Annotated in this window: 51 protein-coding genes (1 of these 51 running past the window's edge); 30 read left to right on the top strand and 21 right to left on the bottom strand. The window is 69.6% G+C overall.

The features are described from left to right. From ACYQ8L_RS03545 to ACYQ8L_RS03535, 3 genes are all read left to right on the top strand, one after another. A protein-coding gene (locus ACYQ8L_RS03545) for a branched-chain amino acid ABC transporter permease (RefSeq protein ID WP_459940393.1) crosses the window boundary here: on the top strand, positions 1-561 show its 3' portion. It extends 516 nt beyond the left edge of the window; the window shows 561 of its 1,077 coding nt (coding positions 517-1,077); its start codon lies beyond the left edge, outside the window; its stop codon occupies positions 559-561. Between the two features lie 13 nt (positions 562-574). Then, the gene (locus ACYQ8L_RS03540) at positions 575-1,342 is read left to right on the top strand and encodes an ABC transporter ATP-binding protein (RefSeq protein WP_459940392.1); all 768 of its coding nucleotides are present in this window, start codon (positions 575-577) and stop codon (positions 1,340-1,342) included. A 125-nt stretch (positions 1,343-1,467) separates the two neighbouring features. Next, positions 1,468-2,193 (top strand): ABC transporter ATP-binding protein, encoded by a 726-nt coding sequence (locus ACYQ8L_RS03535; RefSeq protein WP_459940391.1) that lies wholly within the window; start codon positions 1,468-1,470, stop codon positions 2,191-2,193. 238 nt (positions 2,194-2,431) lie between these two features. Here ACYQ8L_RS03535 and ACYQ8L_RS03530 read toward each other — a convergent pair whose 3' ends face one another. From ACYQ8L_RS03530 to ACYQ8L_RS03520, 3 genes are all read right to left on the bottom strand, one after another. Beyond that, a complete protein-coding gene (locus ACYQ8L_RS03530; protein ID WP_459940390.1) occupies positions 2,432-3,964 on the bottom strand; it encodes a DHA2 family efflux MFS transporter permease subunit in 1,533 nt (510 codons plus the stop codon). Between the two features lie 85 nt (positions 3,965-4,049). Next, positions 4,050-5,408 (bottom strand): HlyD family secretion protein, encoded by a 1,359-nt coding sequence (locus tag ACYQ8L_RS03525; RefSeq protein ID WP_459940389.1) that lies wholly within the window; start codon positions 5,406-5,408, stop codon positions 4,050-4,052. Between the two features lie 163 nt (positions 5,409-5,571). Then, positions 5,572-6,150: a TetR/AcrR family transcriptional regulator gene (locus tag ACYQ8L_RS03520; protein WP_459940388.1), complete on the bottom strand. Its 579-nt coding sequence runs from the start codon at positions 6,148-6,150 to the stop codon at positions 5,572-5,574. A 778-nt stretch (positions 6,151-6,928) separates the two neighbouring features. Between ACYQ8L_RS03520 and wrbA the strand changes: the two genes are divergently transcribed. From wrbA to ACYQ8L_RS03475, 9 genes are all read left to right on the top strand, one after another. After that, the gene (gene wrbA / locus ACYQ8L_RS03515) at positions 6,929-7,555 is read left to right on the top strand and encodes an NAD(P)H:quinone oxidoreductase (RefSeq protein ID WP_459940387.1); all 627 of its coding nucleotides are present in this window, start codon (positions 6,929-6,931) and stop codon (positions 7,553-7,555) included. A 27-nt stretch (positions 7,556-7,582) separates the two neighbouring features. Then, the gene (gene ygiD / locus ACYQ8L_RS03510; protein WP_459940386.1) at positions 7,583-8,368 is read left to right on the top strand and encodes a 4,5-DOPA-extradiol-dioxygenase; all 786 of its coding nucleotides are present in this window, start codon (positions 7,583-7,585) and stop codon (positions 8,366-8,368) included. A 68-nt stretch (positions 8,369-8,436) separates the two neighbouring features. Further along, complete coding sequence (locus ACYQ8L_RS03505; protein WP_459940385.1) at positions 8,437-9,006, top strand: flavodoxin family protein; 570 nt, start codon at positions 8,437-8,439, stop codon at positions 9,004-9,006. Positions 9,007-9,117: 111 nt separating this feature from the next. Continuing rightward, complete coding sequence (locus ACYQ8L_RS03500) at positions 9,118-10,059, top strand: 2-hydroxyacid dehydrogenase (RefSeq protein ID WP_459940384.1); 942 nt, start codon at positions 9,118-9,120, stop codon at positions 10,057-10,059. Between the two features lie 151 nt (positions 10,060-10,210). Then, on the top strand, positions 10,211-10,543 hold the full coding sequence (locus ACYQ8L_RS03495; RefSeq protein ID WP_459940383.1) for an acetate--CoA ligase family protein: 333 nt from the start codon (positions 10,211-10,213) through the stop codon (positions 10,541-10,543). Between the two features lie 18 nt (positions 10,544-10,561). After that, a complete protein-coding gene (locus tag ACYQ8L_RS03490; RefSeq protein ID WP_459940382.1) occupies positions 10,562-11,059 on the top strand; it encodes a MarR family winged helix-turn-helix transcriptional regulator in 498 nt (165 codons plus the stop codon). Then, positions 11,056-11,739, top strand: coding sequence for an acetate--CoA ligase family protein (locus tag ACYQ8L_RS03485; protein WP_459940381.1), 684 nt, complete (start codon positions 11,056-11,058; stop codon positions 11,737-11,739). The genes ACYQ8L_RS03490 and ACYQ8L_RS03485 overlap by 4 nt, the downstream gene beginning before the upstream one ends. Then, on the top strand, positions 11,736-13,160 hold the full coding sequence (locus tag ACYQ8L_RS03480; RefSeq protein ID WP_459940380.1) for a CoA-binding protein: 1,425 nt from the start codon (positions 11,736-11,738) through the stop codon (positions 13,158-13,160). The genes ACYQ8L_RS03485 and ACYQ8L_RS03480 overlap by 4 nt, the downstream gene beginning before the upstream one ends. A gap of 22 nt (positions 13,161-13,182) precedes the next feature. Beyond that, positions 13,183-14,091 carry a damage-control phosphatase ARMT1 family protein gene (locus ACYQ8L_RS03475; RefSeq protein WP_459940379.1) on the top strand — a complete coding sequence of 303 codons (909 nt, stop codon included), beginning with the start codon at positions 13,183-13,185 and terminating at the stop codon, positions 14,089-14,091. A gap of 320 nt (positions 14,092-14,411) precedes the next feature. Here the strand turns inward: ACYQ8L_RS03475 and ACYQ8L_RS03470 are convergent, their stop codons facing one another. The 4 genes from ACYQ8L_RS03470 to ACYQ8L_RS03455 form a co-directional block, all read right to left on the bottom strand. Then, positions 14,412-15,329: a TIGR01777 family oxidoreductase gene (locus ACYQ8L_RS03470; RefSeq protein WP_459940378.1), complete on the bottom strand. Its 918-nt coding sequence runs from the start codon at positions 15,327-15,329 to the stop codon at positions 14,412-14,414. Positions 15,330-15,377: 48 nt separating this feature from the next. Continuing rightward, on the bottom strand, positions 15,378-15,794 hold the full coding sequence (locus ACYQ8L_RS03465) for a ComEA family DNA-binding protein (protein ID WP_459940377.1): 417 nt from the start codon (positions 15,792-15,794) through the stop codon (positions 15,378-15,380). Beyond that, the gene (locus ACYQ8L_RS03460) at positions 15,791-17,560 is read right to left on the bottom strand and encodes an adenine deaminase C-terminal domain-containing protein (protein WP_459940376.1); all 1,770 of its coding nucleotides are present in this window, start codon (positions 17,558-17,560) and stop codon (positions 15,791-15,793) included. Before ACYQ8L_RS03460 ends, ACYQ8L_RS03465 begins: the two co-directional genes overlap by 4 nt. A gap of 251 nt (positions 17,561-17,811) precedes the next feature. Next, on the bottom strand, positions 17,812-18,684 hold the full coding sequence (locus tag ACYQ8L_RS03455) for a hypothetical protein (RefSeq protein ID WP_459940375.1): 873 nt from the start codon (positions 18,682-18,684) through the stop codon (positions 17,812-17,814). Between the two features lie 169 nt (positions 18,685-18,853). On the opposite strand from ACYQ8L_RS03455, the gene ACYQ8L_RS03450 reads away from it, so the two are divergent. From ACYQ8L_RS03450 to pnp, 11 genes are all read left to right on the top strand, one after another. Then, positions 18,854-20,158: a TolC family protein gene (locus tag ACYQ8L_RS03450; protein ID WP_459940374.1), complete on the top strand. Its 1,305-nt coding sequence runs from the start codon at positions 18,854-18,856 to the stop codon at positions 20,156-20,158. Positions 20,159-20,243: 85 nt separating this feature from the next. Then, on the top strand, positions 20,244-21,218 hold the full coding sequence (locus ACYQ8L_RS03445) for a permease (protein ID WP_459940373.1): 975 nt from the start codon (positions 20,244-20,246) through the stop codon (positions 21,216-21,218). A gap of 134 nt (positions 21,219-21,352) precedes the next feature. Continuing rightward, positions 21,353-21,799, top strand: coding sequence for a ribosome maturation factor RimP (locus ACYQ8L_RS03440; RefSeq protein WP_459940372.1), 447 nt, complete (start codon positions 21,353-21,355; stop codon positions 21,797-21,799). Between the two features lie 42 nt (positions 21,800-21,841). Beyond that, the gene (nusA, locus tag ACYQ8L_RS03435) at positions 21,842-23,206 is read left to right on the top strand and encodes a transcription termination factor NusA (RefSeq protein WP_459940371.1); all 1,365 of its coding nucleotides are present in this window, start codon (positions 21,842-21,844) and stop codon (positions 23,204-23,206) included. A gap of 69 nt (positions 23,207-23,275) precedes the next feature. Continuing rightward, positions 23,276-25,747: a translation initiation factor IF-2 gene (gene infB, locus ACYQ8L_RS03430; protein ID WP_459940370.1), complete on the top strand. Its 2,472-nt coding sequence runs from the start codon at positions 23,276-23,278 to the stop codon at positions 25,745-25,747. A gap of 10 nt (positions 25,748-25,757) precedes the next feature. After that, entirely contained in the window at positions 25,758-26,045 is a 288-nt protein-coding gene (locus ACYQ8L_RS03425) for a DUF503 domain-containing protein (protein ID WP_459940369.1), read from the top strand. Positions 26,046-26,179: 134 nt separating this feature from the next. Beyond that, positions 26,180-26,542, top strand: coding sequence for a 30S ribosome-binding factor RbfA (gene rbfA, locus ACYQ8L_RS03420; RefSeq protein WP_459940368.1), 363 nt, complete (start codon positions 26,180-26,182; stop codon positions 26,540-26,542). Continuing rightward, on the top strand, positions 26,517-27,512 hold the full coding sequence (locus ACYQ8L_RS03415; RefSeq protein WP_459940367.1) for a DHH family phosphoesterase: 996 nt from the start codon (positions 26,517-26,519) through the stop codon (positions 27,510-27,512). The genes rbfA and ACYQ8L_RS03415 overlap by 26 nt, the downstream gene beginning before the upstream one ends. Then, complete coding sequence (gene truB / locus ACYQ8L_RS03410) at positions 27,509-28,417, top strand: tRNA pseudouridine(55) synthase TruB (protein ID WP_459940366.1); 909 nt, start codon at positions 27,509-27,511, stop codon at positions 28,415-28,417. Before ACYQ8L_RS03415 ends, truB begins: the two co-directional genes overlap by 4 nt. Positions 28,418-28,953: 536 nt before the next feature. Next, positions 28,954-29,223, top strand: coding sequence for a 30S ribosomal protein S15 (gene rpsO / locus ACYQ8L_RS03405; RefSeq protein ID WP_459940365.1), 270 nt, complete (start codon positions 28,954-28,956; stop codon positions 29,221-29,223). 103 nt (positions 29,224-29,326) lie between these two features. Continuing rightward, positions 29,327-31,411: a polyribonucleotide nucleotidyltransferase gene (gene pnp, locus ACYQ8L_RS03400; protein WP_459940411.1), complete on the top strand. Its 2,085-nt coding sequence runs from the start codon at positions 29,327-29,329 to the stop codon at positions 31,409-31,411. A 77-nt stretch (positions 31,412-31,488) separates the two neighbouring features. Here the strand turns inward: pnp and ACYQ8L_RS03395 are convergent, their stop codons facing one another. The 13 genes from ACYQ8L_RS03395 to ACYQ8L_RS03335 all read right to left on the bottom strand — a co-directional run bounded on the left by ACYQ8L_RS03395 (position 31,489) and on the right by ACYQ8L_RS03335 (position 47,588). Beyond that, the gene (locus ACYQ8L_RS03395; protein ID WP_459940364.1) at positions 31,489-32,007 is read right to left on the bottom strand and encodes a hypothetical protein; all 519 of its coding nucleotides are present in this window, start codon (positions 32,005-32,007) and stop codon (positions 31,489-31,491) included. A gap of 172 nt (positions 32,008-32,179) precedes the next feature. Continuing rightward, positions 32,180-32,518 carry a P-II family nitrogen regulator gene (locus ACYQ8L_RS03390; RefSeq protein ID WP_459940363.1) on the bottom strand — a complete coding sequence of 113 codons (339 nt, stop codon included), beginning with the start codon at positions 32,516-32,518 and terminating at the stop codon, positions 32,180-32,182. Positions 32,519-32,576: 58 nt separating this feature from the next. Next, positions 32,577-36,098, bottom strand: a complete 3,522-nt coding sequence (locus ACYQ8L_RS03385; protein ID WP_459940362.1) for an efflux RND transporter permease subunit — start codon at positions 36,096-36,098, stop codon at positions 32,577-32,579. A 259-nt stretch (positions 36,099-36,357) separates the two neighbouring features. Next, complete coding sequence (locus ACYQ8L_RS03380) at positions 36,358-37,878, bottom strand: efflux RND transporter periplasmic adaptor subunit (protein WP_459940361.1); 1,521 nt, start codon at positions 37,876-37,878, stop codon at positions 36,358-36,360. Positions 37,879-37,978: 100 nt separating this feature from the next. Then, positions 37,979-39,568, bottom strand: coding sequence for a TolC family protein (locus ACYQ8L_RS03375; protein WP_459940360.1), 1,590 nt, complete (start codon positions 39,566-39,568; stop codon positions 37,979-37,981). Further along, positions 39,565-40,887, bottom strand: coding sequence for a TolC family protein (locus ACYQ8L_RS03370; protein WP_459940359.1), 1,323 nt, complete (start codon positions 40,885-40,887; stop codon positions 39,565-39,567). The genes ACYQ8L_RS03375 and ACYQ8L_RS03370 overlap by 4 nt, the downstream gene beginning before the upstream one ends. A gap of 207 nt (positions 40,888-41,094) precedes the next feature. After that, positions 41,095-41,496, bottom strand: a complete 402-nt coding sequence (locus tag ACYQ8L_RS03365; RefSeq protein WP_459940358.1) for a heavy-metal-associated domain-containing protein — start codon at positions 41,494-41,496, stop codon at positions 41,095-41,097. A 201-nt stretch (positions 41,497-41,697) separates the two neighbouring features. Then, on the bottom strand, positions 41,698-42,402 hold the full coding sequence (locus tag ACYQ8L_RS03360; protein ID WP_459940357.1) for an ABC transporter ATP-binding protein: 705 nt from the start codon (positions 42,400-42,402) through the stop codon (positions 41,698-41,700). A gap of 103 nt (positions 42,403-42,505) precedes the next feature. After that, the gene (locus ACYQ8L_RS03355) at positions 42,506-43,693 is read right to left on the bottom strand and encodes an ABC transporter permease (protein ID WP_459940356.1); all 1,188 of its coding nucleotides are present in this window, start codon (positions 43,691-43,693) and stop codon (positions 42,506-42,508) included. A gap of 2 nt (positions 43,694-43,695) precedes the next feature. Continuing rightward, complete coding sequence (locus ACYQ8L_RS03350; protein ID WP_459940355.1) at positions 43,696-44,259, bottom strand: Fe-S-containing protein; 564 nt, start codon at positions 44,257-44,259, stop codon at positions 43,696-43,698. 275 nt (positions 44,260-44,534) lie between these two features. Beyond that, complete coding sequence (locus ACYQ8L_RS03345) at positions 44,535-44,936, bottom strand: hypothetical protein (protein WP_459940354.1); 402 nt, start codon at positions 44,934-44,936, stop codon at positions 44,535-44,537. A 134-nt stretch (positions 44,937-45,070) separates the two neighbouring features. Next, a complete protein-coding gene (locus ACYQ8L_RS03340) occupies positions 45,071-46,441 on the bottom strand; it encodes a sigma-54-dependent transcriptional regulator (protein WP_459940353.1) in 1,371 nt (456 codons plus the stop codon). Beyond that, complete coding sequence (locus ACYQ8L_RS03335; RefSeq protein WP_459940352.1) at positions 46,434-47,588, bottom strand: sensor histidine kinase; 1,155 nt, start codon at positions 47,586-47,588, stop codon at positions 46,434-46,436. The genes ACYQ8L_RS03340 and ACYQ8L_RS03335 overlap by 8 nt, the downstream gene beginning before the upstream one ends. Before the next feature lie 327 nt (positions 47,589-47,915). Here ACYQ8L_RS03335 and ACYQ8L_RS03330 point away from each other — a divergent pair, with 327 nt between their 5' ends. The 7 genes from ACYQ8L_RS03330 (at position 47,916) to ACYQ8L_RS03300 (ending at position 55,353) form a co-directional block, all read left to right on the top strand. Further along, positions 47,916-48,068 carry a hypothetical protein gene (locus tag ACYQ8L_RS03330; protein WP_459940351.1) on the top strand — a complete coding sequence of 51 codons (153 nt, stop codon included), beginning with the start codon at positions 47,916-47,918 and terminating at the stop codon, positions 48,066-48,068. Between the two features lie 21 nt (positions 48,069-48,089). Then, complete coding sequence (locus ACYQ8L_RS03325; RefSeq protein ID WP_459940350.1) at positions 48,090-48,242, top strand: hypothetical protein; 153 nt, start codon at positions 48,090-48,092, stop codon at positions 48,240-48,242. A 775-nt stretch (positions 48,243-49,017) separates the two neighbouring features. Continuing rightward, positions 49,018-50,427: a porin gene (locus ACYQ8L_RS03320; protein WP_459940349.1), complete on the top strand. Its 1,410-nt coding sequence runs from the start codon at positions 49,018-49,020 to the stop codon at positions 50,425-50,427. 110 nt (positions 50,428-50,537) lie between these two features. Then, a complete protein-coding gene (locus ACYQ8L_RS03315) occupies positions 50,538-50,696 on the top strand; it encodes a hypothetical protein (RefSeq protein ID WP_459940348.1) in 159 nt (52 codons plus the stop codon). Positions 50,697-50,762: 66 nt separating this feature from the next. After that, entirely contained in the window at positions 50,763-52,193 is a 1,431-nt protein-coding gene (locus tag ACYQ8L_RS03310; protein WP_459940347.1) for an alginate export family protein, read from the top strand. 147 nt (positions 52,194-52,340) lie between these two features. Then, positions 52,341-53,942 carry a hypothetical protein gene (locus tag ACYQ8L_RS03305; protein ID WP_459940346.1) on the top strand — a complete coding sequence of 534 codons (1,602 nt, stop codon included), beginning with the start codon at positions 52,341-52,343 and terminating at the stop codon, positions 53,940-53,942. 13 nt (positions 53,943-53,955) lie between these two features. Then, entirely contained in the window at positions 53,956-55,353 is a 1,398-nt protein-coding gene (locus ACYQ8L_RS03300; RefSeq protein ID WP_459940345.1) for a hypothetical protein, read from the top strand. A 75-nt stretch (positions 55,354-55,428) separates the two neighbouring features. Here ACYQ8L_RS03300 and ACYQ8L_RS03295 read toward each other — a convergent pair whose 3' ends face one another. Next, positions 55,429-56,808: a hypothetical protein gene (locus tag ACYQ8L_RS03295; RefSeq protein WP_459940344.1), complete on the bottom strand. Its 1,380-nt coding sequence runs from the start codon at positions 56,806-56,808 to the stop codon at positions 55,429-55,431. Positions 56,809-57,017: the final 209 nt, after the last annotated feature.

Genomic DNA, 57,017 nt, shown 5'->3' with positions numbered 1-57,017 from the left:
GGGGGCTCCCGCGGGTTCATGGGCATGAAGCGGGTGGTCAAGGCCATGGGCGACACCTGGGACCTGCCCTGGATGCTCCTGTGGTCGTTCGCCTTCGCGGTGTTCACGATCTGGATCCTACGGCGGTTCGTGTATTCCACCTACGGCAAGGGGGTCATGGCCATCTGCCAGGACGAGGTGGCGGCCGAGATCATGAGCGTGGACACGAACCGCATGAAGATCGCCGCCTTCATGCTGAGCTCGGGGCTCGCCGGGGTGGCCGGGGCGCTGTTCGCCCACATCGTGGGGTACGTGAACCCGGGCTCCTTCGGGATCCTCAAGTCCACCGAGGCCCTCGTGATGGTGTACCTGGGAGGGATGGGAAGCCTCTCCGGGTCGGTGCTCTCGGCCGTGATCTTCACCCTGCTCCTCGAGGCCCTGCGGCCGCTCCAGATCATCAAGTGGATCGTGGTGCCCCTCCTCCTGATCCTTCTCATGCTGTTCCGGCCCGAGGGGATCCTGGGCAACCGGGAACTCGCCGACGTGTTCCCGGGGCTTCGGCGCTTCTACCGGTTCAAGTGAGGGGAGGAGCGCCATGGCCGTGCTGGAGATCCGCAACCTGACCCACTACTTCGGGGGCCTCTGCGCCCTGTCGGAGCTCAACATCACCCTGGAACCCGGGACGCTCACGGGTCTCATCGGCCCCAACGGCGCCGGCAAGACCACGGTGTTCAACCTGGTGAGCGGGTTTTACAAGCCGAGCCGGGGCGAGATCCGGTTCGAGGGCCGAAACATCGCGGGGCTCAAGCCCCACGAGGTCACGGCCCTCGGGATCGCACGCACGTTCCAGAACATCCGGCTGTGGAACGACCTTACGGTGCTCGACAACATCCGGATCGCCCAGCACCACCGCCTGGGGTACGGGTTCGCCGACGCCGTGTTCCGGACCCGGAGGTACCAGCGGCGGGAGGCCGAGATCGCCGCCTACGCCCGGGAGCTCCTGGAGGTCCTGGAACTCGACCACGTGGCCGGGGAGCTCCCGAAGAACCTGCCCTACGGGCTCCAGCGCAAGGTGGAGCTCGCCCGGGCGCTGTCGGTGGAGCCCAAGCTCCTCCTGCTCGACGAGCCGGCCGCCGGCCTCAACACGGCCGACGTGGAGGAGCTCATTCGCCACATCCGGTGGATCCGGGAGCGGTTCGACGTGACCATCTGGATGATCGAGCACCACATGGACGTGGTGATGGAGCTGTGCTCCCACATCACCGTGATCGACTTCGGCGAAACGATCGCGTCGGGCACCCCCGACGAGATCCGCACGAATCCGGCCGTGATCCAGGCCTACCTGGGGGACGACGAGATCTAACCCGGCGACCCACCCGGAGCCCCCCGGAACGGGCGGTCGGGGCGGCCGGCCGAAGCTCGCGGCCGCGTTTTTCTGCGAAGGACCGGCCGTCCCGACCGCGCCCAAAACGAAAGACGGAACGAACCATGCTTCTCGAGATCGAAAACCTGGTCGTCCGCTACGGAAACATCGAGGCGCTCCACGGCATCAGCTTCACCGTGGACGAGGGGGAGGTGGTGACCCTGATCGGCGCCAACGGCGCCGGGAAGACCACCACCCTGTTGAGCGTGTGCCGCCTGCCCCCGCCCGAGGCCCCCCGGGTCGTGCAGGGCGACATCCGGTTCACCGGCCAGAGCCTGCTGGGGGTGGAGCCCCACGACGTGGTGCGGCGGCTCAAGATGGCGCTCGTGCCCGAGGGCCGGCGGATCTTCGGGAACCTCACGGTGGAGGAGAACCTGGAGCTGGCCACCTACGCCCGGCGGGGCGACCCGGGGGTGGCCAAGGACCTCGACCACGTGTTCCAGCTCTTCCCCCGGCTCAAGGAGCGCCGCCGCCAGCGAAGCGAGTCCCTCTCGGGCGGCGAGCAGCAGATGCTCGCGGTGGGCCGGGCCCTCATGACCGGGTGCCGGGTGCTGCTTTTGGACGAGCCGTCCATGGGGCTCGCGCCCGTGCTCAAGTACGAGATGTTCCGCGCCCTCAAGCGGCTCAACCGCGAGGGGGTGACGATCCTCCTCGTGGAACAGAACGCGGCCCTCGCCCTCAAGTTCGCCCACCGGGGCTACGTGCTCGACACCGGCCGCATCGTGGCCGAGGGGCCCACCGACCACCTCCTCTCCAACGACGAGGTCAAGCGGGCCTATCTGGGGGGCTAAGGTCCTTTCGTCTCGCCCGATGGCGGGGCGGCGCCGGCCGCCGGGGAACGAGGAATGACCCACCCCCGGAGTTCGGAGGCGACGGCCGCCGCTTTGCACTCCAGAGCGTCGGGCCGAAAGCCGGGAATCCGGCGCACGTCGGATGCCGTGCTCACGTCCGACCGGGCCCCTGCAATCCCGCGCTGACGGCGCTTACGGGTCTCGTATCGCCTTCTCCTCCCCGACCCGCAACCCGCGGTTACCCCGCCTTCTTTGGGAGGCCGTTGTGACCGGGAAGAAGGAGCAAGAGCGGGGCGATCGCCAGGAACATGAACCCCAGGGCCCACGACACATCGTTGTACGCCATCATCGTCGCCTGCCGGTCCAGCAGACGCGAGGCCAGGGCATGGGCCCCCAACGTCCCCGCCCCTCCCACCGACGTCGCCCCCACGGCCCCCTCGAACCACCGGTACAACGGATTCAGCGGGCTCACGTGCTTGACCATGTGGGCCCGGTGGATCTGCTGTCCTCGGGCTACCAAGGTGGCCACCAGCGCATAGCCCACGTTGCCCCCCACCCTCCTCGCCAGGGTGTACAGGCTGGACGCCTCCGTCATGTCCCGTTTCGCGACCGTGCTCAGGGCCACGGTGGTCATGGTCACGAACAGAAACGGCATGCCGGCGCCCATGATCAGCAGCATCGGCACCAGATTCCAAAATCCGGCGTCGAGCGACAGGTGGGACAGGTCGTAATACGACCAGAAATTGAGCCCGATGCCCACGAGGATGAGCAGGCGGGGATCCACCCGGCGGTACAGCCACCCCGCCAACGGCATGCAGGCGAGCAGGGTCAGGGATCGCGGCGCGAGCACGAGCCCCGCCTCGAACGCCGGGTACCCGAGCAGGTGCTGGGTGAACTGGGGGAGCACGAACGTGGTCCCGAACAGGGCGACCCCGAAGATGGCGCCGATGGTCGAACCCACGGTCAGGGGAATGTTGCGAAGCAGCCGGAAGTTCACGACGGGTTCCGAAACCCGAAGCTCCCACACGACCAGCGCGAGCAGGGTCGCGGCCCCGACCACCGTACCCCCCACGATGGACCCCGAATCGAACCAGTTTTTCTCCTGTCCCCGCTCCAAGACCACCTGCATGGCGGTCAGCGACACGGTAAGCAGCGCGAGCCCCACCCAATCCACCCTTCTCACGCCCCGGCGGAGATAGGGAGGGTCGTGCACGAACGCTCCGATGAGGGCCATCCCCAGCAGGCTCACGGGCACGTTGATAAAGAAAATCCAGGGCCAACCGTACCGGTCGGTGAGCCATCCCCCCAGAATCGGGCCCACCGCGGGCGCCAGCACCACCCCCATGCCGTAGATGGCCATGGCCATCCCCTGCTCCTCCTGGGGAAAGGTTTCCCGAAGAATGGCCTGGGAAACGGGGATCAGCGCCCCTCCCCCGACGCCCTGCAAAACCCGGTACACCATCATCTGGCCGAAGGTTTGTGCCGTTCCGCACAGCACCGATCCCACGGTGAAGAGCGCGAAAGAGGCGAGATACAGCCGCTTGCGCCCGACGAGGGTGCTGAGCCACCCCGCCATCGTCGCGAGGATGATCTCCGCGATGCTGTAGCTGGTGGCCACCCAGGTAATGGCCGAGAGGTCCTGCCCAAAGCTCCCCATCATGTGGGGCAGGGCCACGTTCACGACGCTGACGTCCATCACGGCCATGAACGTTCCGAACATCACCGTGAACGCCACCAGCCACTTGTCCACCGCGGGGTGGGAGGGGCTCACGGCGGGCCGCCCCCGGTTCGGGCACGCGCGACCGCCCCGCGAGCCCCGGCCCGGGGCGCTCCCCGGGGCATCTTCGCCGCGGGGTTCATTGCACCCACACCCGGGGCACCACCGACAGGCCCGGCACGAGGTGGAGTTCGGAGGGGAGCGAGTCGTCGAAACAGATCTTCACCGGAACGCGCTGCACGACCTTCACGTAGTTCCCCGTCGCGTTCTCGGGCGGAAGCAGGCTGAACCGCGCCCCCGTACCCGACTGGAAACTGTCCACGTGGGCCCGGAACGTGCGGTCCGGATAGGCGTCTACCCGCACGTCCACCCTCTGGCCCTCGCGCATTCGCGTGATCTGGGTTTCCTTGAAGTTCGCCACCACCCAAAGATCCCCCGGCACCACGGCAAGGAGGGCCTGTCCGCGCTGGACGAACATGCCCGGCTCGACGGCTTTTCGGGTGACCCGCCCGGCCTCCGGCGCCACGATGCGGGTGTACGAGAGTTCCAATTCGGCCTGCCGCACGGCGGCGCGGGCGCTCTCCACCTCGGCCTTGGCCGCCTCCAGCCGTGCCGCGCTTTCGGCCACCTGCTGCGGGGCGCCCTTGGCCCCCTCCAAACGGCTCAGCGCCTCCTTCAACCGCGCCTCGGCCTGGTCGCGCTGGGTTCGCGCTTTGGCCAGCTCGTTTCGCGCCGTTTCCTCCGCCGCCCGCGCCCGGGCCACCTCGGCCCGGGCGGCGTCCGCGGCCTTCTGCGCAGCGGCCAACCGGGCCGCCGCGGCGCGCGCCGTCGACGCAGCCTGATCCACCTGCTGGCCCGTTGCCACCCCCCCCTCCCCCAGGGCCCGGTAGCGCTCCCAGTCCCCCTCGGCACGCCGGGCCTCGGCGGCTGCCGCCTCCACCTCCGCCTCCGCCTGTCTCTCTCGGGCCTCGGCCGATCCGAGGAGGGCTCGGACCTCGGCCACCCGACTCTCCGCCGCCTGCACCGCGGCCTCGGCCGTCCGGACGTCAGCCCGGGCCCGGACCACCGCGGCCTCGGCTTCCCCCAGGCCCGCCCCCGAGGTGACGTCCACCACTGCCAACGCCTTCTCCGCGGCCCGTTCCCGGGCGAGCGCCACGGCCAACCCGGCCCGGGCCTCTTGCAGACGCACCTCGAAATCCGCCGGGTCCAGTTCGACCAGGAGGTCCCCGGCCCGAACTTCCTGGTTGTCGGTCACCTGGACCGTCCGCACGTGGCCGGCGACCCGCGGACTCACGAAGATCACCCGGCCTTCCAGAAAGGCGTCATCCGTGGTTTCGTAGGCCTGTGCCCGAACCCAGTACCATGCCGCCGCCCCCCCGGCCCCCAAAATGAGGAGCACCAAAAACACTCGGATAAACCGCTTACCGGCCGGCCGCCGGACTTGGTCGGCCGCCGAAACGCTCTCCGACGTCCCCGCCCCCTTCGCCGTTGTGTCCATGCCTCACCTCGAAAACGAAGCCCCCGCCCATCCTCTCCATCCGGCGCACCGGGCGTCCGGGAACGTTTTAGAAGGAGAGCGGAGAGTGGGGGGCAACTCGCTATAAACTTGTGCAATGTCCGCTCGTTACGACCGGGATGACACGTCGTCTGCGGCCTGCCGCTCACGCCGTCGCGGCGAGGCTGCGCCGACAAAACGCCGCCACCTCCGCCTCGAGGGGCGGCGGTTCCAGGGGCCCGAGAAGCCGGTGCCGGCTGATCCCATACAGCATTCCGCGCAGGATGAACGCGGTCTCCTCCGACGGCACGTCTCGGATCGATCCGTCCTCCCGGCCCCGCTCGATGCACCGCCGGAGTAGCTCCACCATCCGGGAGAAACGGTTTTTGAACTCCTCCGCGAACGGTGTGCCGGTCCGCAGAAACGAGTGGGGAACGTCTCGCAAAACCACCCGAAACTCCCTCGCCCTCTCCTGCGTGAAGCGAAAGTGGAAGCGGATCAGCTTCTCCACCCCTTCCATCCCGGAGTCCGCGTTCCCCACCTCCTCTTCCCCCCCTCGGATGTAATCATCCAGCATCGCCAGGAGGATCTCTCGGAGCACCCCTTCCTTATTTCTGAAGTGATGGAAGATGGTGCCCTCCGCCACCCCCGCCCGCTTCGCGATCTCCGACGTCGGGGTCGACCCGTACCCTCTTTCGGCGAACAACTCGATCGCCGCCCGCAAAATGGCCTGTCTGCGGTTCATCGGGAACTCCTGCCTCGGTTGGATGTACTCCCGCCACGGAAACATCGTCAGATCCCCGTGGTCGCTGCGGAAACCAGCGCGTTGGGGCTGGCGGAGGGCCGGGTGCGGCCCCCGCGGGGCGCCGCGCCCCACCAGGCTTGGATTGCCTTGGAAGTTCCAGAACTTCCGCTATCGTCGCCCCGACCTACCGCCGGCAACGGCATGCGAAGGCGCGACAATCGGGTGCCGGTCTCGCGCCCGGCCGAAAGCAGGCCCCAGGCCCCGGCGCCCACGCGCGCCTTTATTGACGCCGGGTTCATAGTCACTTCGCGCTCGGTCGATAGGGGGCAGAAGGCGTTGTGACCCTGCTACTCCGGCCGCGACGGTTTCCCCGGCGGTCCTTCGGCGGGGATCGCCCCCCGAAGGCAACCCTTCCCGTTCCCCGTCTCAAGGTTCTTGTGGAACCTGCTCGCCCAGGCGGGCCTGCGGGCGCCGTGCAACCCCGGTCGCGGCACCCCGGTCTCCCCCGACCCCAGGGAGGGCGGAAACCCAAGCGGCTACCGAGTGAGCACTCGGTCAAATAGCTAACACGGCGCCCCCGCTGGGGTCAACGGATTTGAACCCCTGCGGTTGTTTTGAGCGAACAATCGGCGACAAGCACCATCCGGACGGCCCCCAAGCGCGCCTGACGCCGGGGACCGCCTTCTTGACGCCCCCACGTAGGGGGGTATCTTACCGTGCCCGTGGGAGCGGCGGCCGAGCCCATCCCCTGATCAAAAATCCCGAGGAGGAGACGGGCATGAAGATCCAGGTGATTTTCTACAGCATGTACGGTCACGTGTACCGGCTCGCCGAGGCGGTGGCCGAGGGGGCCCGCCAGGTGGAAGGGACCGAGGTCTCCCTTTACCAGGTGCCCGAATTGGTTCCCGACGAGGTGCTGGAGGCCTCGGGGGCCAAGGCGGCCCGACAGGCCTTCGCCCATGTGCCGGTGGCCCGACCCGAGCAACTGGCCGAGGCGGACGCGATCCTCTTCGGCACGCCCACCCGGTTCGGCAACATGTGCGCGCAGATGCGGAATTTCCTCGACCAGACCGGCCCCCTGTGGATGCGGGGCGCCTTGGTGGGCAAGGTGGGCAGCGTGTTCGCCTCCACGGCCACCCAGCACGGGGGCCAGGAGACCACGATCACGAGCTTCCATACCACGCTTCTCCACCACGGCATGATCGTGGTGGGCGTGCCCTACGCCGAGCAGCGCCTCCTGGAGATGGGAGAGGTCACCGGCGGCACCCCTTACGGCGCCACCACCTTGGCGAGCGCGGACGGCTCGCGTCAGCCCACCGAAAACGAGTTGGCCATTGCGAGGTTCCAGGGTCGGCACGTGGCCGAGATCGCCCGCGCGTTGGTGCGGGGCCGCGGCGCGGCGTAAGCCGCCCCCGAACGACATCGGGCGACCGTGCGCCAACCCGCTCTGTTCGTGGGGCACGGAAGCCCCATGAACGCGCTTGTCGAAAATGATTACGCCCGAAGCCTTCGGGCCGTGGGCCGCGCCCTGCCCCGCCCCAGGGCCGTGGCCGTGGTGTCGGCCCACTGGATGACCCGGGGAACTCGGATTTCCTGCCAACCCAGGCTGCGGCAGGTCTACGACTTCTACGGGTTCCCGCCGGAACTCTACGCCCTGCGGTACCGCCCGCCCGGCGCGCCCGCGGTGGCCCGGCGCGCCCTGGATCTTCTGCGGCGGGCCGACCCCGGGGTTTCTTGTGACGAGGGGTGGGGCCTCGACCATGCGGGATGGACCGTTTTGCTGCGGTTGTTCCCGGGGGCGGACGTGCCGGTGTTCGTGATCAGCGTCGACGTGGAGGCCCCGGCCCACCACCACCTGGCCCTTGGCCGAACTCTGCTGCCCCTTCGGGACGAAGGGGTTCTTATCCTGGGGAGCGGGAATGTGGTCCACAATCTCGGAGAGGCCGACCTGGAGCACATGGACGCGCCCCCGGATCCGAGGGGTGTGGCCTTCGACCGAGAGGTGACACGGGCCCTGGAGGAAGGCGATGCCGAGGCCCTGGCCCGGTACCAGGACTGGGGCGAAGCCGCCCGGTTCAGCGTGCCCACGCCCGACCACTACCTGCCGCTCCTGTGGGTGGCCGCCCTTCGCACCCCGGAAGACCGCGTGACATTTCCGCACGAAGGGTTCCAAAACCGCTCGGTGTCCATGCGGGCCGTGGGGGTGGGAAGTCCCTGAAGATTCCCTCTCCCGCGGCCACGGGGACCCCGAGGATCCCATTTTCAGCGACCAGAGGGAGGAATATCGTGAACGTGATCGCGTTTTGCGCAAGCCCACGCCCCGGAGGCAACACCGAAACCCTTGCGGGAGCCGTGCTCGACGGGGCGCGGGAGAAGGGGGCGGAAATCCGGCTCGTCCGGATCGCGGACCTGGATCTCCGGCCGTGCCAGGGGTGCGGCGCCTGCCGCCCCGAGGGCAACTGCGTGCTGGGCGACGCCATGGACGAGGCCGCGTCGTCGATCCTGGCCGCCGACGCCGTGGTGTTCGCCTCGCCGGTGTACATGTGGCAGGTGCCGGGACCGGGCAAGACCTTCATCGACCGGATGTGCCGGTTTCTCACCCCGGAACTGACCTCCCGGATCCCGGCGGGCAAGCCGATCGGCTTTGCGTACACCCAGGGGAACCCCGAGCCCGGCGCCTTCGGCGTGTACTTCGACTATCTCGAGCGGATGTTCGGGTTCCTGGGGTTTGCGCCGGCCGGCCGGGTTCTCGCCACGGCCACCCGACAAAAAGGCGACGTGCTCCGGCAGACGAAGGTCCTGGAGGCGGCCCGGGAGCTGGGAAGACGCCTGCTGGCGTCGGGCCCAAAGGGGTAGTCGTCCCGGGAGAGACGAGGGTGTTGAACCGGGGGTCCGTTGACAGAAACTTTGCATACGGAATATACACGTGGAAACATCACGCCTCGAAACCAACACGAAGAGGCCCCCATGCGGATCCTGTTCTGCGACACCAGCTTCCCGGCGGCCCGGGCCGTGCTGGCCCGGTACCTGCCGGAGGACGAGATCGTCTGCTGCCCCCAATCGGAACTCGCGCAGCACATCGGCGAGGCCGAGGTGGCGATCCCCCTCATGGCGCGCCTGGACGCCGAACTCCTGGAAAACGCGGGGCGGCTCCGGCTAATCCACCAGTTCGGGGTGGGGCTGGAAGGCGTGGACGTCGAGGCTGCGCGGCGCCGGGGCATCGCCGTGGCCAACGTGCCGAGTGGCGATACGGGCAACTCGGTGTCGGTGGCCGAGTGGGTTTTGTTTCTCATGCTGGCGCTCGCCCGGGACTATCCCGGGGCCGCCCGCTCCGTAAGGGAACAGCGCCTGGGCGTGCCCGTGGGCACGGTGCTTTTCGGCAAACGCGCCGGCGTCGTGGGACTGGGCAACCTGGGCCGGGCCATCGCCGCGCGGCTCAAGGCGCTCGGGATGGAGGTCTGGGCCGTGCGCAGGACCCCGGCCGCCACCCCGCCCGAGGACCTGGACGTTTTGGGCGGCCCCGAGGACCTTCCGGCGCTCCTGGAAGCCGTGGACTTCCTGATCCTCGCCGTGCCCCTCACCCCCCAGACCCGGGGGCTCATCGGACGGCGCGAACTCGCGCGGATGAAGCCCACCGCGTTCCTGATCAACGTTTCCCGGGGGCCGGTGGTGGACTACGACGCGCTGCTCGAAGCGCTGGAGAATCGCCGCATCGCCGGTGCGGGGCTCGACGTGTTCTGGACCGAGCCACCCGATCCCGAGGATCCCCTGTTCCGCCACAACGTGATCGCCTCGCCCCACATCGCGGGGGTCACGGACTTCTCCTACGACCTGATCGCCAAGGCGGTGGCGGACAACGTGGAGCGGCTGCGCAGCGGCCGACCCCTCCGGCACCTGGCCTGGTCGTAGAAGGGGTCAGCGAAAGGGCCGAGCATGCACACCCTGTTCTACCCCCGAAGCGTCGTGATCGTCGGCGTGTCCGACGCCCCCCACAATCTGGGCCGCACCATCGTGGAGAGCCTGGGGCGGTTCTCCTTTTCGGGCCGGGTCCACCGAGATCGTGCACAACACCGAGGCCGGCCGCGTGCGGGTCTCCCCCGTGTCCGAGGCCGAGGCCGCCGAGATGATCGCCGAGGGCCGCGGGAGCCTTCTTCTGGAAGGATTCCGGGGCCACCCAAGAGCCGACGTGGCCGCCCTGGCCCGGACGATCGCCGCGTTCTCCCGGATCCCGATCGGGACCCCCGACATCGTGGAACTGGAGATCAACCCCCTGCTCGTCCTGGAAGAGGGCCGGGGTTGCGTGGCCGTGGACGCCCGCATGAGGGTGCGGACGCCGGAACCGCCGCCCCGCGCGCGCCCGCGCTTTGGCCCGCCGGCCCCGGTTGGGTCCTGAACCCTTGGAGCAGACGGCATGCTGTTTCGAGAGTGTCTGTGTTTCGCCTTGGGGAAGGTGTCCCGGGCCATGGCCCGGGTCTACCGGGAGCGGCTGGAGCCCTGCGGCCTGACCCAGCCCCAGTTCTTCCTCCTGATCGCCCTGTACGAAGAGGACGACATCCCCATCTCGCGGCTCGGGGCCAAGGCGGCTTTGGACAAGTCCAGCCTCACCGGCATCCTCGACCGCTTGGAGCGGGATGGCTTCGTGGTGCGGGCAGCGAGCCCTGACGACCGCCGGGCGATCCACGTACGACTCACCCCGAAGGCCCGGGCGTTGGAAGGGGATCTGAGGCGCATTTACGAAGAAACGAACCGGGCATTCCTCTCGCGACTCACGGACGAGGAACGGACCGTTCTGGACCAGGTGGTGGCCAAACTCGAGGGAGGGGGGCCAGAGACACCGTGCGCGGGACGGGACACCCCGGAGCGCGCGGCGGCGGACGCCGGTGGCGCCTGCAAAGGAGGATCGGGATGAACCGGGTCGAAAAGGCCGCACGGAAGGGGCGAACCCTGCTTACCGAGCACGAGTCCAAACGCCTTCTGGCGCGGTACGGAATCCCCGTCACCCGGGAAATCTTGGTGGAACGGCGCGAGGCACTCGTCCATGCGGCCCGGGAAATCGGCTACCCGGTGGCCTTGAAAGCGTGCTCCCCGGAACTTGCCCACAAGACCGAAAACGATCTGATCCGCCTGGACATCCGGAGTGACGCGGAACTTCTCGGCGCGTACGACGCGGTGGGAACTCGCATGGGAGACGGCCAACCGGCCGTTCTGGTCCAGGAGATGGTGAGAGGGCCGAGGGAACTCGCGATCGGCCTGATCCGGGATCCCCAGTTCGGCCCGTGCGTGATGTTCGGACTGGGGGGGATCTTTACCGAGATCCTCAGGGATGTGACCTTCCGGATGGCGCCGATCGGAACGGAAGAGGCCCGGGAGATGATGCGCGAGATCCGGGGCCGCCGCATCCTTGAAGGGGTTCGGGGCATGGAGGCGGCCGACCCGGACCGTCTGGCGGAGATCCTCGTCCGGGTGGGCCGCATCGGCATCGAGCACGGGGCCATCCGGGAGATCGACATCAACCCGGTGATCCTGTGCGGCGGCCAGCCCGTGGCCGTGGATGCCCTCATCGTGCTCGACCGGGAGGACAAGGCATGAACCGGGGCATCCAAGCGCTTCTCACCCCCCGCACCGTGGCTGTGGTCGGCGCCACCCCCGAACCGGGAAAGCTCGGCTACAGCGTGTGCGAAAACCTTCTTCGGGGCGGCTTCCCGGGCGAGGTGTACCCCGTGAATCCCCGGCACCGAGAGATCATGGGCCTGAGGGCTTACCCCTCGGTCGAGCACATCGGCCGACCCGTGGACCTGGTCCTGAGCGCGGTGGGCGCGCGGGCCACGATCGATCTGCTCGAACGGTGCAGCCGGGCGGGGGCGGGGGCGGTTGTGGCGTACGCCGCCGGGTTCCGCGAGATGGGTGAGACGGGTGCGAGACTCGAGGAGGAACTCGGCGCCGCCGCCGACCGGGCGGGGGTCTGCCTCTTGGGGCCCAACACCCCGGGTCTGATCAACGCGGGCCGCCCCCTCAACGCGACCTTTTTCCCCTTCCGGGTCGAACCGGGGCCGGTGGCGGTGATCACCCAGAGCGGCGGGGTGGGGGGGGCCATTTACCGGAAACTCCTGGAAGAGGAGACGGGAGTCGCCTACTGGATCGGGGTGGGGAACCGCACGCGCACCGATTTCGCGGACCTCGTGCCGGCCGTCGCCGCGGATCCGGCCGTGCGGGTCGTGGCGTTGTACCTGGAGGGCACGGAACGGGGCCGCGGCCTCGTGGCGGCCCTGCGGGCCGTGGAGGGACGCGCGCCCGTCGTGGTGCTCAAAGGCGGCAGAGGGGAAGGAGCCGATTCCCTCACCCTGGGCCACACCGGGAGCCTCGCAGGGGAAGCGGCGGTGGTGAGGGGCGTGCTGCGGCAAGCCCGGGCGATCCAGGTGGCCACCCCGACGGAACTCGCCTGCGCGGCGAAGGCGCTCGCCCTGTGTCCCGAGCCGGCCGGGGGCAGGGTCGGGATCCTCACTCCGTCGGGAGGGGGGAGCATCGTGATCCACGACCTCTTGGCCGAGTGGGAAACGCCGCTGGCCGACCTCTCGGCCGACACCTACCGCAAGCTCCGGGAGGCCCTGGGCCGTGCGCAGGGAATCGTGCTGAAGAACCCCCTCGACCTCACCACGTCGGGCTTCGACGCCCAGTTCTACGGCCGCGTGGCCCGGCGAATGGCCGAGGCCCCCGAGGTGGACATCTTTCTCGCGGTGTTTCTCATCCACAAAGACTTCCCCCCTCCCGACCGAGACTTGGTCGAGTTGCTGCGAATCACCGGGAAACCGGTGCTGGCGTACTGGATCGCCATCGACCGGCTCTCGCCCGAAGACCAGGCGCGCCGCCGCGCCCTCGAGGCCGAGGGAATTCCCGTTTTTCTGCTTCCCGAGGAGGCCGCCTGGGCCGTGCGGAGCCTCTCCCTCCGGGGCCGATGGCGGGCCGGGCGGGCGAATCGGCTGGACAAGGGGTTATCCGGTCAGGCCCCCTGAGAACCTTGAGGAAGAATCGGACATGCGCACCGAACCCGAATGTGTGGCGTGCATCCGACGCGTGGCGCTCTCGGCCGCCCGAAACGCCGCGGGGCCGGATGCCCGGGCCCAGACGATTCTCGCAGCCGAGGTCTCGCATCTTCCCGTGTGGGACGAACTCCCGGACCACCGCACCCCGCCGGAAGCGCTGGAGGCGGTCCTCGCGTGGATCCGCGACCGGACGGGGGTGTGGGATCCGTTCCGGGAGTCCAAGCGCCGCGAGGTGGAGGGGGCGAAGCGCGCCCTTCCCAAGGTGGAGGAGACGCTTCGCCGGTCCGCCCGCCCCTTCGAGACCCTGCTACGGATCTGGTGCATCGGGAACGCGTTGGATCGGATGGTGCATCCGAACGGCACCCCCGCCGTGGAACAGGCGATCTGGGAAACGCTGGAGCGTCCGGTGCAGGGCGGTGGGCTGGACGAGGCGGCGCGGTGGCTCGAAGGGGCCAGACGGATCGTATGCCTGGCGGACAACGCCGGGGAGGCCGTTCTGGATCGCGCGGCGATTTCGGCCCTTCGGGAACGGACCGGTGCGGAGGTCACCTACGTGGTCCGGAGCGAACCGGCCCTGAACGACGTCACCGAAACGGAGGCCGGGTGGATCGGGCTCGATCAAGTGGCCGCGGTGGTTCCCAACGGGATCCGGGGCCCCCTGCCCGGAACCATCCTTCGCCGGTGCTCGCCGGACGTGCGCAAACGCATCCGCGAGGCCGACGTGGTGGTTTCCAAGGGGGGCGGAAACCTCGACACCGTGGACGAATACGGCTGCCTTGGCCGCCCGACGGTGTTTCTGTTCCAGGCGAAATGCGCGGTGCACGAAAGGTGGCTCAACCTGACCCCGGGGTATCCGACCGTTCTGGTCCGCCTGGCCCCCCCAACGCCCCCCGAACGGTGACCCGGCGCGCCCCCGCGGCCCCCCGACCACCTCCTCTCCAACGACGAGGTCAAGCGGGCCCATCTGGGGGGCTGAGGGGAGCCCGCGGGACCGAACCGGCCCCGCCCGGCCGGCTCCAATGCCGTGCCACAAAACGTCGAACCATGCCAGCGGCGGGGCGGGGGGCCCCGACGAAGCGCGACGGCCGAGCAACTCGGGCCGCCCGGCGCCAGGGGAGCGGCCGCGGCGCGTGCTCTCACGCGCCGCAGCGGACCGCGCCGAGGCGGCCCTTGCGAGGCCGTTCAGCGAAGGGGGAGCCCCCGGCCCAGCCGCCTAGCCGCCTAGCCGCCGAGCCGCCGAGCCAGAATCTCCCGCAACGCCCCCTCCAGCTCCGGGTACCGGAACTCGAACCCAGCCTCCAGGAGCCGCCGGGGCACCATGCGCTGGCTCGCGAGGAGGGTGCTCCCGAACTCGCCCAGCACGAGCTTCACCGCGAACGCCGGGGCCGGGGTGTACGCCGGCCGGCCGAGCACCCGGCCCAGGGTGCGGGCGAGGTCGATCTGGCGCACGGGGTTCGGGCTGCACAGGTTGAACACCCCCTCCAGGTCGGGCCGCTCCAGCAGGAACCGGATCGCCCGGCACAGGTCCTCGAGGTGGATCCACGAGAACCACTGCCGGCCCGAGCCCACCGGCCCCCCCAGGAACCGTTTGGTCATCTTGGCGAGTTCGGCGAGCGCCCCTCCCCCCGGGCCCAGCACGATGCCGAAGCGCGTGACGACCACCCGGGCGCCCTTCTCCCGGGCCCTGAAGGCCTCGGCCTCCCAGTCCCGGGCCACCTTGGCGAGGAAATCGGTCCCCAGCGGGGCGTCCTCGTCGAGCTCCCGCTCCCCGGCGTCGCCGTAGATCCCCACGGCCGAGGCACTGACCAGGGGGAACCCCTTCGCCTGGTTGGGAATCGCGTCCACGAGGTTCCGGGTGGTCCGGACGCGGCTTTCCCGGATGGCGAGCTTCTTCTCGGGGGTCCATTTGCCCACGATCGGGGCCCCGGCCAGGTTCACGGCCGCCCCGCACTCGGCCACCGGCTTCCACCACGGGCCCCACTCCATGGGGTTTCCCGTGACGAGCTGGTCGCAGGCGGGCACGGACCCGGTCTTTTCCGACGGGCGCACGAGCAGTACGGCCTCGTGCCCGGCCTGCCGCAGGAACGGCACGAGCCGGCTTCCCACGAACCCTGTGGCTCCGGTGAAGAAGATGCGCATGGGGGACTCCGTACGGGGAACGTCGGTCTGCGGTCTACGGTCGGCGGTCTACGGTCGGCGGTCTTCAGTCTTCAGTCTTCGGTCTACGGTCGGCGGTCTACGGTTCGCGGTCGGCGGTGCCGCGGTGAGAAACGGGCGCAGGCGCTCCAGGGTCTTGGGGCCGATGCCCGGGACCGCTTTGAGATCCTCCACGGTGCGGAACCCTCCCCTTCGCTCCCGCTCGGCCACGATGGCCTCGGCCCGGGCCGGGCCGATCCCCGGCAGGGCCGCGAGATCCACGGCCGTGGCCCGGTTGAGGTCCAGGGGCTCCCCCGCGAGGAGCCGCTCCCACTCGGCCCGGGGCGTAAGCGGCGGCAACTCGGCCGGGGGGCGCCGAAGCGCCGAGAGCCCCACCCCGAGCCAGGCCACCCCGGCGAGGAGGAGCACGCCGACCGGCCACCGGCTCTCCCGGGCGGGCGCCCTCATCCCAACTCCTCCGCCGGCAAGAGCACCTCGTCGGTCTTGATCCGGATCCAGCCCCGCCGGGTGAGCCGCAGATCCGGCAGGAAGTCGCAGGAGAGGAACAGGAGCGTGTAGTTGGGGTCGGAATGGGTGTACCCCCCGGCCTCCATCGCGGCCTGGAACGCCGAGGCCGCCTCGGCGGCCCCCCCGAAGGGGCCCGGCATCTGGATCCCGGCCAGGGGGAGCGGGAACTCCCGCACCCCCGCCCCGTCTTCCCCGACCACGGCGATCCCCCCGCCCACGGCCCGGACCCGCCCGAGGGCCTCGGCCATGGCCTCCGGGTCCCGGCCGGCCACGAGGATGCCGGCGTTGGTGGTGTAGGTGCTGGCCACGGCCCGAAGTCGACTCCCCAGCCCCAGAACCACACCCCGGCCGATCCAGCGCCCGGTGCGATCGGTGAGGGCGAGCACGTGGGCCTGGGCGTGGGCGGGCCAGAGGCCCGGGCCCCGGCGCTCGAGGGCCACCGGCTCCTCCCGGGTGATGACCGCGTTCGCGAGCCGGCCCGCCGGGAACGGGTCGGGCGCGTGGGGGGGCAACACAAACCGCTCGGGCCCCCAGTCCGGCACGGGCGGCTCCCCTCCCCGGTACGCCTCGGCCCAGGGGAACGACGCGCTCGGCGCCGGGACCACGAGCCGCCCTTCCCGGGCCGCGAGCCGGCCTCCCGCGACCACGGCCACCGGGGTGGGGTCGCGAAGGTCGGTGAGCAGATTGAGGTCGGCCCATCGCCCCGGGGCCACGGCTCCCAGGTCCTCGTCGAGACCCAGGAACGCGGCGGCGTTCCGGGTGGCCAGGGCGTAGGCGGTGTGCTCCGGCACCCCGGCCTCCAGGGCGGTCCGGATCAGGTGGTCGGTGAGGCCCTTCCGCACGATTTGGTGGGCCTTGGCCCCGTCGGTGGTCAGGGTGATCCGGTCGTGGAAGGCGGTTCGATCGAGCACGGGCAGGAGCGCCTCCAGGTCCTCCCGGAGGCTCGAGTTCCGAAGGAGCACCCACAGGCCCTGCCGGAGCCGTTCGAGCGCCTCCTCGGCCGTGATGGCCTCGTGGCACGACCGGATCCCGGCGGCCGCGAGGGCCGGGAGCCGGCGGGCGCTCGCCCCGGCGGTGTGGCCGTCGGCGAACTTGCCCCGGGCCCTGGCGTCCTCGATGCGACCGAGGAGCCGGGGCGCCCGGTCGGGCCGGAGGAAATCGGTCCACCGGGTCATCTCGCCGGTGCACAGCACCTCGGGCCGGTCGAGGAGCCGCCGGATCGGTTCTACCCCGAACACCTCGGCCTCCTCGGGGAACCAGGACTGGCTCGCGATCCGGGCGACCCAGAACACCCGGCCCAGGGCGGCCCGGCTGAGCGCCCTGGCCAGCTCGGCGAACCGGTCCGGCCCCAGGGCCAGGTAGAGGAGCAGGTTGTCGTACACCAGGGTGGTGGTGCCCCGGCACACGGCGGCCTCGGCCAGGGCCAGGGGATTGTGAAACGGCCAGGGATGGGTGTGGGGCTCGATGTACCCGGGCACCACGGCGAGGCCCCGGGCGTCCAGGACCGCCGTCCCCTCCCCCACCGGGCCGTCCCAGGGGCCCACCCGCGCGATCCGGTCGGCGCACACGGCCACGTCGGCCTCGGTGACCTCGCCGGTGAACGCGTTCCACACCCGGCCCCCCCGCACTAGAAGGTCCGGCGCTTCGAGCCCCTGGGCCACCCGGACGAGGCGCCACCGAAGGTCAGGGCTGCACGGGATCGCCAACAACGCCTCCTTTCGTCAGGCGGGGCGGCGCAACGGCCGTGAATCGTGAAGTCGTGAATCGTTGTCGCGTGCGAACGCTGGGACGCGCGGACGCGGGGACGGGTCCACTGCCGCAGGTCGTTTGTCGTTTGTCGTTCGTCGAGAAAACAGCCGACAACCACCGCGAGTCGTTCGTTACCGCTCGTAACGGGCGAAGCCCCACGACCAACGGCTTACGACCAACGACCTACGGCTGACGTCCTAACGTCCTACTAACGTCCTAGCGCCCGCCCAGCCGCCCCGTACCACCGGGGGCAGAGTTCCGGCGAGGGGAGCCCCTCGAGGCACAGCAGCCGCCGGTGGTGGCGCACGCCGCCGCCGTCGTCCCGGTACACGTCGAGGAGGGTTCCGCCGGGGCACCGGAGGCACGTCTCGGGCTGGTGGGAGAACGCCGTGGCCGCGGCCTTGGCCACGAGGCCCTCGGCCGCGGTCCAGACCCGGCCCGTGCCCCGGCCGCCGAACTCCACCCGGCCCACCCTCCGGATCACGATGCGGCCGTGGTCTTGGGCCACCTCGCCCAGGCACTCGATCCGGTCCCCCGCCCGGAACCCGTGCCGGTCCTGGGCCGCGCGGGACACCCGCAAGTACACCGGGGCGTCGATCCGGGTCCAGCCGAGGTGGGCGCCGGCGAGCACCACCAGGAACCCCCGGTAGTGCACCCGGCTCCCCGCGTCCACCTCCTGGACGAAGCTGGGTTTGACCTCGGCCACCTCCCCCGACACCTCCACCCGCCGGCCGACCGTCTCGTCGAACCAGCGCTCGAACTCCTCCAGTTCCCTGCGGAAGTCGAGCCACTGCCCCGGCGTGAGCAGAAGCCGGGGTTGCTGGTGCACCTTCTCCTCGTCGTACTCGGGGCACCCCCGGCACAAGCGGCCCACGTGGCGGAATTTCCGCTTGCACCGCTTGCCCTTCTCGAGCCGCTTGCACCGCCACCGGAAGTAGAGGCACCCCCTCGGATAGCATCCCTTCTCCCGGAGCACGTGGTACGGGCTCACCGACCCCGCAAAGTCCTGATGCGCCACGTGGTCGCAGGCAAACACCCCCGTTCGCTTCCAGGGGTTCGAAAACCGCTCGGCCTTTCGCATCCCGCGCCTCCGCCCCGGCGTCCGGGCCGGGTGCGCCCCGAGTGTACCCCGGCCGCGCCCCGACCGCCACGTTCCCGGGGTTGCAACACCCCCCTCCCCCGGCGTACCGTACGCGCCTGAATTTTCATTCAGCACCGTACGCGGCGGGGTCGCCGCGGGGAGGATGGCCATGAAACGGGCTTGGCTGCGAGGCATCTGTGCCGTCGCCGTCGTCCTGCTGTCGGGCGCGGTCGCCGGCGCCGCGGAACCGCTCCGGCTCGACCTCCCGGGCGCGGTCACGCTGGCCCTGGAGCAGAACCACGAGGTCCAGAGGGCCCGGGAGAAGCTCCGCCGGCTCGAGGGGCAGATCACCGAGGTGAAGAGCCAGGTCTACCCCCAACTGGGGGTCGAGGCGGCGTACCGGCGAAGCTACGACGAGAGCTTCCTCGACACGTTCGGGGGCTTCATCCAGCCCGAGGCCACGAACTTCTACCAGATCAAGGGCACCCTGGATCAGATCCTGTTTTCCTGGGGCCGGGTGTCCACCGCGATCGAGATCGCCCGGGTGGCCCGGGAGCAGGCCTCCTGGGAACTCCAGGCCGTGGAGCGGGACGTGAAACTCCGGGTGCACGAGGCGTTCTACGACCTCCTTCTCGCCCGCCGGCTGGTGGAGGTGGCTCAGGAAACCCTGGCCCAGAAGCAGCGGCACCTGGAGGTGGCGCAAAAGCGCTTCGAGGCAGGGGTCGTGAACGAGTTCGAGGTGGTGCGGGCCCGGGTGGCCGTGGCCAACGCCCGGCCCCCGGTGATCCAGGCCCAGAACCGGGTGCGCCAGGCCCAGGCCCGGCTCAACAACCTGCTCGCCCGGCCCCAGGACGCCCCCTTGGACCCCGTGGGCGAGCTGGCCCAGGAGCCGCTGGCGGTGGGAGACCTGGGGGCCGTGATCGAGCGGGCCTGGGAGCGACGGCCCGAACTCGCGGCCCTGGCCCGGGCCCGGGAGATGGCCGAGAAGAATCTCAACCTGGCCGAGGCCGAGAACAAGCCCACGGTGGGCCTGCGAGCCGAGTACGGGTTCGGCAGCCAGGAGTGGGACCAGCTCGATTTCCGCCGGGAACAGTGGGCCGTGGGCGTTCAGATGCGATGGCCGTTTTTCGACGCCGGAAAGACGCGGGGCAAGGTGGCCCAGGCCCGAAGCCAGCTCCGGGACGTGGAGATCGCCATCGACCAGACCCGGCAGGGCATCGCCCTGGAGGCCAAGGTGGCGCTCGACGCGGTGGAGGAGGCCCGCCAGATCATCGAGGCCGCGGGCCAGAACATCGAACAGGCGGAGAAGGCCCTGGAGCTCGCCGAGGCCTCGTACCGCTACGGGGTGGGCACGGCGCTCGACGTGACCGACGCCGAACTGGGCCTCACGGCGGCGCGCACCGATCTGGCCCGGGCCCTGCGCGACTACATGGTGGCCCGGGCCCGGGTGCTGGCCGTCACGAACGATCTTTGACCGGCCCCGAAACCTTTCTTCGGTTCCCGGGTAGAAGAAGGTCCGTTTTCCCCGGCCCCGGCAGGGGCCGAAGACCCTTGAGCCCATGACGATACCGCACGAACTGGCCGCGATCGGCCAAGACCTGCTGGCCGAGATCGCGGAGATCTGGCCCTACTTCCTCGTGGGGGTGGCCCTGGAGGCCTGGATCCGCACGAAGAAGTGGCACCTCAAGATCCGCCGCACCCTGACGCGCTTCGGCCCCTGGGCCGTCCTCGTCGCCACGGTGTTGGGGGTGGTGAGCCCCCTGTGCGCCTGCGGCATCCTGCCGCTCACGATCAGCCTGATCCTCGGGGGGCTGCCGCTCGCGCCGGCCATGAGCCTTCTGGTCACCTCGCCCCTCATGAGCCCGGCCGGGTACACCCTGGCGGTGAAGAATCTGGGGCCGTACTGGGCCAACGCCGAACTCGCCGCCGCGGTGCTCATGGGGCTCTTCGCCGGCATGGTGACCCACTGGTTCGAGACCCGGGGGCTCCGGCTCGAGACCCTGTTCCGCAAGGAACTGCCCCAGGGAAACTTCCACGACCCCGATTACCCCGAGGAGATCCTGCGCTGCCACTGCAACGAGATGCTGAGCAAGCGGGTCGAGGCCCGCGGCGGGCACCCCGTGCTCGTGTACCTGGCCAAGGCCTGGGAGGGCGGGGTCAAGGTGGGGAAATACGTGCTCCTGGGGCTCCTCATCTCCGTGGTGGCCCAGCGGTACGTGCCCAACGAGTGGATCGACCGGCTCCTCGTCTCGGGGAGTCCCCTGTCCGTGCTGGGCCTCACGGTGGCCGTGGTGCCCCTGCACATCACCCAGATCACCGCCACGGCGATCCTGTTCGGGTTCAGCGACCTGGCCGTGTCCCGCGCCGCCGGCATGGCGTTCCTGGTGGGCGGACCGGTCACCGCCCTTCCGGTGATGGGCGTGTTCGTGACCCTCTTTCGGCCGCGCCTTCTCGCCCTGTACCTGGGCATCTGCCTCGTGGGCACCCTGCTCGTGGCCTGGTCGTTCCAGGCGCTCGGGTGGGTGGGCCTGTGAATTTTCGCCTTTACACAAAACGCTTTCGCTGATACCCTTTCGCTCTTCGCTTCGAGGCACTCCGAAGTGGGCCATTCGCCCACTTTTTTCGTTTCGGCCCGGCTATGCACAGAAGCGCAAAGGAAACCGAACTCGTGGGCCTCCTGGGCCCGGTAGTGGAGGACGCCGGCTACGAGCTGGTGGACCTGCGGCTTCGCACCGAGGCCGGCCGGCTGGTGCTGCGCGTTCTTGCGGACCGCCCCGGCGGGATCACCCTGGACGAGTGTGCCCGGTTGAGCCGGGAACTGAGCGCCCACATGGACGTGGCCGACCCGATCCGCGGGGCGTACGTGCTGGAGGTTTCGAGCCCGGGGATCCGCAGGCCTCTGACCCGGCCCGAGCACTTCGAACGGTTCGTCGGGGAACGGGTGGTGGTGAAGACGACACAGGCCCTGGAGGGGCGAAAGACCTTCCGTGGCACGAACGCCGGGCTCTCGGCCGACGGCGGCTCGGTCCGGGTGGAGGAGCACGGCGGCGGGGCGGTGGAGATCCCGCTCGAGCTCGTCCGGGAAGCCCACCTGGACCCGGAGATCCGGTTCTGAGCCGGGGCCACGAGGGAAACACCAAGACCGTATGGGGAAACCATGAAAGATCTGAACCGCGTCATCGATCAAGTCGTCCGGGAAAAGGGGATCGATCGGGAGGTCCTGATCGACGCCCTGGAGCAGGCCATGGCCACCGCCGCCCGGCGGCAGCTGGGCAACCGGAACATCGAGGCCCAGTTCAACGAGGAAACCGGGCAGGTGGAGATCCTGGAATACATGACCGTGGTGGAGGACGTGGAAGACTCCTACACCCAGATTAGCCTCCAGGAGGCCCGCGAGAAGTACGATCCCGAGTGCGAGGTGGGCGACGAGCTCGGCATCCCCCTGGAGTTCCGCGACATGGGCCGGATCACGGCCCAAGTGGCCAAGCAGGTCATCATCCAGAAGGTGCGGGAGGCCGAGCGGGAGCTCATCTACAACGAGTTCATCGACCGCCGGGGCGAGATCATCAACGGGATCGTCCAGCGGTTCGAGCGGGGCGACATCATCGTGAACCTCGGCCGCACCGACGCGGTGCTCCCCCACTCGGAGCAGATCCGCAGCGAGAACTACCGCCAGGGCGACCGCATCCGGGCGCTGCTGCTCAAGGTGCAGAAGGAGTCCCGGGGTCCCCAGCTCGTGCTCTCGCGGACCCACCCCGATTTCGTGAAAAAGCTCTTCGAGGCCGAGGTGCCCGAGATCCGCGAGGGCATCATCGAGATCAAGGGATGCGCCCGCGACCCGGGCGAGCGGGCCAAGCTGGCGGTGATGTCCCACGACCCCGACGTGGACCCCGTGGGCGCCTGCGTGGGCGTGCGCGGAAGCCGGGTCCGCGCGGTGGTACAGGAACTCAAGGGCGAGCGCATCGACATCGTGGTGTGGAACGAGGAGCCCGCCCTGTTCGCCGCCAACGCCCTCTCCCCCGCCCAGATCTCCCGGGTGCTGGTGGACGAGGAGCGCCAGACCATGACCGTGATCGTGCCCGAGGACCAACTGAGCCTCGCAATCGGCCGCCGCGGCCAGAACGTCAAGCTGGCGGCCAAGCTCATGGGCTGGAGGCTCGACATCATCACCGAGCAGGAGGCCCGGCGCCGGGAGGAGGAACGGGGTAAGATGCTCCAACTCCCCGGCATGGACCCCCTCAAGGTGGCCCTGCTCGGCCGGATCGACGTGCACACCCAGGAGGATCTCTCCAAAGTACCGATCCCGAAGCTCTGCGAGGCGCTCGGCATCGAAACCGAGGAGGCTGAACTCCTGCGCGAGGCGGCCCGCAAGGCCTTCGAGGCGGAACTGATTGCGGCCACGAGCCAGGAACAGGAGGGGGCGGAGGCCGAACCGGAGGAATCGCAACCGGAGAGCCCGGCCGAAGAGGCGGCGGCCGGAACCGAGGAGGACGCCGCGGAGGAACCGCCGGCGCAGGAGTAAAGCCCCACCGGACCGGGAGGGCTCCCCACGGGGTATCAGAAACCACTCTTCCCTGGTAGGAAGGCGGGAATGGCGAAGATTCGGGTATTCGAAGCGGCAAAGAAGCACGGGGTCGAGGTCCAGGATCTCCTCAACGCGCTGACGGAACTCGGGGTGAAGGTCCGAAGCCACCTGTCCCCGGTGGACGAGGCCGAACTCCAGCCGGCGTTGAAGAAGCTGGGCGCCGGTGAGGCCGAAGAGGAGAAGCCCGCCGCCCCGAAGCCGGGTAAGGTGGTCCGCCGGCGACGCCGGAAGAAGGAAGAGCCCGAGGAGGCCGCAGCCGAGGCGGCCCCTGCGGAACCCGCCGAGGCCCAACCGGAGCCCGAACCCGCGCCGGTGGTAGAAACCGCACCCGCCGAACCGGCCCCATCCGAGGAGGCGCCGGCGCCGGAAGCCGAGGGCGAGGCCCCGGCCGAATCGGCCGAAGCCGCGGAGGCCGCTGCGGAGCAACCCGCCGAGGAGGTCCCCGAGAAGGAACCGGAGGAGGCCGCCGAAGCCGCCAAGGAGGAATCCGAGGGGGAGGAGCGGTTCAAGCTCAAGGTGGTGCGGTTCATCCACCATCTGCCGGAACAACCGGCCCCTCCGCCGCCCTCCTACCAGATGTCCAAGGAGGAGCGGGAGGCCGCCAAGGCCGCCCGCAAGGCCCAGAAGGGCAAGAAGGGCAAGAAGGCCAGGCGCGAAGAGGCCCGGGGCAGACCCCAGAAGAAGGCCGCCCCCCAGCCGCCCAGCACGGTGGCCCCCAAGGCCCAGAAGCGCAAGATCCGGATCGGCGAGGTCATCACGGTCTCCGACCTGAGCCAGCGGATGGGCGTGAAGGCCACCGAGCTCATCCGCCAGCTCATGGGCCTGGGGGTGCTCGCCACCATCAACCAGACCATCGACGTGGACACGGCGGCCCTAGTGGCCTCGGAGTTCGGCTACGAGGTGGAGAGCTATCAGGTGGGCGAGGAGGAGATCCTGGCCCAGGCCGAGGACCGGCCCGAGGACCTGAAGCCCCGGCCCCCCGTGGTCACGGTCATGGGCCACGTGGACCACGGCAAGACCTCGCTGCTCGACGCGATCCGGGAAACCCGGGTGGCCGACCGGGAGGCCGGCGGGATCACCCAGCACATCGGCGCCTACGAGGTGGAGACGAGCCGCGGGAAGCTCGTGTTCCTCGACACCCCCGGCCACGAGGCGTTCACCGCCCTTCGGGCCCGGGGCGCCAAGGTCACCGACATCACGGTGCTGGTGGTGGCGGCCGACGACGGCATCATGCCCCAGACCATCGAGGCCATCGACCACTCCAAGGCCGCCGGGGTGCCGATCATCGTCGCCATCAACAAGATGGACAAGCCCGACGCCGACCCCGACCGGGTGAAGCGCCAACTCACCGAGCACGGCTTGGTGCCCGAGGAATGGGGCGGCGACGTGATCTGCGTACCGGTGTCGGCCAAGAAGCGAACCGGCATCGACGACCTCCTCGAGATGATCGCGCTCCAGGCCGAGCTCATGGACCTCAAGGCCAACCCCAACAAGCCGGCTCGGGGCGTGGTGATCGAGTCCCGGGTGGACCGGGGCCGGGGCCCGGTGGCCACGGTGCTCGTGCAGGACGGCACCCTCAAGGTCGGCGACGTGGTGCTCGCCGGCCAGCACTACGGCCGGATCCGGGCCCTCATCAACGACCAGGGCAAGCGGGTCAAGGAGGCCGGCCCCGCGATTCCCGTCGAGATCCTGGGGCTCGGGGGCGTGCCCACCGCGGGCGAGGCGTTCCAGGTGGTGGAGAGCGAGCGGGTGGCCAAACAGATCGCGGCCCGCCGCGCCGAGAAAGCCCGCCAGGAGGAGATGGCCAAGACCCGGAAGGTCAGTCTGGAGGACCTCCACGCCCGGCTGGCCGAGGGCGAGGTCAAGGACCTCAATCTCATCGTCAAGGCGGACGTGCAGGGCTCGGTCGAAGCTCTCACCAAGGCCCTGGAGGAGTGCTCCACCGACGAGGTGCGGGTGCGGGTGATCCACGGGGCGGTGGGCGGCATCACCGAAAACGACGTGAACCTGGCGGCCGCCTCCGAGGCGATCATCATCGGGTTCAACGTGCGGCCCGAGGCCAAGGCGGCCCAACTGGCCGAACAACAGGGGGTGGACGTCCGCCTCTACAGCGTGATCTACGAGGCGATCGACGACCTCAACAAGGCGGTGCAGGGACTCCTGGCCCCCACCGTCGAGGAGAAGGTGCTCGGCCGCGCCGAGGTGCGGCAACTGTTCCGGGTGCCCAAGGTGGGCACCGTGGCCGGCTGCTACGTCACCCAGGGGGTGGCCCAGCGCTCCGCCCAGGTGCGGCTGCTCCGGGACAACGTGGTCGTGTACGAGGGCCAGCTCGCGAGCCTCAAGCGGTTCAAGGACGACGTGCGCGAGGTGCGCGAGGGCATGGAATGCGGGCTTTCCATCCAGAACTTCAATGACATCAAGGAAGGCGACGTGGTGGAGTTCTACGTGATGGAAGAGAAGGCCCGGGACGAGGCCTAGGACGGGAGCCGTGGTCATCGGGGTCGCCCGGTTCGATCTCTACATCCCGGAGGCCCGGAGCCTCAAGGAAAAGCGCTCGGTGGTGCGCCGGGTGGTGGACCGGGTGCGAAACCAGTTCCCCGTGAGCGTGGCCGAGGTGGACAGCCTCGACCTCCACCAGCGGGCCACCATCGGGTTCGCCGTGGTATCCGGGTCGACCCAGGTGGCCGACCGGGTGGTGGAGGGCGTGCTGCGGTTCGTGGAGGACCAGCACCTGGCCCAAATCCTCTCGGTGGACCGGGAGTTCGTCCACTTCTGACGTCCGTCGGCCTCGGACCGAGCGGTGGAGGTTGCGCCGACGTCGGACGGCGGCCATTTGGACAAGGCGGGGAATTGGCTTCCTAGCCTCCAAGCCTCCCAGCCTCCCAGCCTCCCAGCGTTTCAGCAGAGCCCATGGAAACCCGACGAACCCGCCGCGTGGCGGACCTGCTTCACCACGAGATCGCCTGGGTCCTGGAACGGGAACTCAAAGACCCCCGCGTGGGGTTCGTGACCGTGACCGGGGTCAAGGTGAGCGCCGACCTGCGCCACGCCCGCGTGTATTACACCGTGCTGGGCGACGAGACCCAACGGGCCGAGACCCAGCGGGGGCTCGACAGCGCCCGGGCGTTCGTGCGGCGCGCCGTGGGGATGCGCATGCGCATCAAGGTGGTGCCGGATCTGAAGTTCGTCTACGACGAGGCCTTCGAGCGGGGGCTTCGGACCCAGGCCGCCATCGAGGACATCGCCGATGACGCGGAAAACCCGGATCGTTGAGGTCCGCCGGGCCCTGCTGTCGGCCCGGCGCGTGCTCCTGCTGTCCCATAAGAACCCGGACGGTGACGCCGTGGGCTCGTCGCTCGCCCTTCTCTCGGGCCTTTTGGCCCTGGGGAAGACATGCGACGTGGTGAACGTGGACGGAGTGCCGGCGAACCTGCTGTGGCTTCCGCTCGCCGAGCGGGTGGCGCTCCTCCCGGAGGACGGGGGCTACGACACCGTCGTGTTCCTGGACTGCGGCAACCCCGACCGGCCCGGGCTCGACCTCGAACCGCTGCGCGGGGCCCGCTGGGTCAACATCGATCACCACCCGGGCAACGGCGACTTCGGCCAGGCCAACCTGGTGGACCCCGGGGCCTGCGCCACGGCCGAACTGGTGTACGAGGTGCTCCAGGCCCTGCAGGTGCCCGTGGGGTTCACGGCGGCCACCAACATCTACACGGCCATCCTGACCGACACGGGTTGCTTCCGGTTCTCCAACGCGAACGCCCGCGCCTTCGAGATCGCCTCCCGCATGGTGAACCGGGGCGTGGACCCCTCCTGGGTGGCCCAGATGGTATACGACCAGCAGCCGGTCAACCGACTGCGCCTCCTGAGCCGGGTGCTCGAGACCCTGGAGCTTTCGCCCCGGGACAAAGCGGCCTGTGTCACGGTGACCCGGGAGATGTTCCGGGCCACCCACACCGGGGTCGAGGACGTGGAAGGGTTCGTCAACTACCCCCGGTCGGTGTACGGGGTGGAGGTGGGATTCCTGCTCCGGGAGGAGGCCGACGGGAGGTACCGGGTGGCGTTCCGGTCCAAGGGCCGGATCGACGTTGCCGAGATCGCAAGCGAGTTCGGGGGCGGTGGCCACCGGAACGCCGCCGGCGCGACCATCGAGGGCACCGCCGCCGAGATCCGGCAGCAGATCTTCGACCGGGTCGAGGCGGCGTGGGACGACCTGCTTCTGCGGCGGCGCGAAGCCGGATGAGTGTACCCGGCGCGGGCCTGCTGGTCGTCCGAAAGCCCCCCGGCCCCACGTCACACACCACGGTCGCCCGGGTCCGGCGCGCCCTGGGAGCGGACAAGGCGGGCCACGCCGGCACCCTGGATCCGTTCGCCTCGGGGGTGCTCCTGGTAGGGCTCGGCCGGGCCACCCGGCTCCTCGAGTACCTGGTGGGGCATCCCAAGACCTACCGCGCCCGCGTCCGGCTCGGGGAGGAGCGGGACACCCTCGACCGCACCGGGGAACTCCTGCGCTCGGCCCCGGTGCCCCCCCTCGACCTCGCCGAACTCGAGGCCCTTCTGGCCCGGTTCCGGGGCCGCATCACCCAGGTTCCCCCGGCCCACTCCGCCATCAAGGTGGGGGGCGAGGCCCTCTACCGGAAGGCGCGGCGGGGGGAGGAGGTCGCCCCGCCGCCGCGGACCGTGGAGATTTTCCGGCTCGATCTGGTGGCCTGGCGTCCCCCCGACCTCGACCTGGAGGTCGAGTGCTCGGCCGGGACCTACGTACGGTCGCTCGCCCGGGACATCGGCGCGGCCGCCGGGTCTGGGGCCGTGCTCTGGGAGCTCGTGCGCACCCGCTCGGGGCCCTTCGGCCTCGACGAGGCGATGGACCTCGAGGAGGTGGAGCGGCTGGGGCCCGACGCCTGGGATCGGGTGCTTCCGCCCGAGCGCATGGTCGCGGCCCTGTCCCGGGCCGACGTGGGCCCGGCCGAGGCCCAGCGGATCCTCCACGGAACCGCCGTACCGTGGGAGGGGCCGGACGCCCCGGCCCTTGCCGTGTTCGGCCCGGATGGGACCCTCCTCGCCGTGGCCCGGGCCGACGCGGGGCTCCTGTGGCCCACGAAGGTGGTGGGGGGGCCGGAAGGCTGGAACGCTCGGAAGCTCTCGTAGGCCACGAGGCACGGCCTGTTCGCGATACACTGCCACGGGGTAGGCGCCGGTGCTCTCGCTGGCGGGCGGGGCAAGGGGCCTCCGGAATTGGGGGCGATCCCCGCCGTGCCAGTCGGAAGCCCCCCAGGGCCCCTTCGGGGCCCCGCTACGCAGGACAGTAACGTGCGAGTCAGGGGCCCGGTGTGGGAGCGCCTTCCAAGGCGCGATCCGGGCCGAAGGCCCGCAAGAAAGGGGCGTCGCGGCTTGGGAGCCGCTCCCACAGGTTGGGACAACCGCTGACGCTGGAATCCCAAAGGATTTTGGCATCCTAGCATCCCAGCCTCCCAGCGTCCTAGCAGGAAGCTACTTGGAAGCCGGCAGGATCGGGATGCGGCCGTCCTTCCCGTACCCGGGTTCGTCGGAGCGGCGGGGCGGTTCCTTTACCGGATTCGGCGATTGTGCTAAAAAGTGGCGTTCATCCCCGCTCGGCGGGGTTCGTGTGCCGGCTCGGGGCCGGCGTGCTGACGGAAACGAGGAAACACCAGGAGGATACGAAGATGGCCCTCACCCCCGAACGAAAGCAGGAGATCATCCAGCAGTTCCAGACCCACGACGGGGACACCGGATCCCCCGAGGTCCAGATCGCCCTTTTGAGCGAGCGGATCAACTATCTGACCGAGCACTTCCAGCACCACCACAAGGACCACTCGTCCCGGCGGGGCCTCCTGAAGCTCGTCGGCCAGCGCCGGCGGCTCCTGGAGTACCTGAAGAAGAAGGACATCGAGCGGTACCGCACCCTGATCGACCGGCTCGGGATCCGGAAGTAACTCCCAGTCCCCTTCCCCTTTTCGTTGGAGTATCGCGTTGTTTGACACAAAGACCGTAGAGATCGACCTCGGGGGCAGAGCCCTCACCATCGAAACCGGCCGCATGGCCCGACAGGCCCACGGCGCCGTGGTGGTGAGCTACGGCGGCACCGTCGTTCTCGTCACCGCCGTCGCCGCCGAGGAACCCCGGGAAGGCATCGACTTCTTCCCCCTCACCGTGAACTTCCAGTCCAAGACCTTTGCCGCCGGGAAGATCCCCGGCGGCTTTTTCAAACGCGAGGGCCGCCCGCCGGACTACGACACCCTGGCGTCCCGGCTAATCGACCGCCCGATCCGGCCCCTGTTTCCAAAGGGATTCCGGTCGGAGACCCAAATCATCGCCACGGTGCTCTCCCACGACTCCCAGAACTCCCCCGACGTGCTGGGCATCGTGGGGGCGAGCGCGGCGCTGTCCATCTCGGACATCCCGTTCCAGGGCCCCATCGCGGCCGTGCGGGTGGGCTACGTGGACGGCGAGTACGTGGTGAACCCCACCCTGGAGCAGCTCGAGCGCAGCCGGCTCAACCTGGTGGTGGCCGGCACCCGCGACGCCGTGACCATGGTGGAAAGCGGGTCCAAGATGCTGTCCGAGGAGGAAGTGCTCAAGCCCATCGAGCTCGGCCACGACGAAATCCGCCGCCTGGTGGAACTCCAGGACCGGCTGGTGGAAGAGGCCGGCAAGCCCAAGAGGGAGGTCCCGGCCGTGGAGCCCGATCCCGAGATCGAGGCCCGGGTGGCCCCGATCTTCGCCGAGCACGGGGTCGCGGCCTACAACGAGCCCCGGAAGAAGGCCCGTTACGCCCTCCTCCGCCAGGCCAAGCAGGCCCTACTCGAGGCCCTCACCGAGGAGGAGCGCCTGCGGGAGAAGGAGTACCTGGCCGCGTTCGACGACCTCGCGAAGCGGCACGTGCGGCGGATGATCCTCGAGGAGGGCCGGCGGATCGACGGCCGGGGCCTCGCGGACATCCGGCCCATCGACTGCCAGGTGGGGGTGCTGCCCCGCACCCACGGCTCGGCCCTGTTCACCCGGGGTGAGACCCAGGCCCTGGTGGTCACCACGCTGGGCACCTCCAGCGACGAACAGCTCATCGACGCCCTGGAGGGCGAGTACTACAAGCGGTTCATGCTCCACTACAACTTCCCGCCGTTCTCCGTGGGCGAGGCCCGGTTCCTCCGGGCCCCGAGCCGGCGGGAGATCGGCCACGGGGCGCTGGCCGAGCGGGCCCTGGAGCCCCTGCTTCCCGATCAGGAGACGTTCCCCTACACGATCCGGGTCGTGTCGGAGGTGCTCGAGTCCAACGGGTCGAGCTCCATGGCCACGGTGTGCGGCGGGAGCCTGAGCCTCATGGACGCCGGGGTCCCCGTGGCCGCGCCGGTGGCGGGCATCGCCATGGGCCTCATCATCGAGGGCGACCGGTACGCCGTGCTCTCCGACATCCTGGGCGACGAGGACCATCTGGGCGACATGGATTTCAAGGTGGCCGGCACCCGCGAAGGGATCACGGCCCTCCAGATGGACATCAAGGTGGCCGGCATCACCCCCGAGATCATGCGCCAGGCCCTGGAGCAGGCGCGACAGGGCCGGCTCCACATTCTGGGGGAGATGGAGAAGGCGATCTCGGCGCCGCGGCCCGACATCTCGCCCTACGCCCCGCGGATCACGGTGATCAAGATTAACCCCGAGAAGATCAAGGACGTGATCGGCCCCGGCGGCAAGATGATCCGGAAGATCATCCAGGAAACCCAGACCTCGATCGACATCGAGGACGACGGCAGCGTCATGATCGCCAGCACCAACGAGGAGCAGTGCAAGAAGGCGATCAAGATGATCGAGGACCTCACCCAGGAGGCCGAGGTGGGCCGGGTGTACGAGGGCATCGTGCGCCGGGTCACCGACTACGGGGCCTTCGTCGAGATCTTCCCGGGCACCGACGGGCTGCTGCACATCAGCGAGATCGACAGAGAACGGGTGAACAAGGTCACCGACTACATGAAGGAGGGCGACACCGTGCCGGTGAAGGTCATCAGCATCGACAACACCGGCCGGATCAAGCTCTCCCGCAAGGCGGCCCTCTACCCCGACGAGCCCTCGGGCGGAAACGGCCGGGAGGAAGGCGGCCGGAACCACCGGCGCGGCGGCCGGCGGTAGAACGACCAGGCATACAACGACAAAAGCGGGCAACCCCGAGGGGTTGCCCGCTTTTTTGTCCGGCCGGACCGAGGGCCCTACTCCACCGTGTACGTGAACTCGTCGAGGAGCGTCGTGTCGCCGGCCACGATCTTCGTCTTGATCGTGTAGGTGCCCTTCTCCTTGAAGTTCACGTCGGCCCCGAACCCGCCGTTCATGGCCATGCACATGGCCTTCTGCTCGGTGCCGTCGGGGCCCACGATCTTGTAGCCCGCCTTCGCGTCGGTCACCTTCTCGCCGTTCGGGCCCATCACGTACACCATGAGATGGTGGGTGCCCATCTTGGACATGTCCATCTTCTCCATGGACATGCCCTTCATGCCCTTCATCGCCTCCATTTTCTCCTTCATGTCGATCAGGTGGTAGGCGAGCCCGTAGCCGTTGACCTTTGTCTCCCGGATGTCCTCCCCCATGTGCTCGGAGTGGTCCATTTTCGTCGACCCGTGGTCGTCCATCTTCATGCCCTTCATGGACCCGTGCCCCGAGTCCGCCAGGGCCGGGGTGCCGAGGGCGAGGCCCGCCAGGGCCACCAGGGTGAGGATCGTTCGCTTCTTCATGGCTTCTTCTCCTTTTTGTTCGAAACCGTTTCGCGGGTTGGGTCCGGTTCGTCCGCCCTCCCCGGCAACCCGCCACCGGGGAAGGGGAGTTCGTGGAACTTCGGCTGGGCGGCGGAAAGCATTTCCCATCCGAGCCTCACAGCCCGTCCGGGCGCGGCTTTCCCCCCCCGGGTCACAGCGCCTCGATGCTTTCGGCGCCGGAGCGGATCTTCACCAGCCGGTTCAGGTTCTGCACCGCCACCACCCCGTCCCCCGGCTGGCCGGTGCAGGCCGACCGCCGGATCACCTCCACCATCTTGGCTTCGTCCCGGTCGGGGCAGATGAGTTCCAGCTTGACCATGCGGTTCACCCGCCGGCCGAACTCCATGCTCACCTTGCTCTGGTCCGGGTCGAGGTTCGGCCCCACGGCGAGCACGTGGGTCAACGTGGCGTTCAGGATGCCCTCCTGGGTTAGCGCGTCCAACACCTCTGCCGCCCGCTCCACCCGGATGTAGGCCCGAATCAGCTTCATGCGGTTTTCCTCCGTCGGTTCAGGTTGGCCGTGGGCCGGGCCACGCCCGGCCCTTACCTTACTCCATGTCGCCCGCCGGCTCCGCGTCGGTGGCCGGGCCGTGGGCCAGGGCGCCACGCAGCTCCCAGCGCTTCCAGATGTCGTACACGGCCGGGATGATCACCAGGGTGAGGATCGTCGAGGAGATCAGCCCGCCCACCATGGGGGCCGCGATCCGCTTCATCACCTGGGAGCCGGTTTCGTGGCCCCACATCACGGGCAGAAGCCCGATCAGGGTCGTGGCCACGGTCATGAGCTTGGGCCGCACGCGCTCAACCGCACCCTCGATGATCGAGGCGTGGAGGTCACCGGTGGTGTTCAGGAGGCCGTGGGTGCGGCGGCGGTGGAAGGTCTCGTCGAGGTAGACGAGCATCACCACCCCGGTTTCGGCGGCGAGCCCCGCCAGCGCGATGAACCCCACGGTCACGGCTACGGAGAGATTGTAATTGAGCAGATAGAGCAGCCACACCCCGCCCACCAGGGCGAAGGGCAGGCTCGCCATCACGATGGTGGCCTCCACCGCGTTGTGGAAGTGCACGTAGAGCAGGATGAAGATGATCACCAGGGTGATCGGCACGATCACGTTCAGGGTTTTCCGGGCCCTCTGCATGTATTCGTACTGGCCCGACCACACGATGGAGTACCCCGGTGGGAACTTGACCTCCCGCTCCACGATCCGCTTTGCGTTCTCCACGTAGGAGCCCACGTCCACCCCCTTGAGGTCCACGTAGATCCACGCCGTCCGCCGGGCGTTTTCGCTTTTGATGCCCGGGGGGCCCTTTTTGATCTCGAGCCGGGCCAACTGCCCCAAAGGCACCTGGGCCCCCGTGGGCGTGGGCACGAGCACCCGCCGGAGCTTCTCCAGGTCGTCCCGCAGTTCCCGGCTGTAGCGCAGGTTCACGGGGTAGCGCTCGAGCCCCTCCACCGTGTAGGTCACGTTCATGCCGCCGATGGCGGTCATGATCACGTCCTGCACGTCCTGCACCGTGAGCCCGTACCGGGCGATCTCCTTGCGGTCGATCTCGAAGTCCACGTAGTTCCCGCCCGTGACCCGCTCGGAATAGGCCGAAAGGGTCCCCGGGATGTCCCGCACCACGGCCTCGATCTCGGCCCCCAGGTCCGAGAGCACCTGGAGGTCGGGCCCCATGAGCTTGATGCCCACCGGGGTCTTGATGCCCGTGGAGAGCATGTCGATCCGGGTCTTGATGGGCATGGTCCAGGCGTTCGTGAGGCCCGGGAACTGGATGGCCCGGTCAAGGTCCTCCACGAGTTCTTCGATGGTGATGTAGCGCTCCTCCGGCCAGATCTTGGCCAGGGGCGTGCGGATCCAGTCGGGCCAGTCCGAGAAGAACCGCTCCACCTTCTTCTTCCGCCACTCGTGGAGCACCTTGCCCTTCTTCACCTCTGGCCAGATCAGGGTCAGGGGCTTCTTGAGCCACCCGGGCCAGTCCGAGAAGAACCGGCGCACCGGGATCTGCTCGTACTCCACCTGGGGCCGGAGCATGATCGTGGTCTCGATCATGGAAAGCGGCGCCGGGTCGGTAGCCGTCTCGGCCCGGCCGATCTTGCCCAGGGTGTGGTGCACCTCGGGGAAGCTCTGGATGATCTTGTCGGTCTGCTGGAGCAGCTCCTTGGCCTTGGTGATCGAGATCCCGGGCAGCGTGGTGGGCATGTAGAGGAGGTCCCCCTCGTTCAGGGGCGGCATGAACTCGCTCCCCAACCGGCTCAGGGGAAACCAGGTCACCACCACCACGGCCACCGCCACCAGCACCGTGGTTTTCCGCCACTTGAGCACCACCCGGATGAACGGCAGGTACAACCGGATGAAGAACCGGCTGATCGGGTTTCGGGCCTCGGGGATCATCCGCTGGGGCACCAGGCACACCACCGCGAAGGCCGACACCGCGAGCGCGGCCAGAAGGCTCCAGTCGGGCAGTTCGAGACCCGCCGCCCCTCCGGCCACCACCAGGAGCGGCGGGCCGGCCACGGCTCCCACCCAGGTCCAGAACCGCCGGCGACGGGTGACCTCGGGCGAGAACGTTTCCTCCCGCACGAAAAAGGTCATGAGCACCGGGATGATCGTGACGGCCAGAATCGACGAGGCAGCCATGGCGAAGGTCTTGGTGTAGGCCAGGGGCTTGAACAGCCGGCCCGACTGCTCCTGCAGGGCGAACACCGGCAGGAAGCTCACCGTGATGATGAGCAGGCTGTAAAAGAGCGCCGGGCCCACCTCCTTGGACGCCTCGAGGATGATCTCCAGGTGGGATCGCCGGCCCCGGTCCCGCTCCAGGTGCTTGTGGGCGTTCTCCACGAGCACCACCGAGGCGTCCACCATCACGCCGATGGCGATGGCGATGCCCCCGAGGCTCATGATGTTCGCGTTGATGCCGAGCGGGTACATCACCAGAAACGACATCAGGATGCCCACGGGCAGGGTGAAGATCGCCACGAAGGCCGACCGGAAATGGAGGAGGAAGATGACGCAGATGAGGGCCACCACGGTCATCTCCTCCAGGAGCTTCTTCGTCAGGGTGTCTATGGCCCGCTGGATCAGCCCCGAGCGGTCGTAGCCCGTCTCGATCACGACCCCCTCGGGCAGCCCCTTTTCCAGGTCCTTGAGCCTCTCCTTCACCCTGCGGATCACCTCCAGGGCGTTCTCCCCGAACCGCATCACCACCACGCCCCCCACGGCCTCGCCCTCGCCGTTCCACTCGAGGATGCCGCGCCGGAGTTCGGGCCCCACCTGGACGTGGGCCACCTGCTTCAGGAGCACGGGCGTGCCGAACTTGTCCACCCCCACGGCGATGTTCTCAATGTCCTCCACCCCCCGCAGGTACCCTTTGCCCCGGACCATGAACTCGGTCTCGCCCATCTCGATGAGCTTGCCGCCCACGTCGTTGTTGGACCGCTGGATCGCCATCCGGACCTTCTGGATCGGGATGCCGTAGGCCAGGAGCTTGTTGGGATCCACCTCCACCTGGTACTGCCGCACGAACCCGCCGACGCTCGCCACCTCGGAGACCCCGGGCACGGCCGTGAGTTCGTAGCGCAGGTACCAGTCCTGGATCGACCGGAGTTCCGAGAGGTCGTGGGTGCCCGTGGTGTCCTTGAGCACATACTCGTAGATCCACCCCACCCCTGTGCCGTCCGGCCCCAGGCTCGGGGTCACGCCCCGGGGCAGCCGGCCGGCCACGAAGTTGAGGTACTCGAGCACCCGGCTCCGGGCCCAGTAGAGGTCGGTGCCGTCCTCGAAGATGATGTACACGAAGGAGAACCCGAAAAAGGAGTACCCCCGCACCACCTTGGCGTAGGGCACGGCCAGCATGGCCGTGGTCAGCGGGTAGGTGACCTGGTCCTCCACCACCTGGGGCGCCTGGCCCGGGTACTCGGTGTAGATGATCACCTGGACGTCGGAGAGGTCCGGGATCGCGTCCAGGGGGGTGTTGGTCATGGCCAGCACCCCGCCCAGGATCACGAACACCGTGGCCAGGATCACCATGAACTTGTTGTTGATGGACCATTCGATGATTTTTTCGATCATGTCGGGTATCCGCTCAAAAGCTGGGAGGCTAGGAGGCTGGGAGGCTGGGAATCCAAGCCACCTTTGCTCAGGCAGCGTTGCCCGGCCCCCTGCCTCCCTCTCCCCCCGCCGGGGGGAGAGGGCCGGGGTGAGGGGGGCCTAAGACGCTGGGAAGCCAAACCCTCCTCGTTGCCTGCACCTTCGCCCGTTTCCACCTGTGGCAGCCGCCTCCGGGTCAGGAACCAAACCGGCGACCAAATCCGGCCGGCCTCCCGCGTCGCTACATGTCGTCGAAGAAGTCGTCCTTTTTCTGGGCGTTGTCGCCACCGTCCATGTCGTCGAAGAAGTCGTCGGACGATGATGCCGGTTGCTCGGCCTTGGGTTTCCCCATCTTGGCCTCGAGCATCTTCTGGACGGCCTCCTTGAGTTTGGACTCGGAATCCAGGAGGAACTGCCCCGAGGTGACCACCTGCTCGCCCGGGGCCACCCCCGAGAGCACCTGCACCTTGCCGCCGTCCACCTCGAGCCCCAGCTCCACCTCCCGCGGCGTGAACTTCCCGTCGCCCCGGGTCACGAACACCACGTTGCGCTCGCCCGACCGGATCACCGCCTCGGAGGGAATGAGGAGCCCCTCCTTGTCTAGGGAGCTTCGGATCACCACGTCGGCGTACATGTCGGGCTTGAGTTCCAGGTCGGGGTTGTCGAACTCCAGCCGGATCACCACGTCCCGGGTCTGGCGCTGAAGGTAGGGGTACACGTAGGTCACCTTGCCCACGAAGGTCTTCCCCGGCAGGTAGGGCAGGGTCATCCGGGCCTCCTGGCCCACCTGCACCCAGGGCAGCTCGTACTCGTAGATGTGGGCCTCGACCCAGACCTTGGATAGGTCTGCGACCTGGTACACGGGCTGGCCCGCCTTCACGAACACCCCCTCCACCGCGTTCTTGTGGGTCACCACCCCGGTGAAGGGCGACCGGATGAGAAGGGTCCGGCGCACCTTCCCGCTCTTCTCGATGGCCCGGATCTGGTCGGCCGGGATGTCGAGGTATTCCAACCGCCGGCGGGCCGAGGCCAGGAGATCCGCCCCTCCGGCGGTCTTGCTGAGGCTCCGGAACGCCGTCAGGTACTCCTCCTGGGCCGACACGAGCTCGGGGGAGTAGATCTCGAAGAGCGGATCACCCTTCTTCACGAGCTGGCCCGTGAAGTCCACGTAGAGCTTCTCGATCCAGCCGCCGAACTTGGGGCTCACCGTGGCCGTGCGGGTCTCGTCGTAGGTCACGTGACCGTAGGTGCGGATGGTGCGCACCAGCGGCCCCTTCTCCACGGGCGCCGTGCGGATGCCCATGTTCTGCTGGATCACCGGATCGATCTTGATCTCCACCCCGCCGATCACCTCGTCCTCGTACACGGGCACGAGGTCCATGCCCATCTTGCTCTTGCCGGGGCGATCGTAGATCTCCGTGGGGTCCATGGGCGCCCGCCAATAGAGGATTTTCCGCTCCTTGGAGCCCGCGGCGGCGGCCTCGGGCTCGGCCTCGTCCCGCTTGGGCACGAGTTCCATGCCGCAGATCGGGCAGGTCCCCGGCTCCTCCGAGATGATCCAGGGGTGCATGCCGCAGGTGTAGAGGGTCTTCTCCGCCTTCGCCCCGACCGGGGCCTCGGCCACCGGCTGGGGCGCCATGCCGCCGGAGGGGATCCACCCGAGGAAATAGGCGGCGCCCGCCGCTACCGCCAGGGTCACCACGGCGGTGACAAAGGCCACCCGTACGCTCGATCGGGGTTTTGCAGTCTCGTTCGTCGCCATGGAACACTCCGTGAAAATCGGTCGCCGGTCAGGGCCTTCGGCCCGCTGGAAAGCTGGGAGGCCGGAAAGCTAGGACGCCACCCCGTTTACCCGGGCACGCCTACTGTCCTCTGTCCTCTGAATTCTGGACCCGGATATCCGCCCCCACCGCCTCGGCGAGTTCCGCCCAGGCCACCCCCAGGTCGGCCCGCTTCCGGGCCGCGGCGAGATGGGCCTGGAGCCACCCCATGTAGGAGCCGATCACGTCGGCGAACATCACGTTCCCCGCCTCGTACCCCCGGGTGGCCACGTCGAGCGCGGCCCGGGAGAGCCCCACCACCTTGCCGGCGTAGAGGGCCTCCTCCCGGGCGGCCCGGTCGAGCCGGAACCAGGCGTCGCGCACCCCGTACCGGGTGGCGGCCTCTTCCTTCCGCAGCCCCTGGCGCAGGGCCTCGAGCTTCTGCCGGGTCTCCCGGACGTAGGCGTCGCCGGTTCCGTACCAGGGCATCTTGGGCAGCCCCGCCCCCATGGAGGCCGTGGTGGCCACGGCGAAGGGCTCCTTCATCCGGGCCGTGCCCACCTGGGTCACCGCCTCGTCCTGGAAGAGCGACAGGTTCAGGGTGTAGGCAGGGTAGATCCGGGTCTCGGCCATCTCGATCATCCGTTCCATCTTCCCCACCATGGCCCGAAGGCGCCGGAGTTCCTGGCGCCGCTCCAGGGCCAGGTCGTACAGGGGAGCGAGCTCCGGCACCCGGCGCTCCGGCTCCCCGGGGCTCGGCGTGCCCACGGCCGCCTCCGGCCCCAGGTCGAGGATCTCCCGCACCTTGGCCTCCAGGGTCCGGCGCTGCTCGGCCAGGGTGCGCAGGTCCTCCGACACGGTCTCCCACCGGATCCGCACCTGGATCACGTCCTGGAAGTTCGTCTTGCCGGCCTCGTACCGGGCCCGGGCCACAGCCTCCAGGCGCTTCAGGAGATCGAGCATCTCGCCGGTGATCCGCTCGGCCTCGCCCACGAACCCCAGGTTCCAGTACACCCGCCGCGCCCCGGTGATGGCCATGCGTCGGGCCATCTCCAGCGCCTCGGCCGCCGCCCGGACCTCCTGGGTCACGATCTCCCCCTTGAGGGCCAGGAGGCCGGGAAACGGGAACCGCATCTCCACCGGCTCCCGGCCCTTCATGGGCCCGATCCCGGTCATCAACCCCTCGGTGAACGCCGTGTACTGCCTCAGGATCTCGTCGAGGTTCCAGGCCTGGGTGTAGCGCTCCAGGGCCCCCCGCAGGGTGTCCTCGGCCGCGCGGATCCCGGGGTTCCGGACCCAGGCCAGGGCCTCCAGGGCCTCGAGGTCGAACCCGTCGGCCAAAAGGGCCTGGGCCGCCGCCGGGTCGTCGGCCGCGGGCCGTGCCCGCTCGAGCACCTCGGGGGCGGGCTCGTAGAACCGCTCACCGGGCAGGCCCGCTTCGAGGGCCTCGGTCCACCGCCGCCGGGCCTCCTCCAGCCGGGCCTTCTGGGCCTCGAACTCCCCGTCGCCGGCCGCCTGTGCCCGTTCCGGAGGGATCGAGGCCAACTGCGCGCGGTAGAACGCCCCCGGCTCGTACCCCTCCCACTCCCGGTCGAGGGCCCGGTACCCGGCCCACGCCGGCGCCGCGGCGAGGGCCAACACGAGGGCGCCGCCCGCCCCGACCCGCCGCATCCACCGTTCCCACCGCATCATGGCTGAACCTCCTCGACCCCACCGTCCCGGCGCGTCAGGCTCGTGGCCGTGAGCCGCTCGAGCCGCGCGAGAAACTTGCCGTAGTCCGCCTCGGCCCGGGCGAGGGAAAGTTGGAAGTTGTAAAAGACCGACTGGGTCTCGACGAAATCGCTGAAACTCCCCTCCCCTTCCCGGAACCAGGTCTCCGCCACCTCGAGCGACTGGGCCGCCTGGGGGAGGAGTTCGTCCCGGTAGAGCGTCACAAGCCGCTCGGCGTTCTTGAGCCGGAAGTAGAGGCTCCGGATCATGGCGTCGGTGTCGTTGATCCGGGCGGCCTTGAGAGCCCGGGCCCGCTCCATTTCGGCCCGGGCGGCTCCGGTGCGGCCCGCGTTCTTCCCGAACCACAGGGGGATCGTGAGCCCGAACTGCACCCCCACGGCGTCGCGGCCCGCGTCCTCGGGGTCCATGGGCACATCGGGGTCGCCGATGCCGGCGTAGAAGAGCCCCACCATGAAGTTGGGGCGGTTCTCGTACCGGGCCAGGTCGGCCTGGGCCCGGGCTTTCTCCACTTTCGCCTCGGCGATCCGGATCTCCTCCTGCCGTTCGGCGGCCAGGCGGTGGATCTCGTCCAGCGTGTAGGCCAGGGGTTCCACCGCCGCGTCTGGGAGCGGACCCAATTCCGCGTCGGAGGGGCGGTTCAGGAGCGCGTTGAGCCGAGCCCGCTCCGTGGCCTCCAGCTCCTCCAGGAGCAGGGCGTCGTACTCGAGCTGGGCCCGCTGCGACTGGGCCTTGGCCACGTCCACGAAGGCGGCCCGGTCCTCGGCGTGGGAGGTCTCGGCCACCTTCCGGAGGTGATCCAGGATGTCCCGGTTCGCCGCCACCACCTCCTTGGCCCGCCGGATGTAGGCGAGCTCGTACACCGATTCCCGCAGGTCCACGATCACGTCCCGCACCGCCTTGTCGAGTTCGAGCCGGGCGATCCGGGCGTCGGCCTCCACGACCTCGCCGGCCTTGGAGAGCTTGCCGGGAAACGGGATCATCTGGCTCAGGACCGCGTTCCAGTCCTGGGGCCCCAGCCGGGTCTCGATGGGCCGGGGAAAGTAGGTCACCATCACCTGCGGGTCCGGGTACGCCGTGGTCACCCGGTACCGCTCGATCACCGAGCGCCACTTCTGGCGCGCCGCCTCGATCTTGGGGTTCGCCCGGTAAGCGTAGGCCACGAGGTCGCCGACCGAGGGGCCGCTACGGAGCCGCGCCTCTAGGTCCTCGGGCGTCCCGGCCGCGGCCGCCACCTGGGCTGCCAACAGGAACGCCGCGGTCCATCCCAGGGTTCGGTTCATCCCGTCCTCTCCGATCTCAACGAAGGGGTCCTGGCCGACGGGTGCCGGTGTACCACGATTTCGGGGCGCCGCCACCCGCCGGCCGAAGCCGCCGCCCCAGGGAGCAACCCCCGTGCCACGGATTTTTTCCTACCGTTTCGGTGGGTTGCGAAGCAGGGCGCTCGCGGGTGCCGACAGACTGCAGACTATTCGACACCCTCCTGTCGACTATTGTCCACCTCCGCAACAGGTGCCTCCGCACCCGCTGGAGCCGGGCCGGCCCGCGGCCCCGAGGGCCACGGACGGCCCCGAGGCGAGGTACCGGGCCGGATAGCCGAGCCGGGTCACGGCGTCGGCGAGCCGCTTCGGGTCCGCCCGGCCGGGTTCGTACTCCACGCCCACCCGGCCGGCCGCCAGGTCCACCCCAACGGCCCGCACCCCGGGCAGGGCCCGGAGCGCCTCCACCACCCGGCCCTCACAACTTCCGCACGAGAGCCCCTCCACGGCGAAGAGCACCCGGTCGGTGGGCCCGCCGCCCGCAGGCGCCCCCTTCTCCCCCACGGCCGCCGTGGCCAGGAATCCGGCGGCCAGAAGCACCGCCACAACAACGCCGAAACGTACGATGCGCATCGAATGACTCCTTGGTTCGTCGTTGGTCGTTCGTCGTTGGTCGTTCAGGGACGAAAGGGACGTCAGGGACGGAAGGGACCCGGCCACCACGCCCCCTGGCCCCGCACCGCCGCCCAGCCGCCCAGCCGCCCAGCCGCCCAGCCGCCCAGCCGCCCAGCCGCCCAGCCGCCCAGCCGCCCAGCCGCCCAGCCGCCCAGCCGCCTAGCTTCCCGCCACCGCGTCCTTCACAATCCGGTCCTCCTCCACGATGCGCCCGTCGGCCACCCGCAGCACCCGTCGGGCGTACCCGGCGCACTCCGGGCTATGGGTGACCATCACCACGGTGGTGCCCTCCTGGTTGAGCCGGGTCAGGAGGTCCATGACCTCCCGGCTCGTTTTCGTGTCGAGGTTTCCGGTGGGCTCGTCGGCCAGGAGGATCGGCGGGTCGTTCACCAGGGCCCGCGCGATGGCCACCCGCTCCTGCTCGCCCCCGGACACCTGGCTCGGGAGCCGGTCGGCCTTGGCCCCGAGCCCCACCTTTTCCAGCGCCTCGACCGCCATCCGCCGCTTTTCCCGGCGGGGGGCCTTCACCGTGGCCAGGGGCAGCATCACGTTCTCTGCCAGGGTGAGATACGGCACGAGGTGGAAGCTCTGGAACACGAACCCCAGGAACTCCCGCCGGAAGTCGGCGCGGCGCTCGCTGTCGAGGCCGTACACGTCGATGCCGTCCACCACGAGCCGGCCCTCCGTGGGGGTGTTCAGGGCGCCCAGGATCGAGAGCAGGGTCGATTTGCCCGAGCCCGATTCGCCCATCACGGCCACGAACTCGCCGGGTTCGATGGAAAAGGTCATGCCGCGCACCGCGAACACCGCGGCCTCGCCGCTTCCGTACTGCTTCGTCAGGTTTTCCGCAACGATATGGGACATGGGAAGACTCCGTTGGTCGTGGGTCGTTGGTTGTTCGTCGAAAGGTGGCGTGGGCCCACTGCGTTCCACCGACGCTGCGCCCCGCGCGCGTTCACGGGGCGCCCTACAGGGCCCGCAGAGCCTCGTTGGGGTCGAGCCGGGCCGCCAGGAACGCCGGATACACGCTGGCCAGGAGCCCCAGGGCCACCGCCAGCACCAGGGCGCCGCCGGCAAGGACCGGGTCAAGGGGCACGCTCACCGCGTGACCCCCATGGTGGGCCATGGCGTCCCCCGCGCCCCCCGCAAAAACAGGCACCAGCAGGCGAGCCCCCAGATACCCGGCCAGGTATCCGACCACCCCGGCCAGGGCCGAGACGACGCCGGCCTCCAGGAGGATCACCCGCATGACGTGGCTCTTCCGGAACCCCACGGCCCGAAAGATGCCGATCTCCACGGTCCGCTCCCGCACGCTCCCCATCAGGGTCACGAGCACCACGAGTCCGCCCACGAGCACCACCAGGGCCGAGACCCCGAGGGAGAACTTCTGGAAGTGCCCGAGGGTCTCCATGCGGCCCTTCACCACCTGCTGGATCGCCATCACCTTGGCGCCGGGGAGCACCTCCGCGATCTGCCGGACCATGTCCTCGATCGGGCAATCGGCGCACAGAGCCGCCACCTCGGCGAGCGAGATCCGCCCCTCCTTCTCCAGCACGAACTGGGCTGCCCCCAGGTGGGTGAAGATGAGGTGGTCATCCTGGGACCCGGTGGGTTCCAGCACCCCGGCCACCCGGAACTCCCACCCGTCGAGCGCCACGGAGTCACCGGGCCCCAACCCCAGGGCCCGAGCCGCGTCGGCGCCCAGAAGCACCTCGTTCTCCGCCGGGTACCCGCCCCTCACCTGCCACCAGGGCTTCAGGACGTGCGTCGCGTCGAAGTCCACGCCCGCGAGCAAGGCGTTTTGGCCCTCCACCTCCACGACCCCGAGCAGGACCGGCCCCACCGCGGCCACGTTGCCCGCGTTGCGGATGGTGGCGATTCGGTCCAGTTCCGCCTGCCGGATTTCTTTCGTCTCGAACGACACCCCCCCCAGGTTGAGCCCCCCGTAGGTGAGCGACAGGCTCTCGGTCCGGGGCACGATGAGGATGTTCGCCCCGTATTGCTCGAGCTTGTGGTTCACGTCCTCCACGAGGGCGCGCGACAGGGTCATCAACCCCACCACGGTCGCCACGCCCACGACCAATCCGGCGAGCACGAAGGCCGCCTTGGCCTTGCGCCTACGCAAGTTCAGAAGAGCGATGTCCTTGAGCGTCATGGTCAGCCCTCCCGCCCGAACTGGAAGTACCGCCGGCCCTCCAGGATGTCGGCCACCCGGAGGATCACCTTGCCGTCGCGGACCTCACGCTTCAGGGGGGCCGGGTTGCACCCGCCCTTCACCTCCATGACCTTCACCGACGGAAACCGCATGCGGCAGTTCTGGCAGACCATTTCGTCCCCGTCCTGCCGGTACCCCTTGCCGGCGGGCCAGCAGGAGTCGCAGGCGTCGAACGCCGTCCGGATCACGCCGTCGGAGCTCTTGAGGACGAAGTACTTGATCGTGACGCCGTCGCCCGCCTCGTACTGGAAGAACCGGGCCTTGCCGTCATCGAACTGGTCGGCCGGAAGCACGATCTCGCCGGCATGGGCCGCGGTGACCGCGGCGACCTCCGATGCGGGCCCACCTCGCAGGCCCCAGAAGGCCACTCCCGCGCCCACCACCACGACGGCGCAGGCGATCATCGCGAGAAGCGGCGCCTTCGAGCGCTTCGGTTTCTCCTGGCCGAGCACGGCGGCCTTCTTGGCGGCGAGTTTGTCTTCGGGGCGGTTCGTGTTCTGGCTCATGGTTCAACTCCTCTCCGTTTTCTTCGGCTTGAATGTGGGTGGTTCTCTGACCCGTTCCGGCGGCCCCCCTCCGCGACCTTCATCCTTGGCCAACGCCGGGGACGGGAGGCTTCGCGGCAACGGGGATCGCCCCGCCCCACGGGGACGGGGGGCGACCGCGGACAAAAGTGAACGATGGAACAATCGGAAATCAGGGCACACCACGGGGTTGGCGCGACCCGGAACGAAGGCGCACCGCGCCCCGTCCGGGGGTGGCCCCCTACGGCACTACGGGCTCAACACAGAAGGGAGGTGTTCTGAAGGTACAGGGGGGTGGGTGGCGCGGTCCCCGGGATGCGCATCCGCTCGTGACGGGGGGCCGGCCCGGGGGCGGGAACCCTCCCCACCATCGGGGGGAGCACCGCCACCGCCTGGGAACCCTGGGCCGCCGGGCTGGCGGCCACCGCGGCGGGCGGAACGGGGTCGCCGACATCGCGCTGGATGTCGCAGGGGACGGGGGCGTGGTCGCAGCAGCAGCCGCGGGCGCCCATGTCCCCGGCCCCGTGGTGGGCGGGCGCCTGGGCGCAGCACGACAGACCACAGTCGGGCATCCGGGGGGCGAACCCCAGAAGCGCCACCGCCACCGCGAGCCACGCGGCGATGCTTCCGGTTCGTCGTGCAACGGCCGGCAGGGTCAAGCAGGGCTCCTCAAGCAAACCAGATTGGTCTTAAACCGAGTCCACGCCAACATACGCCTCCCGCCCCTGATCGTCAAGCGACCCGCTCAACTTTAGTCGAAATCCGCCTCCCCGAAATCGCACCCCAGGGCCGGCTAATCCGGCCGGCGGCGCGGGATTCCGAACTTCTCCATCCGGTAGAGCAGGATGTGCCTCGGAATCCGCAGGAGCTTCGCGGCCCGGGTCTGGTTCCAGCCGGTGCGGTGGAGGGCCTCCTCGATCACGGCCCGCTCCACGTCCTCGAGCGAAACCCCCTCGGGGGGCAGGTGGAACGAGAACCCGTCGCCCCGGCCCTCCCGGGGCTCCGGTTCCCGGATCTTCTCCGGGAGGTCCTGAAGGCGGATCGTGTCCCCCTCGGTCAGCACGAGGAGCCGCTCGATAGTGTTCTCGAGCTCCCGCACGTTGCCCTTCCAGGAATACCGGGTCAGGGCCTCCATGGCCTCGGGGGTGATCCGGATCGCCCGACCGGGGGCGAGCTTCTTCAGGAAATGGGCCACCAGGAGCGGGATGTCCTCGGGCCGCTCCCGCAGGCTCGGCATGTGGATCGGCACCACCGCGATCCGGTAGTACAGGTCCTCCCGGAACCGGCCCTCCTCGACCTCGGCCTCCAGGTCCCGGTTCGTGGCCGCCAGGACCCGGGCGTCCACCCGGATGACCTCGTTCGAGCCCACCGGGGTGATCTCCCGCTCCTGGAGGGCCCGCAGGATCTTGGGCTGGAGGTCCAGGGGCATCTCCCCGATCTCGTCGAGGAAGATCGTCCCCCCGGCGGCCTCTTCGAATCGGCCCTTCTTGTCACGGATCGCGCCGGTGAACGCGCCCTTCTTGTGCCCAAAGAGCTCGCTCTCCAGGAGTTCTCGGGGGATCGCCGCGCAGTTCACCGCCACGAACGGCCGGTCGGCACGGCGGCTCAGGCGGTGGATCGCCCGGGCCGCGAGCTCCTTTCCGGTGCCGCTCTCCCCGGTGATCAGCACCGAGGCGTCCGAGTCGGCCACCTTCTCGATCAGACGGTAGACCGCCTGCATCGCGGGGGAATCGCCCACGATCTTGTCGGCCTCCTCGATCCGGCGCACCTCCTGCCGGAGCCGCACGTTCTCGGCCTCGAGGTCCCGCACCCGCAGGGCCTTGCGCACCGCGAGCTTGAGTTCGTCGCGGTTGAAGGGCTTCGTGATGTACTCGGCCGCCCCGGCCTTCATGGCCTCGACGGCCATCTCGATGGTGCCGAACGCCGTGATCACGATCACCTGGGTTTCCGGCGCCTCGGCCTTGATCCGCCGGAGCAGGTCCATGCCGTCCATGCCCGGCATCTTGATGTCGGTGACCACCAGATCGAACGACGCCCGGTCCAGCTTCTCCAGGGCCTCCTCGCCGCTCGCGGCCGTGGCCACGGCGTAGCCCTCCTCGGCCAGGTTGTACTCCAGGATCCGCCGCAGGCTCTCGTCGTCGTCGACCACCAGCACCCTAGCCATCGGTCCCCTCCGCCACGGGCAGGGTCAGCACGAACCGGGCCCCGCCCTCGGGCCGGTTCTCCGCCACGAGCGTCCCGCCGTGGGCCTCGGCGATCTTCCGGCTGATGGCGAGCCCCAGGCCCGTGCCCTCCTCCTTCGTGGTGTAGAACGCCTCGAACACCTTGCCCTCCTCCCCCGTAGGCAGCCCCGGCCCCTCGTCCTCCACGCACACCCGGGCGAGCCGCCCGGCCACCTCCCGGAACTCGGCCGCCGGCACCAGCCCGGGGCAGGACCCTACCCGGACCCGCACCCCCCTGCCCGGGGGGCTCGCCTGCACGGCGTTCAGCACGAGGTTGAGGAGCACCTGCTTCAGGTGGGCCGGCCGGCCCCGCACCCGTACCGAGCCGTCGGCCTCCACGGCCAGAGTGACCCCGGCCTTCCGGGCCGGGGTGGCCACGAACGCGGCCACCTCCCGGGCCAGGGCGGCCAGGTCCACGGCATCGGCCTCCTCGTCGGCGCGGGGCCGGGCGTAGCCCAAGAACTCCTCGACCACCTGGTTGAGCCGGTCGGTCTCCTTGAGCAGGATCTCCAGGAACTCCGCCTTGGGGTGCCCGCCGGGGAACTCGTCGCGCAGGATCTCGGCCGTGCCCTTGATCGCCCCCAGGGGGTTTCGGATCTCGTGGGTCACGGCGGCCGCGAGCTGCCCGATGGCCGAGAGCCGGTCGGCCCGCCGCAGCTGCTCCTCCACCTGGAGCAGGGTGTCGGCCTGCCGCCGCAGTTCCTCGTAGGAGCGCTCGAGCCGCTCGTTGGCGAGCTGGAGCCGGCGGCGCTGGGCCCGGTCGCGGTTGGCGAAAAAGCCCACGAGCCCGGTGAACACGAAGTAGAGCCCCACCTCCATGACCCGGTTCCACAGCTCCCGGCCCATGTCGTTCCAGTACATCATGATGTGGGGCACGTAGATCGCGGCCACCACGCCAGAGACCGCGAGTCCTCCCCGCAGACCGAACCACACCGCGGCGAGCCCCACCGGCAGGTAGTAGAGCCGGCGGTACACGTCGTGGAGCAGGGGCCGGGCCGTCGGCGTGCCGTAGTGCAGGAGCGACACCCCGAACACCAGCACCCCCACCACCCCCACCTTGAGCCAGAAGTCCTTACGCGGATCGTTCACCAGCATGCTCGTTCCCTCCGGACGGTCGGCCCCAGGGCCAAGCAAGGGCCGTACCGCCGGCCGTAACCGCCCGGATTCCCGTCGTCTTTCCCGGAGCCAACCCGGCCGGAGCCTAGCACCGCCCCCCCGGGGTGTCGAGTTTTCTACACGCCGCAGACTATTCATCTCCATCGAACGATCGTCCCGGATTCCACGAAGACGCATCTCGCCCGTTTTCTTCCGTCATCTCAATCATTTTTCGATTTTCTCCCCCGCTTGGCACGCCCAATGCTTTCCACTCTGGGCAAACGCTACCCGCTCTCTCACCCAACCCAGAGGAGGTGCACCATGAAACGCATCGTCATCCTCACGGCCCTCATCGCCCTGCTCGGTGTGGCCGGCCTCGGCCTGGCGGCGCCGGCCGCCGCGGACTGCGGCTGCAATACCGCCAAGCAGGCGACCCCCCACCAGGGGCTCGAGCCCCTCGACCTGCTGCGCTAGGCGCGGCAAAGGAGGTGTACCATGAAGCGCCTGATCCTGCTCGCCCTCGTCCTCTCCGTGCTCGCGGTGGGCACCGTGAGCCTGGCGGCCCCGGCGGCCCCCGCGTCGGCGGCCTGCACATGCCCCTCGCCCGGAAGCGGCCCCGGTCTTGAGCCCGTAGACCTCGTGCGCTGACCCCAGCGCCCCGGAGCTGCGCCGATGCCGCCCGACCCGCCGGGCCCTCTGGAACCAGGGGGCCCGGCGGCGTGTCGGGGCCCAAGGTCCGAGAAGCGGCTTGCTCCCGCCCCGGCTGTTCCGTCGACAGGCGACAGCCGGCAGCGCTTCCCTGAGACCTGTCCTCCGAATTCCGACGCCCGGTGCGGCAGCCGCTCTCCCGGGGGCGGTCCCGACGGCTGCGGTGGGATCAGACGGGAGGTGAGCCGCCCAGCCGGGGAAACAACAAGACGTCGGCCGGGGCGGTTGGACAACTCGACTGGAGGTGGGGCGGGGACAGCCTTTGGGGAGGGAGAACAGGAGGGGGGAGGGGTGGACCAGACCCCTCCCCCCTCTACAGGAGGAATGGGAATCGGGGTTGGGTCGATTCCCGACCCGTTGTGCCTGCATACCTCGTGCCCGACCCGGGACGCACCGGGACCGCGGGCCAACCACCCGATTTTCCGCCTTTTTGCCCACACCCGACTTACCACAACGCCCCGGCATTTCCTGTACAATATTCTCCACCACTGTAGAATAGTATACAAAATCAAACATTGTTATTTTTGAGTTGACGCATCAGGTTCGGCCTGCTAAAAGCACCGTGGTGGGATGGTCAGAAGGGCCAATCCACAGACGCACCGGCGAAACCCGCCACGCGAAAGGAGGTGATGGAAAAACGGTTTGACTGGACGAAATGCGGTGTCGCGAGTCGTTCTCCACGAGATCCACCCCATCAGGAAAAGGAGGAAGGTGCATGCGCAAGTACCTGGTGTCCGCAACCCTCGCCGCCGCGGCCCTCGCCGCCGCGGCCCTTCCCGCCCAGGCCGCGATCGACTTCTTCGGCACGGCCAAGGTGAAGCCCACCTTCTACAGCAACTTCGACTTCGACGACTCGAAACCCGACGCGCCGACCCTGAACGAGGGCGGCTGGGCCTCGGGCGAGCACATGCGTGCCGAACTCCGGCTCGGGTGGCAGGCCAAGGGCGACAACTGGTTGGTGAAGATGATCGCCGAGGCCGACGTGATCATGAACAAGGACAACGGCGACCGGTCGTTCTACGTGGGGGCCGAGAAGAACAACCAGCCCAACGCGGGCGGGGAGTTCGGGATCGAGCGGGCCGAGTTCCTCTACACCTTCGCGCCCCAGCTCCAGCTCGAAACCGGGTGGGACATCCGGTTCCTCGACCTGAAGACCGGCGGCCTGCTCTACGGCGACGACCACCCGTTCATCGGGTTCCGCGGCAAGCTCTCCGAGATGTTCTCCTATGAGGTCCTGTACATGCCGATCCAGAACGGGGACGTGATCGGCACCCGGGACGACTGGCAGACCGGGGACTGGCGGGTGTACACGGCCAAGGTGGACGCCACCTTCGACACCGGCATGGGCAAGTTCACGGTGAGCCCCCTGGCCGCCTACAGCGACAACGAGGACAAGAACGTGAACGTCACCTACTACGGCCTCGAGGGCCTCGGGCAGATCGGGCCCGTGAAGCCCAGCTTCGAGATCGTGGCCGCGAACGGCGAGTTCGAGGACGGCGGGCCCGACGTGAAATCGTGGGCCGCGTTCGCCGGGCTCGAGGTGCCGGTGAGCAAGGCCCTCTCCCCCTACGTGGCCTTCCGGTACGCACGAGGCGACGACGACAAGAGCGACGAGGACGTGGAGGGGTGGCTCGGCATCACCGACATCGGCCGGTTCACCCCGCTCATGGGCATGGACGGGAACATCCTGGGCGAGCACCTGGCCTCGGGCGCGAGCGTCTACGGCGCGTCCCTCTACGCCTACGCGCCGGAGCGGGCCGTGGGCGGCAATACCTACGGCGGCATCGGGAACGCCGGTTCCGGGAACAACCCCGGCCAGCGCCTGATCGCGGTGGGCGCCAAAGGCGACCTGGGCGAGTTCGTGCCCAACCTCTCGTACAAAGCCCAGGCCTTTTTCATCTGGTACGACCAGACCGGCAACCTGACCAACGTGAAGGATCCCGGCGAGGACGTGGACGACTACGCCGGCACCACCTTCGACCTCCAGCTCGCCTACAAGTTCAACAAGAACTTCTCCATCGACAACATCTTCTCGGCCTTCGTGCCGGGCCAGGGCATCGAGGACCAGGTCGACGCCAACGACACCGCCTGGCTCAACATGCTGACGCTGGCGTGGACGTACTGATCCACCCCGTTTCCTCCGCGCGGTTCTGACCCAACCCGCATCGGGGCCCCGACGACGGGGCCCCCTTTTTTCCCGCCCCCCGGCGGGGCGGCCGTCAGAGGAGGCACATCATGCGCAACGTTCGCCGTTGGACCCCCTGGATCGCGGGCCTGGCCGTGCTGGGCCTGCTCGCGTGCGCCGGTCCCCAGGCCAAGACGTCCGGAAAACCCCTCAAGGTCAAGTGCCCGGTGTGCGGCACGGAGTTCGAGGCCAAGCCCGACGGCGGCTGAACCGGAGGGCCGCCTTCCTTTGGATCTCCCCACTTATCCAAAACGAATTTCAGGGAGGATTTCCCCATGCGGACAAAGAGCGTTTCCAAGACCCTCGCGTTCGTCCTCGCCGCCGCGGGCCTGTCCCTTCCCGCGGCGGCGGCCGAGTTCGCGTTCCACGGCGACCTCAACAACCGGTTCAACGTCTGGACCAACCACAGCGAGGTCTACAACACCTCCGGCGCCTTGGAGAAGGGCGTGTCCAAGATTCAAAAAACGGCCAGCGACTCGCAGAACACCACCTGGGGCGAGGTCAAGTACCGGCTGTGGACGGAGGCCGCCACCAACGACGGGGCCGTGAAGGGCGTGTACGCCATCGAGCTGGGATCCGTGCGGTTCGGCCGGTCCGGTTCGGTGGGAAAGAGCGTGGGCGGCGAGTTCTCGGGCGACGGCGTGAACATCGAGACCCGCTGGGCGTACACGGACTTCCAGGTGCCCGGCGAGGGCCACATGCCCCGGGTCCGGATCGGCCTGCAGCCCTTCAGCGTGAACAAATACCTTTGGGAGGAGACGGCCATGGGCGTCTCCTTCCAGGGGACCCTGGGCCCCGCCGACTACCGCGTGGCGTGGATGCGGGGCAAGGAACTGTTCAACGACGAGCCCGACGAGAACCTCGACTCCCTCGACAGCTTCCTGGTGCGGTTCGACGGGAAGCCCATCCAGGCGCTCAAGATGGGGGCGTTCGTGCTCTACCAGCACGAGAACAGCCGGGGGGCGCCGGGCGCCGTGGACGCCGGCAAATATGGGCTCAAGCAGTTCGGCGACGTGGACCTGAACCTTTACAGCCTGGGGATCGACGGCCGCTACACCCGCGCCACCGGCTTCGGCAACCTGTTCTTCAACTTCGACCTCATCTACCAGACCGGCGAGGTGAACAACGCGGCGTTCACCGGCCTCGACGGCAGCCGCACGGGGAACTTTGACCTCGCCGCCTGGTTCGCCCACGCCGACCTGGGGGTCAACGTGGGCAAGACGCGCCTGACCTACCACACCTGGTACGCCTCGGGCGACGACGACGCCTCCGACGGCGATTTCAACGCGTTCCTCGCTACCGACGTGGACATGGTGGACAGCGTCATCTTCTTCGAGGGCGGGTACACCGACGACACGTACATCACGGAGCGGCCGTACCTGCTGGACAAGGGCCTGTTCCTGAACAAGCTCGCGGTGGATTTTCTGCCCTCGTCCCGCCTGAAGGTGGGGGCGGCCCTGCTGTACCTGGTGACGGCGGAGGATCTCGAGTACACCGACGGTTCCGGCCGGAAGCGGAGCGAAAACGCGCTCGGCACGGAGCTCGACGCGTACGTGAGCTACAAGCTGTACGAGAACGTGGAACTCGCCCTGAACGCGGGCTATCTCTTCGCGGGCGACGCGATGGACGCCTTCGAGATCGACCGCGACGGGAAGGCCGACGAGAACCTGTTCCGTTCCACGGCCCGGGTGCGGTACAAGTTCTGATCGACCCCCTGGTGCCCCACGGGTGCGGCGGGCGGCCCGGGTCGGGTCCGCCCGCCGTTTTCTTGGGGGGAAACCGATCCCCCGGACCGCCCGGCCGGGCGGCGTACAACCCCGCCGCCGCGCCACAGACCTAAGGGGAGAATCCCCATGCTCCACCGAACCTTGGGATGGGTTTTGCTGATCGCCGCGCCGGCCCTCGCCCGGGCCGCCCCGCCGCCCGTGGTCGCCCTTGTCGCCGAGGACCTTGCCCCGACCGCGGGGGTGGTCGTGGGCCGCGACGGGGACACGGTGCTTGTGGCGCTCGACGGGGGCAGGGCCTTCACGGTGAACGATCTCGTCGCCGCGGTAGAGCCCGGCCCCACGATCCGGCACCCCGAGACCGGGGAACCCCTCGGCCGCCGGGACCGGGTGGTCACCAGGCTCCGGGTCATCCGGGTGCGCCGGGGCTTCAGCGAGGCCGTGCCCCTGCGCGGGGACCCCCTTCCCTCGGCCGGACAGCCGCTTCGCCGGTTCGCCTCGCTGGCCGCCGGGTTCGTGGACGAACGGGGAGACGGCCGCGAGCTGTACGAGGCCCTCCGGGAGGCCCTTCCCGACCTGGAATGGCAGGGCTATTCGGCCGGGGCCGGGGCCGCCGTCTCCTCCGCCGACCTCCTGTTCCGGTGGGGCGGCGCGGCCCTCGTGCTCCGGGACCGGGACGGGGTGCTGCTCCGCTCTTACCCTGTCTCCCCGCCTTCCGCTCAGGCGCGCCCCGCCGCCCCGGCCGCCGCGGAGGCCGTGGCCCTCCCCGTGCGGGTGCTGGCGGGGGCGTTCGGCGCGCCCCGGGGCGAGCCCGCCCTCGCCGCCTCGGACGGCGACCGGGTATGGGTGATCGACTGCGGCTCCGGAGGGCTCACCCTGGTGGCGCTGCCCGATCCCGGGCGGGTGCTCGGGGTGGGCTGGTGGCGCCCGTCCCCCGGGGGGGACACCTTCCTGGTCGTCAGCCAATGGGAGGACCGGTCCGATCTGTACGAGCGCCCCGCGGTCGGCGGCACGCTCGTGCGCTGGGGAGCCGGCACGGCCGCCGCGGAGGCCCGGGGCATCCCGTATTTCCTCGCCCCCGTGGATACCGACGGCGACGGGACGGCCGAGACCCTGGTCGCCCAGGAGTACTCGGCAGAGGGCTTTTTCGGCCCCCGGGTCGGCCGGCTCCGCTGGGACCCGCCGTCGTGGAACTGGCACCCGTTCGAACCGCCCCTGCCGAGGGGGTTTCGCGCGCTGGGGGCCGATCTGCGCCTCGGGGAGGCCCCCTCCCCCGCCGTGGCCGCGTGGTTCCGGCGGGGTGCGCTCCGGTTCTGGCCCGGGACCGGAGGCCCGCAGACCCTGCTGTCGGACGCCGCCGGCAGCCTCCACTCGGTCCTCCACGTGCGAAACCCCGAGGCCTTCGACCAGATCCACGACCGGATCACGCTCTACCCCGCCCCGGTGATCCTCGGGGGACGAGATCCGGAGGACGCCGTGACCGTTGTGTTCGCGAGGACGGAACGAAGCCACGGGTTTCCCCCCGTGCCCGTGGAGAGCCGCATCGTGCGCGTGCGGTGGGGGCCCGGGGTCGTCCGGTCCGCCGGCGCCGAGCCGCTGGGGCCCGCCCTTGACGGCGCCGTGCAGGTGCTCGGGCGGCTGGGCGAAGAGCTCTGGGTGGTCGTGACCCCGTCGGATCCCGGGCAACCCAGCCGGATGTTTCGTGTGCCGCTTCCGCCCCCGTCCCCCTGAGGAGGACCGTACCATGAGGTTTCGACGCTTCGCCCTGGCGACACTGGCAATTCTGCTGGCCTGCCCGGCCTGGGCCGCACCGTGGCAGAAGATCGCAGCGGCCCTGGACCGGTGGGGCCGACCGGGCACCGCGGCCCTGCGCGCACCGGGTGCCGAGCCGCTGGCCGAGCCGGCCATACGGGATCTGGTCGGGGTGTTCACCGACCGGGGTTTCGTGGTGATACCCGCCGTGAACGGGGGGGGCGTCCCGCCGGACGCTTCGTTGACGGTGGAGGTGCGTCGCGAAGACGGCCGCTGGGTCGCGGCCCTGCGCCGGACTTCGGACGGGGCGTTTCTGGCCCTGGACGAGGCCGGGCCGCCGGAACCGGGGTCGAAGGGCACCCCGCCGCCCGCGCCGCGCCCCGCCGGGCAGGCGGCCCCCGCGCCGAGCCCCTCCCCGGAACGGCCCCCTGCCGCGCGGACCGTGGAGCTCTCCGACCGGCCCCGGGGCCTCTGCGCCGTGGGGGGCGAGATCGCGCTCCTCTACGACGACCGGGTGGTCCGCGCCGCGATGGGGCCCGACGGTCTCCGGGAGTTGGCCCGGTTCCCGGCCCCGGTCCGCCCCAGCCGGGCCCTGTGGATCGACGCGGGGGACGCGGACGGCGACGGTACCCCGGAACTCGCCGTCACGTGGGCCGAGGACGTCTCCCAGGTGTACGAGGGCACCGACTCCCGGCCCCGCTCGGTGGTGCTCACCTGGCCCGGGTTGGAGCCGGCCAGCGAGGTGCTGCCGGGATACCTTCGCATCGTGGGTGGCCGGGCCCTCTTCCAGCGCCGGGGGCGGTTTTCGGCCTTCGAGGGCCCCGTGGCCGCCCTGGCGCCCGAGGGCGGCCGCTGGCAGGTGCGGGGCGCCGCGGACTGGCCGGCGGACCACGCCCTCTACGAGGCCACCCCGCTCCCGGACGGCCGGTGGCTCAGCCACCGGCCCGGGGAGCGGTGGCGCCTCCAGGGCCCCGGGGGAACCCCCGGCCGGGCGGTGCTCCTCACCGATCTGGGGCGGTTCCCGGGGCCCGCCGTGGCCGTGCGGCTCGAGACGCCCGAATTCCGGTCGGGATTCGAGAAGGAAGACCGGGTCACCGAACGGTGGGTGGGGCTGCCGAGGCGGGTGATCGTGGACCCGGCCACGGGCGCGATCTACACGATCCGCAGGGGGCGCTCCCCCGGGCTGCCCCTGGTGGGACGGCCGAGCGGCGCCGACGCGGTGGTCCGGCTGGAGCCCGGCGGGGGTGGGATCGCCGCGGAGGAACCCTACGGACGGGTGGAACTGTTCGTGATGGACTTCGCCCTGGCGGACGACGGGGGCGCCGTGCTCCTCGCCAACGAGCGGGAAGACGGCCGGGGCGCGGCCTTCCTTTGGATCGCCCGGCCCTGACCCGGTTCGCCGGCGCGAAACGGGCCGTCCCGAAGGAGGGACGGCCCGTACGCGTTCGTGCCGCAGGGGTCGGGGCTACATCCCCATCATCCCCCCGCCGTGCATGGGCATGGGCCACTCGAGGGGGCCGTGGCCCTCCGTGCCCCCGTGGCCGGCTCCGCCCATGGGGCCGAACCCCATCGGGTACATGTGGCCGGTGAGGTCGTTCACCCCGTCGCCGTCGGCATCGATGAAGGCGTCGTTCTTCCCGTCGCCGTCGGCGTCCACCCAGCCGAACCCGTGGCCGTAGGGCATCCCCGTCACGTCGTCGATGCCGTCGCCCTCGGCATCGCGATGGGCCATGGCGAACCCGTGCCTCCAGGGCATGCCCGCGTGGTGGCCGAAGCCCGGCTGCTCGTCCACGATCCGGTCCCCGTCGGCGTCGGCGAACCGGTCGTTCTTCCCGTCACCGTCGGCGTCCATCCAGCCGAACCCGTGCCCGTAGGGCATCCCCGTCACGTCGTCGATGCCGTCGCCCTGGGCGTCGTGGAAGAAGTCGTTCACGCCGTCGCCGTCCTGGTCCACCCACCCGGGCATGGCCATGTAGGGCACGCCGTCGAGGTCGTTCACCCCGTCGCCGTCGGCGTCGACGAACCGGTCGTTCACCCCGTCGCCGTTTTCATCGGCCCAGCCGAAGGGGTGTTCGAAGGGCATGGCCGTCAGGTCGCAGATCCCGTCGCCGTCGGCGTCCTGGAAGAGGTCGTTCTTCCCGTCCCAGTCGGCGTCCATCCAGCCGAACCCGTGGCCCAGCCCCCCCCGGCCCCGGTCGTCCATCCCGTCGCCGTCGGCGTCGACGAACCGGTCGTTCACCCCGTCGCCGTCGGCATCGGCCCAGCCCATGTCCATCAGGTAGGCGTACCCCTCGTGCGGCGTTCCGGCGTCACACACCCCGTCGCCGTCGGCGTCGGTGCACAGGTCGTTCTTGCCGTCACCGTCCTCATCCACGAATCCGAACCGGTACCCGTCGAACCCTGTATGGTCCACCACCCGCCCCCCCGCGATCGTCACCGTGCCGAGGTCCAGGGGGCGGGAGTCCATCATCCGCACCGGCACGGCCGCATCGGTCCCGTCGGGCAGGTGCACCATCAGGGTGTGATCCCCGTCGGGCACCCCGGTCATCGTGAATCCGCCGTCGGCGCCCACCGGCACCCCGGCGGGGGCATCGTCCAACGAGACCGTGGTTCCCGCCGGGGCCGCGGCGCCGAGCCGCGCCGCCACCCGTCCGGCGGCCGGTTCCACGGAGAGCACGCCCGACACCGTGCCGCCGTCCGTGACGGACGCGCTCGTCGTGCCGCCGCCCCCCGAGGACCCGCAGCCCCCGGCTACCAGGCCGAGCGCGGCCGCGGCGGCCCACACGGCCCACGGCCGCCGGTACGGCCGGGTTCCAAACCTCTTCACGGCGTTTTCGTTTCGCATGGTCTTCTTCTCCGTTCTTCGTTGCGGCGGGGCCCGGCCCCCCCGCTCGGGTAGTTTTAGTCCCTACCCTTCGGTTAACGCACCACGCACTTGGCCCGCCCCACAATCGTACACTGATTGAAAGGAAAAAAAACCGTAACCAAAAAAACCCTTTACCCCACGGCCACCCCCCACATAACAAGTCGATTTAAGCTTGGCTCGTTCCTTTA

This window comes from Deferrisoma palaeochoriense (assembly GCF_054656955.1).
The sequence above is the reverse complement of the archived record's forward strand: the minus strand, read 5'-3'. Positions and strand labels throughout refer to the sequence as shown.

Bases quoted from the DNA above. Each gene is read 5' to 3' on its own strand.
- ACYQ8L_RS03540 (WP_459940392.1), top strand. From the start codon at position 575: ATGGCCGTGCTGGAGATCCGCAACCTGACCCACTACTTCGGGGGCCTC.
- ACYQ8L_RS03535 (WP_459940391.1), top strand. From the start codon at position 1,468: ATGCTTCTCGAGATCGAAAACCTGGTCGTCCGCTACGGAAACATCGAG.
- ACYQ8L_RS03525 (WP_459940389.1), bottom strand. From the start codon at position 5,408: ATGGACACAACGGCGAAGGGGGCGGGGACGTCGGAGAGCGTTTCGGCG.
- ACYQ8L_RS03520 (WP_459940388.1), bottom strand. From the start codon at position 6,150: ATGAACCGCAGACAGGCCATTTTGCGGGCGGCGATCGAGTTGTTCGCC.
- wrbA (WP_459940387.1), top strand. From the start codon at position 6,929: ATGAAGATCCAGGTGATTTTCTACAGCATGTACGGTCACGTGTACCGG.
- ACYQ8L_RS03500 (WP_459940384.1), top strand. From the start codon at position 9,118: ATGCGGATCCTGTTCTGCGACACCAGCTTCCCGGCGGCCCGGGCCGTG.
- ACYQ8L_RS03490 (WP_459940382.1), top strand. From the start codon at position 10,562: ATGCTGTTTCGAGAGTGTCTGTGTTTCGCCTTGGGGAAGGTGTCCCGG.
- ACYQ8L_RS03485 (WP_459940381.1), top strand. From the start codon at position 11,056: ATGAACCGGGTCGAAAAGGCCGCACGGAAGGGGCGAACCCTGCTTACC.
- ACYQ8L_RS03480 (WP_459940380.1), top strand. From the start codon at position 11,736: ATGAACCGGGGCATCCAAGCGCTTCTCACCCCCCGCACCGTGGCTGTG.
- ACYQ8L_RS03475 (WP_459940379.1), top strand. From the start codon at position 13,183: ATGCGCACCGAACCCGAATGTGTGGCGTGCATCCGACGCGTGGCGCTC.
- ACYQ8L_RS03470 (WP_459940378.1), bottom strand. From the start codon at position 15,329: ATGCGCATCTTCTTCACCGGAGCCACAGGGTTCGTGGGAAGCCGGCTC.
- ACYQ8L_RS03465 (WP_459940377.1), bottom strand. From the start codon at position 15,794: ATGAGGGCGCCCGCCCGGGAGAGCCGGTGGCCGGTCGGCGTGCTCCTC.
- ACYQ8L_RS03455 (WP_459940375.1), bottom strand. From the start codon at position 18,684: ATGCGAAAGGCCGAGCGGTTTTCGAACCCCTGGAAGCGAACGGGGGTG.
- ACYQ8L_RS03450 (WP_459940374.1), top strand. From the start codon at position 18,854: ATGAAACGGGCTTGGCTGCGAGGCATCTGTGCCGTCGCCGTCGTCCTG.
- ACYQ8L_RS03445 (WP_459940373.1), top strand. From the start codon at position 20,244: ATGACGATACCGCACGAACTGGCCGCGATCGGCCAAGACCTGCTGGCC.
- nusA (WP_459940371.1), top strand. From the start codon at position 21,842: ATGAAAGATCTGAACCGCGTCATCGATCAAGTCGTCCGGGAAAAGGGG.
- infB (WP_459940370.1), top strand. From the start codon at position 23,276: ATGGCGAAGATTCGGGTATTCGAAGCGGCAAAGAAGCACGGGGTCGAG.
- rbfA (WP_459940368.1), top strand. From the start codon at position 26,180: ATGGAAACCCGACGAACCCGCCGCGTGGCGGACCTGCTTCACCACGAG.
- ACYQ8L_RS03415 (WP_459940367.1), top strand. From the start codon at position 26,517: ATGACGCGGAAAACCCGGATCGTTGAGGTCCGCCGGGCCCTGCTGTCG.
- truB (WP_459940366.1), top strand. From the start codon at position 27,509: ATGAGTGTACCCGGCGCGGGCCTGCTGGTCGTCCGAAAGCCCCCCGGC.
- rpsO (WP_459940365.1), top strand. From the start codon at position 28,954: ATGGCCCTCACCCCCGAACGAAAGCAGGAGATCATCCAGCAGTTCCAG.
- pnp (WP_459940411.1), top strand. From the start codon at position 29,327: ATGGCCCGACAGGCCCACGGCGCCGTGGTGGTGAGCTACGGCGGCACC.
- ACYQ8L_RS03395 (WP_459940364.1), bottom strand. From the start codon at position 32,007: ATGAAGAAGCGAACGATCCTCACCCTGGTGGCCCTGGCGGGCCTCGCC.
- ACYQ8L_RS03390 (WP_459940363.1), bottom strand. From the start codon at position 32,518: ATGAAGCTGATTCGGGCCTACATCCGGGTGGAGCGGGCGGCAGAGGTG.
- ACYQ8L_RS03385 (WP_459940362.1), bottom strand. From the start codon at position 36,098: ATGATCGAAAAAATCATCGAATGGTCCATCAACAACAAGTTCATGGTG.
- ACYQ8L_RS03380 (WP_459940361.1), bottom strand. From the start codon at position 37,878: ATGGCGACGAACGAGACTGCAAAACCCCGATCGAGCGTACGGGTGGCC.
- ACYQ8L_RS03375 (WP_459940360.1), bottom strand. From the start codon at position 39,568: ATGATGCGGTGGGAACGGTGGATGCGGCGGGTCGGGGCGGGCGGCGCC.
- ACYQ8L_RS03370 (WP_459940359.1), bottom strand. From the start codon at position 40,887: ATGAACCGAACCCTGGGATGGACCGCGGCGTTCCTGTTGGCAGCCCAG.
- ACYQ8L_RS03365 (WP_459940358.1), bottom strand. From the start codon at position 41,496: ATGCGCATCGTACGTTTCGGCGTTGTTGTGGCGGTGCTTCTGGCCGCC.
- ACYQ8L_RS03360 (WP_459940357.1), bottom strand. From the start codon at position 42,402: ATGTCCCATATCGTTGCGGAAAACCTGACGAAGCAGTACGGAAGCGGC.
- ACYQ8L_RS03355 (WP_459940356.1), bottom strand. From the start codon at position 43,693: ATGACGCTCAAGGACATCGCTCTTCTGAACTTGCGTAGGCGCAAGGCC.
- ACYQ8L_RS03350 (WP_459940355.1), bottom strand. From the start codon at position 44,259: ATGAGCCAGAACACGAACCGCCCCGAAGACAAACTCGCCGCCAAGAAG.
- ACYQ8L_RS03340 (WP_459940353.1), bottom strand. From the start codon at position 46,441: ATGGCTAGGGTGCTGGTGGTCGACGACGACGAGAGCCTGCGGCGGATC.
- ACYQ8L_RS03330 (WP_459940351.1), top strand. From the start codon at position 47,916: ATGAAACGCATCGTCATCCTCACGGCCCTCATCGCCCTGCTCGGTGTG.
- ACYQ8L_RS03325 (WP_459940350.1), top strand. From the start codon at position 48,090: ATGAAGCGCCTGATCCTGCTCGCCCTCGTCCTCTCCGTGCTCGCGGTG.
- ACYQ8L_RS03320 (WP_459940349.1), top strand. From the start codon at position 49,018: ATGCGCAAGTACCTGGTGTCCGCAACCCTCGCCGCCGCGGCCCTCGCC.
- ACYQ8L_RS03315 (WP_459940348.1), top strand. From the start codon at position 50,538: ATGCGCAACGTTCGCCGTTGGACCCCCTGGATCGCGGGCCTGGCCGTG.
- ACYQ8L_RS03310 (WP_459940347.1), top strand. From the start codon at position 50,763: ATGCGGACAAAGAGCGTTTCCAAGACCCTCGCGTTCGTCCTCGCCGCC.
- ACYQ8L_RS03305 (WP_459940346.1), top strand. From the start codon at position 52,341: ATGCTCCACCGAACCTTGGGATGGGTTTTGCTGATCGCCGCGCCGGCC.
- ACYQ8L_RS03300 (WP_459940345.1), top strand. From the start codon at position 53,956: ATGAGGTTTCGACGCTTCGCCCTGGCGACACTGGCAATTCTGCTGGCC.
- ACYQ8L_RS03295 (WP_459940344.1), bottom strand. From the start codon at position 56,808: ATGCGAAACGAAAACGCCGTGAAGAGGTTTGGAACCCGGCCGTACCGG.